This is a genomic window from Belliella aquatica, from assembly GCF_014637795.1.
Lineage (GTDB): Bacteria > Bacteroidota > Bacteroidia > Cytophagales > Cyclobacteriaceae > Belliella > Belliella aquatica.
The window spans coordinates 230,686-288,356 of the sequence record NZ_BMFD01000005.1 but is presented as its reverse complement, the minus strand read 5'-3'; the positions used below and the strand labels follow the sequence as shown (position 1 = coordinate 288,356).

The window sequence follows — 57,671 nt, the reverse complement described above, 5'->3', positions numbered from 1 at the left end:
TCAAATCTAATACTCCATCAAAGTTTGCCTTAAGATTAGGATCATTTACTTCTAGTTTTCCACTAAATAGATCCTTTCCATAAGTTGCATTGCTTAGAATGTTCACATAATCGTAATTGTAAATCCCAAGTTTTTTGATGTTGGCATCGACTTGTAAAAGTGCAGTTTCTAGCGTAAGTCCTGTTCCTTTAATTTGTCCAGTTAGGCTTACTTTTTGGAAATTTTCTTTATCCTCGAGGAGAATTCCCAAATCTAGATTTCTAAGCTCGACCCTTCCATTGTAGGTGGGTTTATTATTTACAAATTGATAGTTCAGACGTCCAATCATTTGTCCAATTCCTGTTCGGAAATTGCCATTTGCCCTAAAATTTCTTAGATATCCTGAAAAATCTGTATCAAAACGGATATCCCTGAATTTGTTCACTTCAACTCTAGCTTCTTCACTAATGTAAGGAGACAGATCCTCACTATTCAGGATAGAATTAAGAAGTGACATTTCAAAAAAGGTATTGTTGACATCGGGTAGACCTTGGATATTAAACTTTCCAAATAGCGCACTGCGTTGACCAAATCTGATCAATAATTGCTCTGAGGCAAGATCATTTACTTTTCCTTTAATATCTCCACTCAGGGTGATTCTATCCTCAAAATTGGGTATTTGATCTGAAAAATATTTCAAATCTTTGATATCTAAAGTGGACTCATTTAGACTAGCTTCAATTTGAACTTCTTCATTAAAATTGGAAAGTGCTCTGACAGATTCATAGCTGAATTTGAGATAATCTTTGATTTCTGTTTGATTGGATCTCAAAAACAAATCATCAAACTCCATATAAGTAGGAGTGTAAGTGAAGTCAGTCTTCAGCTGCTGGATTACGATGCCTGAGTTGATCTCTATGCCTTTTAGATAATTGGTTTTGAACCCAATCGTGCCCTGAGTGGTGTAAAATTCATCAGCATCAGCGAGCAAGTCTCTAAATTTCAATTTATTGTAATCGAATCCTTCTGTAACTGGAGTAGCTGCATAATTGAGGATATCCAAAGAAGTTTCTTCAAGGAAAATATTTCCAATGCTAAATTTGAATTGTTTATTTGGTGATTTGGCTTTTGGGATTAGCCCATTTATTTCATTGAAAAAGGTGGTGATATTAAGATTTCCGCCATTTTCGTGTCCAATGATTCTGATATTTCCATTGATCATTTTGATTTGATCAAGACTTGGATTCTCCCCATCCAATAACCCCTTCACAGAGAAATCAATATATACTTCTTCAAGATTGATCATTAAGCTGTCTTGTTGATCATAAATCAAGACGTCTTTGAGGCTGACAGCATCCCACCAGCGTATTTGCACTTTATCGATAGATGTGCTAAAGCCTGTTTTTTCGGAAATATATTCCGTAAGATATCCAGTTACTTTTGTCTGTATAAAAGGGATTTGTAATGCAAGCACAAAAAGTACAAGTCCCAAAATTAGGAAAAGTACTATCCTGAAGAGCAGTTTAAAGGCTTTCAGTATTTTTTCCGTAACTTTCGACTTCTTTTCCAAAGGGGGTTGTACAATGAATGTAAATATTCTGGCCATCGAATCATCTTGTGATGAAACATCGGCTTCTATTATATCTAATGGCAAAATACTTAATAATATTGTCGCCACGCAATCGGTTCACGAAAAATATGGTGGAGTAGTTCCTGAATTAGCTTCTAGGGCACATCAACAACATTTGATTCCTGTCGTCCACGAAGCTATAGAATCTTCGGGAATTGCCAAAAATGAACTTTCAGCTATTGCATTTACCAAAGGCCCCGGCTTGATGGGTTCCTTGATGGTGGGTGTTTCTTTTGCCAAATCTTTTGCTTTTGCTCTTGGAATTCCATTAATAGATATCAACCACATGGAAGCCCATATTTTAGCTCATTTTATCGATGAACCTAAGCCACAATTTCCATTTATTTGTTTGACTGTAAGTGGTGGACATACCCAATTGGTTTTGGTGAAAGATTACCTAGAAATGGAAGTGGTTGGAGAGACAATGGATGATGCTGTTGGTGAGGCTTTTGATAAGACTGCCAAATTGCTTGGCTTGCCTTATCCTGGAGGACCATTGATTGACAAATACGCCAAAGAAGGAAATCCAAAGGCATTTCAATTTCCAATTTCCGATATGCCTGGTTTGACATTTTCTTTTAGTGGAATCAAGACAGCAGTATTATATTTTCTGAGAGATAATTTAAAAGAAAATTCCCAATTTGTGGAACAAAATTTGGCCGATATTTGTGCTTCGGTACAATATACGTTGATCAAAACTTTGATGCAGAAGCTGAAGAAAGCGGCTAAGCAATACAAAATCAAAGATATTGCAATTGCTGGGGGGGTATCTGCAAACTCTGGTCTAAGAAATGAGTTGGAATTAATGTCCAAAGAGCTAGGTTGGAATGTATTTATCCCAAAATTTGAATACTGCACAGATAATGCAGCAATGATTGCCATGGCAGCTCACTTCAAATATCAGAGGAGTCAATTTTGCGATTTGGATGTCAGTCCTGAAGCAAGGTTGAAAATATGATCCAAGCATTTTGATCTAGGAACTAAGAAATATTGCAAAGAACTTAATTAGAGAAAAATACGCGCTAAAATGAACAAAAAGCTAAAGTTTGATAAAATCATCAATATAAAAAATAAAAAGGCTAGTCATGAATTTGAGTTTATTGAGAAATTCGTGGCTGGCTTAGTTTTGCGTGGCACAGAAATCAAATCCATACGAGAAGGTAAGGTTTCTTTAACGGAGGCCTATTGTTTTTTCAGAAGTGGTGAGCTTTTCATCAAGCAAATGCACATTGCGCCATATGTGATGGCGGCAAGTTATAATCATGATGCGGTGAGAGAGCGCAAACTTTTGCTCAGCAAAAAAGAACTTGATAAATTAGAAACTAAATTTGCCGAGAAGGGGCTTTCCATCATTCCTGTTCGTATATTTATCAATGACAAGGGATTAGCTAAAATGGAGATCGCTTTAGGAAGGGGCAAAAAACTGCATGACAAGCGACAAGATATCAAAGAAAAAGACCTTAAAAAAGAATTAAGTAGGCTAACCTATTAAACATTTCAATTCATCAACGTGTTTTTCAGGTTAGTTTTAAGAGTTGATGAAATATGGAAAAACGTGTTTTGGTATTGAATTTAGATCATTCGCCTGTGGCTGTGGTTACGGTACAAAAGGCAATGGTTCTAACTTTTTTGGAAAAAGTAAGCTGTTTAAGTTTTTATGAATCCTACACCATCCGGACAGTCAGCAGGACTTTTCAATACCCCGCTGTGATTCGACTCAATGAATATAAAAACATTCCCTTTAGAGGTGTTTTATTAAATAGAAACAACCTATTTAAGCGCGATGGGGGAGAATGTCAATATTGTGGATCTAGAAAAAATCTAACCATCGACCACGTCATTCCAAGATCAAAAGGGGGAAAGACCAATTGGACGAATCTAATCACTGCATGTCATCGCTGCAATGTTGTCAAGGGAGATAAATCTCCTGAGCAAAGTGGGATGATTTTGAGGAGTAAACCCTTCAAACCAAGCTTATCATTTTTTTTAGCAGAATACGCCGAAAGACATGCTGAAGAGTGGTTGCCTTTTCTAGGAGTTAAGACAGTTTAGTGCGAGATTTTGGAATGGTTCTTGACAATTAATTCCAAAAATCAACCATATTTTGATCAAAAAATCAATCATTCTTCATTTGAGCTCTAAAGTAGTATTGGGGTTCGTTCTGACGATTTTTCTAGTCTTCTCAGTCAGTATTGTTACTTATATCAGCATCAAAAATCTATTAGAAACAGTTGAAAATCTTTCTGAACCTAACGAAAAATTAAGACAACTCAATGGTCTGATGGCGGATGTGTATCTTTTGGATATGTCCAAAGCGAATAGAACATCAGACAAAGATTCGATTTTAAATGAGACTTATGAGCGCATCGGGAATAGATTAAATTGGTTAAATGAAGTTGCTGATAGTGAAGCTGAGATTGAAAGTTTTCAGAAAATAGGGTTGAATGTGCAAGAATTGATGATTTCATATGCTGGCCTAGAAGAAGTAAGGTATAGACTTACAAATAGGAATTTCAGTCAAGACGCATTAAAGAGCATTGAAATCAAACTACAAAGACAGGAAGAGTTGTCCAAAATGGATTTTTTTGATAATTTGAAACCTAGAGATTTATATGGAAATCTCGATAGCCTTAAGCAGGTTAGATTAGAAAAAGCACAACAAGAAGAAGAGAAAAATTACTCACTGTTTTTTGAAGAAATAGAAGAATTAAACCAATCGAAAGCAATTAGTATACTTCCCAAAAAGAAATCTGATTCGGTATTGATCGGCCTAAAAGGAGTGGTTACAGAGCTTTTCAAAGATGAGCGTCAACTTAGGGAAAATTTCGTCAATCTCGAAGCAAGTTTGCAAGCTAAAAATACCGAGGTTTTCTCAGAGATTCAGAGTTTGATAAGTAATATTCAACTAAGTTTATTAATCGATTCAAAGTCTCAAAATGAATCTGCTTACAAATTAACTTATACGGTATCTTTTATTCTTGGAGGGTTAGTTTTCTTAGGGGTGATTGGTTCTCTTGGATTCATTTATAGTATTCTAAAAGAGGTCAAGAAAGCAAGTGTTTATAATGCTAAGCTCAGAGAAGCAAAGAATTATTCTGAATATCTAGCTAAAGCAAAACAGGATTTTTTGGCAAATATGAGTCATGAAATAAGAAATCCCTTGCATGCCATTCAAGGATTCCAAAGGCAGCTTGAAAAATCTAATCTAGATCCAAATCAGGATGAATCAGTTAAAATGATAGGTTTTGCATCCAAAACACTGATGGGAGTTGTGAATGATATTTTAGATTTTTCAAAATTAGAGGCTGGTAAAATTGAATTAGAAAATAAGCCCTTTGATGCTTTCAACTTATTTTTATCGATCAAGAAGTTTTTCAGTTCCAAGGGAGAAGAAAAGAATTTAGACTTTGTTTGGAACATAGATTTACCAAAAGATAAATGGTTGATTGGTGATGAATTGAGGATCAATCAAATCCTCAATAATATTCTTTCCAACGCGATCAAATTCACTAATGAAGGAAAGATTTTGGTGGCACTGAGTTTGGAAAATGAAAGTCTTGAAATTGTGGTAGAAGATACGGGGATTGGGATGGAAGAAGCTCAATTATCCAATGTTTACAATGAATTTAATCAGGCAGATTCTTCAATAACACGCAGATTTGGAGGTACAGGACTTGGACTTTCTATTGTTAAAAAACTAGTAGATCTTCAGTCAGGTCAGATCTCAATCGAGAGTAAATTCAGAAAAGGGACAAGAATTAAGATTAATATACCTGTAGGTATTGCAGATACGGATGAGGCGGTGAATTCTGAAGAAGTGGCTAAAACATATGGTCTTGATAATCTTAAGATATTGGTCGTAGATGACGATATAATTGGATTGAAATTGATCCGATTGATTTTGGAAAATAGAGGAGCAAAGGTTTTGACTTATTGCGGAGGAGTCGATTTTAGAGATCAATATAGTGGTGAAAAGTTCGATTTGGCTTTTATCGATATCCAAATGCCTGAAGTAAGTGGAGTTCAAGTATTGGATTTACTTAATGACAAATTCAAAATCACGGATTCAAAAATACTTGCAATGACAGCGAATGTTTTTGCTGTTGATCAAGGAAAATTGATTAATGCTGGTTTTGAAGGAATTTTACTCAAGCCTTTTGATGAAAATGAAATTATCAATTTGGTTGGAGAAGCACTGCAACTCAAAAAGAGTTTACTAGAAAAACAAGTTGAAGTTTTTAAATTTAATGCTCCAGAATCAATTGATTTAAGCGATTTGAAGAGGTTTTGTATGGGGGATGTTGATTTGCTTCAAGAGGTGCTTGCGGACTATTTAGAGCATACCGAAAGCGATATTGAAAAGCTGAAACATGCCTGTAATAACCTTGATTATTTGCAAATCAGAGAAATCACGCATCAGCTTTCTAGTAGACTTGGTCAAATCAAATCATCGACGGCTCTATTAGCAAATGATATCGAAATAGCCATCAAGAACGAAGATTTGGATGATATAATCAATCAGGTGAAATTATTGACACCTCGTATCGAAGGAGTGCTCAGATTACTTTCGAATCAGTTAGAGTTGAAGAATTAACTTATTCAATACCAAATCTATTCATTTTATTATAGAGCGTTTTTCTGTCAATTCCCAATTGTTTTGCAGCTTTGGTTTTGTTGTATTTAACCTCTTTAAGCGTTTTTTCTATCAGCTCTTTTTCTTGAGATGCCAGATTATTGGTCGTGATATCCGCATCTTGTACGAGCTCGTTTTTCAGCAAAAAGTTTTTCAATTGATCAGGGATCATTTCAATTTCAATTGTGTCTGATTTTGAAAGGAGTACAGCTCGCCGAACAATATTTTTTAATTCGCGAAGGTTTCCCGGCCAATGGTATTCCTTAAACAACGCAATGACAGTAGGGGAGAAGCCTTTTATGCTTTTATTGAGCTTTTGATTACTTTCTATTAAAAATTGATTACAAAACGACTCCAAATCCTCCTTTCTGTCTCTTAAAGGCATTGCAGTAAGGGAGAATTCATTCAAACGATGATACAAATCCTCTCTGAAAGCACCTTCTTGCGATTGGCCTATGAGATTTTCATTTGTTGCTGCGATGATTCTTACATCAATATTTATTTCTTTAGAACCACCGATTTTTCTGATTTTTCTTTCTTCAATCGCTCGCAATAATTTGATTTGGATTTCATAGTCCAAATTCCCGATTTCATCTAAAAAAATTGTACCCCCACTTGCAGCTTCAAAGTGGCCGATTTTATTTTCTAATGCGCCAGTAAAAGCACCTTTTACATGACCAAAAAGTTCACTTCCTGCCAGTTCTTTTGAGAGTGCGCCACAATCCACTGCGATAAAAGGAGCTTCTCTGCGAGCTGATTTTTTATGTATTCTTTTTGAAATATATTCTTTTCCGGTTCCTGTTTCACCAAGGACGATAATGCTCAATTCTGTCGGAGCTACTAGATCGATATGTTCTTCGAGTTTCTTTGCGTCGCTACTTTCGCCTATGATATAATCCTCATTTTTTTGAGGGGCAATCTTTGGATTTTTTTGCGACTTTTGATCTATTTTAATTGCTTCCTTTACAGTCAGCAAAAGTTCATCTGGGTTGATGGGTTTGGTAATGTATTCAAAAGCCCCCATTTTCATGGCTTTGACAGCAATCCGGATGTCAGAATAATTCGTGATTAGTATAACTTCTACGTCGGGATAATTATCTTTAACTTTTTTAAGAACCTGCAGTCCAGTACCATCAGGGAGCCTAAAGTCCGTAACTACCAATTTGATTTGGTGATTCTTTAAGGTGTAATCAATGTCTGAAAGCTTGGTGCAAGAGGTGACTTTAAAGTTGTTTTTTTCAAGAAAACTTTGAATTATCCTTGAATAGGTCACGTCATCTTCTACTAATAAGATATGTTCCATTTAAAAATCTTGAATGAACTTTCAATCTAACGAAAAATAAGGTATTGGAATGATTCCAATACCTTAAAACTTTATTAAATTATGGTTGGTAATGATTAATGGTTGGTTGTTTCTTTAATTTCTTTACCGTCCGCACCATATTTTTTAACAAGTTCTTCGCCAGCCTTATCAAATTTTATTTTGAAATAAGTTTTACCTTCTTCATTTGTGCTTTTCCAAGCTTCTGAGATCATAAGACTTGCTGTTTCTGAATCTAGAGCAATTGTTTCCTTTACTAATTCAGGAAGATTCTCTGGATCGATTTTGACTTTTTCCTGTTCTTGAACTGTGACTTCGATAGCCCTAGTTTCAGTCGCAGTGGGACTTGAAAATACAGGAACAGATGTCATTCCTAAAAATAGGAGGGCGGGGATGATGATTTTCGTTTTCATAATTTTTGGTTTAGTGATAATTCTATTTTGTTAAAATGATTAAGAATTATAAAACTGTCGTTCAAGTCTTAATGGATTATGGCTCTCTCCAGAAAATTCAGATTTATCAATTTCCTTTTTTTGATAGATCTTGGAAACTGCATTAACCAAAAACATTATGATGGTTAAAAGAACAGATTTAATTTTTTTCTTTTTCATATATAGAATGCAGTGAAAGAAGGGTGCCATTCTGAAAAAGATATCATTCAACCCCAAAATCCAGCAAAAAATCATTCGTATGTGGAGACATGTCCCATCTTGTGACAGAAATTTCCCCAAGTTGTGGAATTAAATTCATTTAGATTTAGGTTAAATAGCCCACTTTTATTTCATAAGAATTTAAACAAAAATATAGGTTACAAATCCTAAGATAATTTACTTCTTGATTCTTCTAAAAAAGAGCTAACTTTGTTAACTCAAATATAACTTTCGCCCAACCCAATGAGTGATCAGATCAAACACGAATGTGGGATAGCCATGATAAGGCTCCGAAAACCCCTCCAATATTACATTGACAAATATGGATCACCCGCTTATGTGACCAATCGACTTTACATATTGATGCAAAAGCAAATCAATAGAGGTCAAGATGGTGCAGGTGTGGCCAATATCAAAATCAATACTAGTCCAGGCACCCGATATATCAGTAGATATCGATCGATAGAACCCCAAGCTGTCAATTATATTTTTGATAAAATTCAAAAAAAATATAAAAAAGCTAGAAAACTTGGTGGTGAGAGCGCCTTGTTTGATGCGGAATGGTTAAAAGAAAATATTGCTTTTACCGGTGAAGTATGGCTTGGCCACTTGAGATACGGAACTCATGGGGAAAACAGCATAGAAACATGTCATCCATTCTTGAAACAGAATAATTGGAGAAGTAGAAATCTCGTGATGGCGGGAAATTTCAACATGACTAATGTAGAAGAGCTTTTTAGCAGGCTGGTAGAATTAGGTCAGCACCCAAAAGAAAAAACAGACACGGTCACTGTTATGGAGAAGATCGGACACTTTTTAGATGAAGAAAACCAGAGAATCTTCGATAAATATAAAAATGAATATTCTAACGAGCAGATTACCGCCGTCATAGAAGATGAATTAGATGTTGCTAGGATTTTAAGAAGATCTTGTAGAGATTTTGACGGCGGTTATGCGATGGCTGGATTGATAGGAAATGGTTCTAGCTTCGTTGTAAGAGATCCATCAGGTATTCGACCAGCTTATTATTATGCAGATGATGAGTTTGTCGTAGTAGCATCTGAGAAGCCAGCAATCAAATCAGCTTTTGATATCGATTATAAGGAAATCAAAGAGATTCAACCGGGTTGTGCTCTGATAATCAATAAAGATGGAAGCTATGGCGAGCAAGAGATCATGCCAGCTAGAGAGAAGAAATCTTGTTCATTTGAAAGAATTTATTTCTCTCGAGGAACTGATCCAGGAATTTACAGAGAAAGAAAACTACTTGGGAAAGCCTTAATTCCTCAGATCCTTCAAGCGATAGATTTTGATTTGAAGAATACGGTATTCTCCTACATCCCAAATACAGCAGAAACCGCCTTTTTGGGAATGATTGAAGGCTTGGAAGACTATTTAAGTGCTAAGCGAAAGGAAGTACTCCTTGATGGGAAGCCACATTTGGAGGATTTGGAAGAACTTCTTCATTTTAGGCCTAGAGTTGAAAAGCTGGTCAGTAAGGATGTGAAGCTAAGGACTTTTATAACCAATGACTCAGACAGAGACGCTATGGTAGCCAATGTCTATGATACCACTTATGAAGTTGTAAGATCTGGTGTAGATACTTTGGTTGTGATTGATGATAGTATTGTGAGAGGAACTACACTTGAAAAAAGTATTTTAACTACTCTTGACAAGCTTAATCCAAAAAGAATTGTCATCGTGTCATCTGCGCCACAAATTAGATTTCCAGATTGCTATGGTATAGACATGTCTAAAATGAAAGACTTTATTGCTTTCAGAGCGACAATGGAATTGCTAAAAGAAAGAGGAATGTCAGATCTCGTTGATGATATTTATGAGAAGGCAAAATCAGGTGATGTAATGGACGTGAATTATGCAAAAGAACTTTATGAGCCTTTTGCAGATCAAGAAATATCAGATAAAGTAGCCCAAATCATCACCTCTGACAATATCAAAGCTGATGTCAAAGTCATTTATCAAACTGTAGAAAACCTACATAAAGCCTGTCCTGAGCATTTGGGAGATTGGTATTTTACTGGTGACTTTCCTACCCCAGGAGGAATGCGCGTAGTGAATCGAGCATTTGTAAATTATATGGAAGGTAAGACGGTAAGAGCTTATTGATGATTCTTATCGAAGTAGATTATTTATGATCTAAAGCAATAATTTTAAAAACTAAAAGGCTTCCTTCTTTCTTAAGATAGGAAGCCTTTTTAAATAAAAATAAATATGATGAATGTAGATGTAGCTTTATTAAAGCAAATCTGTGAAATAGCTGGAGCGCCCGGTTTTGAAAAAAGAGTAAGGGATTTAATTGTTGAAATCATAACTCCGCTTTCTGACGAGGTGAATTTGGATAATATGGGTAATGTCATTGCGATCAAAAAGTCTAAGAAAAATCCAGATGCAAAGAAAGTCATGGTGGCAGCCCATATGGATGAAATTGGGTTCATTGTGACACATATTGATGAAAATGGATTTGTTAGATTTCATACATTAGGTGGATTTGATCCCAAAACGCTTACAGCTCAAAGGGTCATTGTTCATGGTAAGAAAGATCTAGTAGGAGTGATGGGTTCCAAGCCTATTCATGTCATGTCTCCTGAGGAAAAAACAAAACTTCCTAAGACAACAGACTTCTTTATTGATTTGGGAATGAATAAGGAGGAAGTGGAGAAATATATCACCATCGGTGACCCAATTACCAGAGATCGTGAACTGATCGAATTGGGTGATTGTGTCAACTGTAAGTCAATCGATAATCGAGTGGCGGTTTATATTTTGATTGAAACATTGCGAACGATCAAAGATCCAGCGTATGACCTCCATGCTGTATTTACAGTTCAAGAGGAAGTAGGAATTCGTGGAGCAAATGTAGCCGCGCATGGAATCAACCCTGACTTTGGAATCGCTCTCGATACGACGATTGCCTTTGATGTACCAGGAGCTCAGCCGCACGAGAAGGTGACAGAGTTAGGAAAAGGGACTGCGATCAAAATTATGGATGCCATGACAATTTGTGATTATCGAATGGTAGATTTTATGAAAAAAACTGCTGATCAACATCAAATCAAATGGCAACCGGAAATCCTTACCGCTGGCGGAACAGATACCGCAGGAGTTCAAAGGATGGGAAAACAAGGAGCAATCGCAGGAGCAATCTCAATTCCTACAAGACACCTTCACCAAGTCATCGAGATGGCACACAAGCAGGATATTGCCAACAGTATTTTACTTCTCAATGCTTGTCTAGAAAATCTGGATCAATACGATTGGAAGCATTAAAAAAAAGCGGAGAAATTTTTCTCCGCTTTTTTTATTTAATCTAGTTGTTTGGCATTGTTCGCGTAAGCCATCCACTTCTGCTAGCAGTCGCGATCGCATAAGGAGGAATCCAGAACAATGAAAAAGTATAGAAAATCGCATAACTGTAAGCCCATACCGCATCATGCTTGTCTCTTTTGAGCAAATAGAATAACGCTGGAAGGGAAGAGAAGACAAATAACCCTATGAAAATTGAGCTCAATACAAGAAATGGCTGAATTATTAAGAGTGTGATTAAGAGAGCCAAGGCTGGGTATGCTAGAAGAACTTTTAACCATTGATTGAATAAAAGAAGTCTTGTTCCATACTTGTTTCCTTCACGGAAATCACTGAAAGCAAATTTCGTGAGCATGATGTTTTCTCTCACATTGCTTCTTTCCCATCTGGTAAACATCTTTCTAAGGTTATTATATTTTTCAGGGATATTCGTGTAAACTTCAGCATTCTTTTGGAATACTACTTCATAGCCTTGTTTAAGGATCATGTTTGTCATTGCCCGATCTTCGCCAATATCTGTTTTCTTGCCCATAAACTCTTGGTTGACCCAATCATTTAGACAATTCATTACGGCTGTTTTTCTGTAAGCAGCCAAAGCTCCAGGGGTACATAAAACTGATCCCAGAACGCTTTGAGCAGATCTGATAAATTCAAAGCTGAAGGCAAAACTCACATTCAACATTTTTGGAATCAATCCTGATTCTTTGTTGAGCACCATCACATTACCTGCAACTGCCCCGCAAGACTCATTGATCACAAATGGACTTACTAAATTTCGGAGCGTATTTTTTTTAACCAAAGAATCGCTATCCACAGTGACAAACACTTCTCCCGTACCTTCCAAAAAAGCTCTATGTAAAGCTGCTCTTTTACCCATATTTTTAGGTTGCTGGCATATTGTAATTCTATTGCCCAGTTCTCCTTTAGCCTTTTGCATCCATTTCCAAGTATCATCTTTGCTCCCGTCATCGATGGTGATGATCTGCAGCTTATAGATTGGGTAAAGACTATCTGTAAGACTTTTAAGTGTTTTGTACACCATTTCCCCTTCATTATAAGCAGGAACGATTACAGTACAAAATGGAAGATCCTCATCAGAAACAGATTCTATAGGCTTATATTTTTTATGAAGATAGAACAACCAACTTAAAAATATCAATTTGATCCCAAGTAGAGATATGGATATAATGAATGTCCAATACCCCCATCCGGTTTCTAATCTTGCGATATGAAGCTGATCAAAATAGGCCTCAAAGTAAAATAATGAAATGATCGCCAAAATAATGGAAGAAAATGTGAGCGTTAAAATCAATCGTTCAAAATTGTTAAATCTGTTTGTCTGAATCTTTGATTGAATTCTTTCTTTATTGGTAAGAATTTTTGAAGGATTCAAAGATGAACGATTCTTGGCTGGGTTAATCGAGCTTTTATATGTTTTCAACATCTAATTTAAAATTGGTTCATATGACACTTCTTCGGCAACAGTAATGCCCGTTTGTTCGGAGGTCAATTAGGGCTATCCCAGAAAGTTGAAGAACACTAAAATTTGGGTTAAATGAGGCTTTTTAGCCAAAAATTGATCTTTTTTAAGATTTTGAAATGGTATTGAAAAAGTATTTTAAAAATTCAAGGTGTGTAAATATTCCACAAATTGAGTAGTGTTGGGATTTGATTTTTGATATAAAAAAAGCATCACGAAAAAGACTTTCCGTGATGCTAAATTTGATTTTATAATAATTTATTAGAATGCTCCTTTGAAGCTTTCCATTTTCTGATCAACTTGAGTGTCTACCATAAAAGAGACAGAATAATTCTCCCAAGTTAAAGTCACCTTCGCAACTTTGTTATTTTCAGCAGAAATCGTGTAAATCAATCTTTCTTGTGGGCTAGCCAATTTGGTTGTTGTTCCTTTGAAAGCTACAAGGTCATCTTTAGCGACCGCTTCTTCATCAATTTTACCATCTTTCATGTAAGCAAAAACTGAATTTCCTTTACTATTGAAATGTACCGTCCAATCACCTGATTCAGAAGGTGTCATGTAAATTGCATATTTACCAGGGCGAAGGTTCTTACCTCCTACATTGACAGCGGTGCTGAATTCTATCATGGTTGTTGCGTTTGCACCAGCTCTCCATGTAGTGCCGAATTTTTCAATTTCTCCAAAAATTTTTCTTCCTTTCACAGCAGGAGAGGAGTAGTCAATGCTGATCTTAGTAAAACCGACATTTTGAGAAACGAAGGCTGCTGGGCTAGGTGCTGGAGCTTGCATTTGTGCGAAAGCTTCACTTCCAGCTACCAAAATTAGCAAGGCTAAAGAGGCGATTAATAATCCGATTTTTTTCATAAATATTTAATTGATTTGTTTGGTTTAGATAAATCGAATATACAACTCTGAATTCGATTTCTTGTTCGCAAATCATCAAATTTCATCCAGAAAAGGGAATAATTGAACAATATTTGCTGCTATTACTTTTATAAGTAAACTAAAAATAAAATTTTATGAGCTATACAGTTAAAATCACTGACATACTTTCTTTGACACATGATGTTAAAATGTTGAAAACAGAAAAGCCTAAGGGATATGATTTTACTCCAGGTCAGGCTACAGAAGTAGCCGTTAACAAAGAAGGTTGGAAGGATGAAAAGAGACCCTTTACTTTTACGTCATTACCAGAAGACGACTATCTTGAATTCGTGATCAAATCATACAGAGACCACAATGGAGTCACAAAGCAAATCGAAGATTTGGTGGAAGGAGACGAATTGATTGTCGATGATGCTTGGGGTGCTATTCAGTACAATGGAAAGGGTGTATTTATCGCAGGTGGAGCGGGTGTAACGCCTTTTATCAGTATTTTTAGATCATTGAAGGCTACTGGGAATATTGAGGGAAATAAACTAATCTTTGCTAATAAAACTGGTAAGGATGTTATTATGGAATCTTACTTTGAAGAGCTACTTGGAGAGGATTTTATTTCTATCCTAGATCAGGAAAAAGTAGAAGGTCATGCAAGCGGAAGAGTAAATATGGAGTTCATAAAAGAAAAGTTAAATGATTTTTCACAAGAGTTTTACGTTTGTGGACCTCAGCCTATGGTGGAAGGTGTAAGTGAAATTCTTAAGCAATTAGGAGCCAACCCTGATGGAATCACATTTGAGAAGTAATTCTTCAAATGTATAATTCAAAAAGGCCAATTCATTGTTTGATCAAATGAATTGGCCTTTTTTCTTCAAAAGGGATTAATTGTTATATTTTATCTGCTTTCAGACTATTGGCCACTTAAAATACTCTATTTAAACTGATGTGGACCGTTAGGAGTCGACACCTGGATGTCACTGAGGATAATCATAGTACTTTTTAAAAATTATATCTAGCACTAAATAATGCGATTCTTGTCTCTCTTTTTGAGTAAAAGGACTGCGAAAATGTGTTTGTCAGACTGTTCCCCGCAAACCTTCTTGTATCAAAAATATCTCTGATACTCAAAGCAATGCTTCCTTTATTGTCGAAGAAGCTTTTTTGGATGTTAGCATCTATAAAATATTGGGATAGGTCTCTGCCCTGAGCTTCGATTTCAGGAGAGTCATAATTGAATACCAACTGAAGCGTGAAATCCAATGGAAGCTTAAAGTCAGAATTCAATTTGGTATTCCAAGCAAAGCCACTATTGACGAATTCTTCACCTACATTAGATCCATCTACGCTGATATTGAAACCTGTTAAACTTCCGCTGACATTCCACCATGGAGTGATGTCCCACAATCCAATTAATTCCACGCCATAAGATTCACCTGTATTGAGGTTTTCAGGCTGAGAATATGAAATTCCATCTTCAATTATTGTTATAAAATCCAATAACCCATTTACTTGTCTGTAGAAAAAATTGGTCGTTAAACTCGCTTTTTTCAACTCCATAATATGACCTAATTCCAAAGAGTGGATCATTTCAGGTTGTAAGAATGGATTTCCCCTTCTGACATTCAAGGAATCAGTGATATCTGGGAATGGATTCAATCTCCAAGCTGTTGGTCGATCTATTCTTCTGCTGTAGGTGAATTTTATTTGTTGTGCAGTGGAAAATTTGTAGAGAGACTGAACGCTAGGAAACAAATTAAAATATTCTTGTTTGTTTCTCTCTTCAGTATTATACAAATAAGTGTCTACAGTAGTGTATTCCCCTCTCAAACCAGCGGTGATATCTATTTTATTGCTTGCCCTACTCCAGACGAAATATCCTGCATGAATTCTATCTTTATAATCAAACCTATTGCTAATTGCAGGATCATTTACAAAATCTTGAGTACCCTCGTTGAATCTTGAATAGTCATAATCATTGTCGAAATTTCTGAGATTTGACTTTGCCCCAATCTCAATTTTCATTTGATTAGGTAGAGGATGGATGTAGTCAGTTTGAAAAACAGTATTATATCTTTTTTCATCAGTAAAAGCTCTTTCTTGACCATTTAGATTTTCTGGGTTTGGCGTCGAAGCATTTCTGAAAATCTCGATGTTTTGAGTTTTAAATTGATTGGTATAAGAATTACTAACAATGAATTTAAATGAACGCTCTTTGTCATCGAATGATCTTTCATAGATGAAAGAGTTTTCAAGTCCATCATCAGTTTCAGTTTCATTATTTCTTCTTACATATTCCAATAGGAGATCATCAGATTCCAAAGCTGATAGCCTTGAATATAAAGTGTTGATTTGTTGATCAAGGCTAGTACTGAATACACCTTCATAACTGATGGTGTTTTTACCGAAATAATAGTCAGCACCATAATTAAAAGTGTGACCTAAATTTTCACTTCTATTTCCAGTTTCTTGATTGAGTTTTTCTCCGTCACCGAATATCTCTCTTTCTATTCTGCGATCACCAACATCTCGCCATCTTCTCAAATTGTAGCCAGCATATACGTTATATTTGACGGTTCTGTGATTAAATCTCGCACCTGTATTCATCCTTCCTCTTGTCCCGTAGGTCAATTCAACTCCACCGTTGGTGCCTAAATCATCGCCTTTTTTCAAAATAATATCAATGATTCCTCCTTCTGCCTCGGCATCATATCGAGCATTTGGATTATTGATGATTCTTATTTGTTCGATAGCACTGGCGGGGATTTGATCCAAATTTTGCGTTAAAGAGGAGTTTCTACCATTTATCAAAACATTGGTCCCAGTACTTCCCCTCAAGGAAATCCCTCCATCATCACCAACCCTAACAGAAGGGGTATTCCTCAATATATCTAGCAGCGTCCCTCCAATATTAGATAGATTCGCACTTGGATTGATTGTGATGCCTTCCACATTTGTGCGCATCAAAATCTTACTAGACTCTACGACTATTTCGTCCAGATTTTCTCCCTCGTTAAAGATTTCAATATTTTGAAGGTTTAGATTTCTATCGACTTTTATGTTTTCTATCTCCTGTCTTTCATAACCAATCAAATACAATCTCAGGTTATATGTTGCGGGAGGAAGTTTGATGTTGAATATGCCATCAATATTAGTATCTGAATATGCCTCTGGACTATCTTTACCAGGTAGAAAGAATGCTACTTGAACAAATGGGACAGTTTCTGCACTTTCAGAATCAATAACTTTACCAGTTACATTGAATTGATTTGCAGTATTCTGTGAGTATACACTTTGATTTTCCCCTAGAGATGTTAAGAGGAAAATTACCAAAAAGTTTATTTTAAAAATTTTCATTTGTAGTACTAAGATAGGTTTGCGTGCAATACATTTAAGTTACCTATACAAGCGAAAACTACATGGATTGGTTTTACTTCAAGGCAATAAATTGATGAATGGTAGATTAAGCGTGTATTTATTCTTGGGAAAACTCCAAAATATCTCCTGGCTGACAATCCAGCGTTTTGCATATCGCTTCTAATGTGCTGAAGCGGATGGCTTTTGCTTTTCCTGTTTTTAAAATGGAGAGATTCGAAAGTGTGATGTCTACTTTTTCAGACAATTCGTTGAGAGACATTTTTCTTTTTGCCATCATGACATCTAGATTTACAATTATTGGCATAATTTAGATGGTTAGCTCGTTTTCAGATTGGATTTCTACGCCTCTTTTGAATACTTGGGCTATTGCATAGACGATTGCTCCCATAAAAATATATTCTAAAGAACTTCCTAAAAATCCACCCACAGGAATGGATTGCTCAAATCTTTTTCCGACCCACTCAATGTAGCTGCTAGCAATAATTATGGATATGCCTGTTTGAATAGCTACAGCTCCAATTTTAGAAATCAATTTTGTAATTTCATTACTAAACGGATGAACCAAATTGATTTTTAGGAATACTTTTATCATCAAATAAAAGATATAAGCTTTCAAAACTGAAACAAGTATTAGGAGTGATAAAGTAGCTACATAATACCAAAAATGATTGTCCTGTAGCGTGTTTAAATTTAAACCTTCATACAGATTTTGAGAGACTACAGGTTTGAAAAGACTGTAGGTGAACGTAAACATTAAAACTCCTGCTTTAATGCAAAGTCCTATAAAGATGATCCAAATCACTACTGTGATGAACATTAATTTAGGTTGTATTTTCCAATTCATGATTGAGTTGTTTGATTTATTATTCAAACATCGATAAAAATTTATTGAAAAACAATAAAAATGTATTTATTATCAATTATTTTTGTTTTTATAAATACCTGAAAACTTGCTACTAAGCGAGTAGGTTAAAATACCTACTAGTAGGTATTTTTTGAATGATTTTAATTATTTATATTTAATCTTCTGATTTATAGAGTCTTTAATAATTTTTAACCTAGTTTTTTTATGAAAGATATAAGAATTTGTTTGAATCCAGTTTGCGATCGTTTAGTATTAGGCAGATCCGACAAAAAATATTGTTGTGATGGCTGCAGAAGCGCACATTATAATGATACAAAGCAAGAAAAGAAATCAGACCCATTAAAAAGGATTCTTAAATTTCAAGAAAATAATCGTGATATTTTGAGAGAAATTTTTGAGAAAAATGAAGGTAAGGCAATAGTTTCAAAAAGCTACCTGATTGGTCTAGGTTTTAATTTTATGTATCACACACATTTTATGCTTACTTATAAAAGAAAATTCCTTCAATGTTCTTTTGATTATGCAATAAGAGTGATAGATGATTATTTGGTTGAAGTTTGTAGAAGCATAGATGATGGTCCTAATTCTAAACTTAATTAATGGATTTGATTCATTCAAGAACTATAAATAAGTAAAGCAATTCTTGACTAGATGTTCTAAAAAAAAAACAAACCCCGAAGCTGAAAGGCTTCGGGGTTTGTTGCTTTATAAAATACTATTTCAGCCTAATTTTGCCAACGCTTCTTCTAATGCTTTGATTTTAGACTCTGCATCGGCTTGCTTCTTTCTCTCATTTTCGATTACTGCTGCTGGTGCACCAGCCACAAAGCGTTCGTTACTTAGTTTTTTCACTACAGAATTTAAAAACCCTTTGGTATATGCCAAATCCTTGGAGATATTTTCTCTCTCTTCCTCCAGATTGACTTGTCCTTCCATTGGGATGAAGCATTCGTCAGCTTTGACCACAAAGCTTACTGAATTGTCAATAGAATCACCAAATGTCACCTCGTCAAGATTCGCTAATTTTTTCAAAACAGCATCAAATCTATTGTAAAGATCTTCTTGTTTGGTTTTGATCGTCAACGAGAATGCTTCTTTTGGCGAAATCCCTTTGGAAGCACGAATATTCCTTATCTGAGACACAACTTCAAATACTTGCGCTGCTTCTTTTATAATTTGCTTATCAAATGATTTTGCTTTAGGCCATGCAGATACTATTAATACTTCTGATGTGTCCCTTTCTTTGATTTGATGCCATAGTTCTTCGGTCAAGAAAGGCATAAATGGATGCAAGATCCTAAGAATATCTTCAAAGAATTCGATGGTCTTCGTTTGCGTTGCTGGATCAATCGGAGCTTGATAGGCGGGTTTGATCATTTCTAGATACCAAGAACAGAAATCATCCCATACCAACTTGTATGTGGCCATCAAGGCGTCTGATATTCTGAATTTTTCAAAGTGATCCTCGATTTCTGTCAAAGCTTCATTGAATCTATTCTCGAACCAAGTGATCGCTGCTTGATTGCTTTCACCTGAAAGACTCGAATCAATTTCCCAACCGCTCACCAATCTGTAAGCATTCCAAATTTTGTTGGAGAAGTTACGACCTTGCTCAACCAATTTTTCATCAAAAGGAAGGTCGTTTCCAGCAGGGGAGGAGAAGAGCATTCCGGTACGTACACCATCTGCGCCAAATTGTTTGATTAGCTCCAAAGGATCCGGTGAATTGCCCAAAGATTTGGACATTTTTCTACCTTGTTTGTCCCTTACAATCCCTGTCAAGTATACATTTTTGAAAGGTTTTTCTCCTGTATATTCGTATCCCGCAATGATCATTCTTGCAACCCAGAAAAACAAAATCTCCGGAGCTGTCACCAAATCATTGGTTGGGTAATAGTACTTCAAGTCTTCATTTTTCTCTCCTGTTCTGAATACTTCAGAATCAAAAACAGAAATAGGCCATAGCCATGAAGAGAACCAGGTGTCAAGCACATCTTCGTCTTGAGTCAGGTCATTCAGCGAATATGCTGTCCCAAATTTGTCATTTGCAATCTGAACAGCCTCTTCTTTCGTTTTAGCTACTACAAATTCACCATTTGGAAGGTAATAGGCTGGGATTTGATGTCCCCACCAAAGTTGACGGGAAATGCACCAGTCTCTTACATTTTCCATCCAAGAGCGATACATGTTCTTGAATTTTGGTGGATGAAGTTGGATTACATCTTCCATCACTGAACTCAATGCCGGTTTGGTGATGTCCTCCATTTTCAAAAACCACTGCAATGAAAGCTTTGGTTCAACAACAGCATCTGTTCTTTCAGAGTGGCCTACATTGGATTTATACTCTTCGATCTTGTCCAACTGACCTATTTCATCCAGCATTTTTCCGATTCTCTTTCTTGCAATAAATCGATCTTCTCCGACAAGAATCTGAGCTTTTTCATTGAGCGTACCGTTATCACTCAAAATGTCGATTACCTCAAGCTTGTGTTTGATGCCCAATTCATAATCATTGATATCATGGGCAGGAGTCACTTTCAAACAGCCTGTGCCAAATTCCATATCTACATAGTCATCCTCAATAATAGGGATAGCTCTATTGATCAAAGGAATAATTGCTTTTTTACCTTTCAGGTGTGTGAATCTCGGATCATTTGGATTGATACAGATTGCCACATCAGCCATGATCGTCTCTGGACGAGTTGTGGCAATGGTCAAAAAATCTTCGTTTCCTTCTATTCTATATTTGATATAATAAAGCTTAGACTGTATTTCTTTCATGATCACTTCATCATCCGACAAGGCTGTTTTTCCCTGTGGATCCCAATTGACCATTCGGATTCCTCTATATACCTTCCCTTTGTTGTAAAGGTCTATGAAAACAGAGATCACAGCTTCACTCAAGTCAGCATCCATGGTGAACTTTGTTCTGTCCCAGTCGCAAGATGCTCCTAATTTCTTGAGTTGCTCTAGGATAATTCCACCATATTTCTCTTTCCATTCATAGGCATATTTCAGGAATTCTTCTCGAGAAAGAGATTTTTTATCGATTCCTCTTTCTTTAAGCATTGCAACTACTTTCGCTTCTGTTGCAATGGAAGCATGGTCTGTTCCCGGAACCCAGCAAGCGTTTTTGCCTTCCATTCTAGCTTTGCGGATCAATACATCCTGAATGGTGTTGTTGAGCATGTGTCCCATGTGCAAGACTCCAGTGACATTCGGTGGAGGAATGACGATGGTGTAGGGTTCTTTTGTGTGATCTACTTTGGAGGAGAAAAATTTATTTTCCATCCAGTAGGCATACCACTTTGATTCTGCTGCTTCAGGATTGTATTTTGTAGCTAATGACATAGGAATTGAGCGCTTATTTAAAACTTCAAGGCGCAAAAATACAAGAAATTCTCTAGTCTCCCGTTCATTCCCAGATTTTCCTCAAGGTAAACTCTATGCATCGAGCAGCAAGTTTGGCTGTACAGAGATCCTGATCATAGCTTGGATTGAGTTCCACTACATCCATACTGATCAATTTCCGGCTTTTTGCCATGTATTCGATGACTTTGAATGCAAAATCTGGCGTAAAGCCCATGGGTGAGGCAGCGCTCACCCCAGGTGCATAAGCTGAGGAAAATCCATCCATATCTATAGTCAGGTAGATTTTATTCACTTTATCGGTGAAGGCATTAAGCATGTCTTGTACCTTCTCCCAATTATAGATTGTGCAAGCTTCATTTTCTAACCACCATGTCCCAGTTTTCTTTGCAGTTTCAAACAAAGAAGCTGGATTAGCCGCCTTTTGAATTCCCAAACAACAATATTGTAATGAGACATTTCTTTCTTTTGCGTAGTTGATTAGCTCAAGGAATGGAGAGCCAGAGTGTTCGAGTCCATTGACTTTTTCTCTTAAATCAAAATGAGCATCTAGGTTTAAGATGCCTACTGATTCGCTCTTATCCGCTGCCAAGTCAATAATGGCTGATCCGTGAGGAAGTGCTAAATCATGACCACCACCGAGAACTACAGGGAAATGTTTGGTTTGTAGGAGTTTGGAGATAACCTCCTTTGTTTGATTCTGAACACTTTCTAATTCGGAATTGTCAAGCCAAATAGTTCCAAAATCAAGGATGTCTATTGATTCTGGTAAATGATAGGCCATAGATCCCATGACACTCTTGATGCTATCGGGGCCTATTTGTGCGCCAACTCTTCCTAGATTTCTGCGAACACCTTCATCGACGGCGTATCCAAGTAGCGCAATATTCTTATTTTTTGTATTAGAAATATCGTCAAGACTTTCTATACATCGAACTTTTTGATACCAGTACTGTATATCGTCTGCTGTTCTACCTTTCCAAAAATACTGTGGTGTAAGTTTGCGGTTTGTCATGTGGCTCGGGTTTTTACTAATGTACTAATTTGAATTATCGATTTCAAAAAATATTTATCTAGAAATTATATCGTAAGCGATATAATTAAAATAGAATTCCTATATTTATATCGCTTACGATATAAATAAATAATTATGGAGAATAAATTTCATGAATTTACAGCTGAGGATATCAAAGGGCAAATGGTGGATATGTCTCAGTTTAAAGGAAAAACTGTGCTAGTGGTGAATACTGCAAGTAAATGTGGTTTGACCCCACAATTTGAAGGTTTGGAAAAGCTAAATCAGAAGTATAGTAAAAAGGGATTAGTTGTGTTAGGATTTCCTTGCAGTCAATTTGCAAATCAGGAATTAAGCTCGGAAGATCAGATATCAGAATTTTGTGAAATCAATTATGGGGTCACTTTCCCAATGTTTTCTAAGGTAGATGTCAATGGAGATCAAGCGCATCCTATTTTCAAGTTCCTGAAGAGCAGATTGAAAGGGGGGATTTTAGGCTCTAAGGTAAAGTGGAATTTCACTAAATTCTTGATTGATGCAGATGGAAAACCTATCAAGAGATTTTCTCCATTCACAAAACCCGAGTCATTGGAAAAAGATATTATCAAGTTATTAAACATCGGTAAATAATGGAGCAATTAAAATTAGAAAATCAAATCTGTTTTCCATTTTATGCCATTTCCAGACTGATTACAAGGGCCTATCAGCCGCATTTAGAATCTTTGGGCATCACTTACCCCCAGTTTTTGGTGTTACTAGTTTTATGGGAGAAAGATGGACAGACAGTCAATCAGATAGCAGATAAATTGATTTTAAATACCAATACGATTACACCTCTTTTAAAAAGAATGGAGCAATTGGAGTTGGTATCAAGGGAAAAATCAAAAGAAGATGAAAGAAAGGTTATGGTAAACCTCACTCGTAAAGGTCAAAAAATGCAAGTGGAAGCGGCTTGTATTCCTGATGAATTACTTACCAAATTGGCAGGAAAAGATATCCAAAGAGAAGATTTAAGTGAGATGAAAAATCAACTCAATCATTGGATTGCTTTGATAAAATAGGTTCGGGTCAAATTGCGAATTTCTCCAGTCGAGGATTCATTATCCTAAACCATAAAGGAGGTACCAAAGCCATGAGCATACTGGCAGGATAACCTGTCGGGAGCTGTGGGCTGTCATCCATATGGCGAAGAATTTGATATTTTCTTGAGGCTAGAAAATGATGGTCAGAGTGCCTAGTCAATTCAAAAAGAACAATTCGGCCCATTTCATGATCTGAATTCCAAGAATGTCTTGGCATGACCCTTTCGTATCGACCACTTTCCAACATTTTTCTACGGAGTCCATAATGCTCGATATAATTGATAGTTTCTAGAAGCAAAAAGCCAACGACTCCAATTCCTAAAGCATACGGCAAAATTCCAATTCCAAAATACCAACAAACCCCTATTAAGTACGTGAGTTGGTAGACTGAAAACCTGATCATTTCATTATTCCATGAAAGATTTTTTAGCCCTTTTTTCTCTAATCTTTCAGATTCGAGTTTCCAAGCATTCAGGTATTGACCAATGACGGATCTGAAATAAAATTGATAGATAGATTCATTTTTTCTAGCTGTAGCAGGATCATGATCTGTGGAAACGTGGCGGTGATGCCCACGATTGTGTTCAATGAAGAAATGCTGATAAAAAACCGGTAGTAATCCTGCTTTGGCAAGAAATTGCTCCCATTTATTGCTTCTGTGTCCTAGTTCATGGGCTACATTGATACCCAAAGCTCCTAGGACAACACCAATGCTAAATGTCAAGCCGACAGTTTCATTTATGGAAAGTGAAGTATTGGTAATGGTTTGAAAATAGATGAAAACCAATACAAAACAGATGGGCGCACAGATATAAAGCAAAAGGTCAAAGAATCTATTTGACAAACGCTTTTTTTTTTCGGTGTCAGAGTAGTTTTCTGCTGAAGCGGGGTAAAGTGCGTCCAAAACAGGGAAAATGCCAAAGGCTAAAATTACGGTAGACCATGACCACCAACCTTGCCATTGCAATGCGAAATAGGCAGATAGCGGAATAGAGTAAGCAAGTAGATATTTGAGATCTTTCATCGGGGTCAAGCTAATTTTATTAAAATTTCCACAATAAAATCACTATAAGCAAGTATTAAAACCCTTTTTTGTTAGTTTCGATTTCAATTGATAATTCATGAAGATTGTTTGGAAGATTTTAATCATATTATTGGGTGTACCGCTTTTATTTATTGAGCCGAAATTTGCGTTAATTTATGTGATACTGTGCAATGTTGTATTTCTGATCGTTGACAAAAGGAGTAAAAAAAGTAATAGGTAAAATGAGGCATGCATATATTGCTAGGCTAATGATCTTTTATTTGGCACGGGAAATTTAAAAGTTCAATAAATCTTCATCTACCTTCTCTGGTATAGTGACTTTCAAACCAGGTGTTCTTTCCATTTCTCTTTTTATGGCAAATATAGCTTCGTCATTTCTAGCCCAAGCTCTTCTTGAAATCCCATTGTTCACGTCGTAAAAAAGCATAGACTGGAGCTTTCTTTCTGCTTCAACAGTACCGTCTAAGAGCATACCGAAGCCCCCATTGATTACTTCTCCCCAGCCTACGCCGCCACCATTATGGATGGAGACCCAAGTTGCTCCCCGGAAACTATCTCCAATCACATTGTGGATAGCCATATCAGCAGTAAACTTGCTGCCATCATAGATATTACTGGTTTCACGGAAAGGGGAGTCAGTACCACTGACATCATGGTGATCTCTGCCAAGCACGATTGGGGTTGATATTTCGCCGGCCTCTATTGCTTTATTGAAAGCTTGAGCGATCTTGATCCGACCTTCTGCATCAGCATACAGAATTCTCGCCTGAGAACCTACCACCAATTTGTTTTTACCCGCTTCTTCAATCCATTTGATATTATCCTGCATTTGTTGCTGGATTTCGGTGGGAGAGGAGGACATGATTTCTCTGAGTACCTTTGCTGCTATTTTATCAGTTTTTTCCAGATCTTCTGACTTTCCAGAAGTACAAACCCATCTAAAAGGACCAAAACCATAATCAAAACACATCGGCCCCAAAATATCCTGCACATAGGAGGGATACCTAAAATCAATTCCATTTTCCGACATCACCTCAGCCCCAGCCCGGGAAGCTTCCAACAAGAAGGCGTTTCCATAATCGAAAAAGTAAGTTCCTTTTGCTACATGCTTGTTGATCGCAGCAGCCTGTCTGCGCAGGGATTCCTGAACTTTGGTTTTGAATTGCTCTGGATCATTAGCTATCATTTCATTGGCTTCTACGAAACTTAGACCAGCAGGATAGTACCCACCAGCCCAAGGATTGTGCAGGGAAGTTTGATCTGAACCCAGTTCTACTTTGATATTTTCCTCGTCAAATTTCTCCCATACATCCACTATGTTGCCCAGATAGGCGATGGATGTGATCTCTTGCTTTTCTTGGGCTTTTCTTACCCTTTCACAGAGCTTATCCAAATCTTCAATCAATTCATCCACCCAACCTTGTTCATGTCTTTTGTAGGCAGCCTTTGGGTTGACTTCAGCACAGACAGTGATACAACCCGCAATATTTCCAGCTTTAGGTTGCGCGCCTGACATTCCTCCCAAACCAGCGGTAAGGAATACCTTTCCATTTGGATTGACAGCAGAACCTAGTTTTTTTCTAAAAGCATTCATCACCGTGATGGTGGTACCATGGACGATTCCTTGAGGGCCGATGTACATGTAAGATCCTGCGGTCATTTGTCCATATTGGGTTACTCCCAGTGCATTGTACTTTTCCCAATCATCAGGTTTGGAATAATTTGGGATCATCATCCCATTGGTAACCACTACTCGTGGAGCTTCCTTGGAAGAAGGAAAAAGTCCCATAGGATGACCGGAGTACATGTGCAGGGTTTGTTCTTCAGTCATTTCAGCCAAATACTTCATGGTGAGTAAATACTGCGCCCAATTTTGGAAAACAGCCCCATTTCCTCCATAAGTGGTCAATTCCTGAGGATGCTGTGCAACTGCTGGATCTAGGTTGTTTTGGATCATTAGCATGATGGCCGCAGCTTGTTGGGATTGAGCTGGATATTCCGAAATAGGTCTGGCATATATCTCATAATCTGGTATAAAACGATACATGTAAATCCTCCCGTAAGCCTGTAATTCTTCAAAAAATTCATTTGCCAATTCCTTATGCCAAGCGTTAGGGAAATACCGAAGCGCATTCCTCACTGCAAGTTTTTTTTCTTCAATACTTAAGATGTCCTTGCGCTTGGGAGCATGAGAAAAATTAGGATCAGGCTTCTTTTTGGAAGGAAGGGTAGTGGGGATGCCTTGAATTATAGATTCTTGGAAGGTCATGATATTTATATTTGGAATTTATTGGGTTTTAAAAGGTTTTAGATACCTGGGAATGAAATTTTGTAGAAATAAAATATTGAATACAGTAGAAGTATTGTTGAATGAAATAAGGTCGGAATCCACTTTGACAAGGGGAGCAAGTTTTGCTTCGTGAAATATTGTGGGGAATAAATTAACTAGAAATCAAAAGAGGGTTCTTTAGTTTAAAAGACTCCTGATATTTCATTTAAGTGAGGAATTTGTTGTTTTTGTTATAAAACTTCTGAAATTTAATTTTTCCAATTTCCCATGACTTGATCCACTTGTTTCAAAAGAACTGGAAGATGTTGATTAACTACAGACCATATCATCTCATCAGAAATTCCGTCATAAGCATGAATTATTATGTTTCTTAGCCCTATGATTGATCTCGATTCAGGCAGAGTTTCCAGAAATGTATTGTCTCTTTTTACAATTCTATTGACAGCTTCTCCAATTATTTCCAAATTTCTCTCTATTGCTTTTTTTAGAATTATATTTTGGCTGTAGTCTATTACAGACTCAATTTTATATTGATCGATAAAAGTCTGAATTTCAGTTCCGGCTAATTGAATGTCAAATAACCATTTTGCAATTCTATCATCCATACAAGAGTTCTTTTGATCTTTCTATGGATTGAATAAGGATGGGGTTTTTTAGCGTTTGCTTTTCGATAAGGTCCACTTCCCTTCCTGTAATTTTCTCTAAAGAAATTTTGAATTCCAAGTAATTCAGAAAATAGTCGTGGAGATCGATATTTTTGAATTTAACCAAAAAATCAAAATCAGATTTTTCTGTTATTTTCCCGACTGCGGCAGAACCAAACACATACAATTCTTCTACTTTATGTTTTTCACAAAGATTGCGAATTGCTAATTCTGGGAGGTTTGCTGTTTTCATAAGCTTAATTTAGGGTTTTATTTCCAATCAATTTCAACTTTATATCTACTTTATTTCAATCAAACTTTAACTCCATTTTTAATAATTATTGTTGGTTTCAATCTTCCTTGCTGATAATTAATCTCTTGATAATCGTCCGTAGGAAAAAGGATAATATCTGCAAGCTTCCCGAATTCAAGCGTTCCTCGGTTTTTTATCCCTAAAGCTGCAGCAGCTCTATAAGTTATTCCTGCCAATACTTCTGCATTGCTTAGTTTTTCGAAAGTACCCAAAACAGAGGCTTGCATCAGTAAATCTCCCATCGGGGCAGATCCTGGATTCCAATCTGAGGCGATGGCCAAAGATCCACCACCATCTAGTAGTTTTCTGGCTGGAGTAAATGACACTCCCAAACCGATGGACGCACCCGGTAACGCTACAGCAATGGAGTTTGATTCACACAGAAATTGTATTTCTTTCTCTGAACTTGCCTCCAAATGATCAGCTGAAATGGCACCAAAGTCAACAGCTATTTTAGACCCTCCAGGACGGAACTGATCAGCATGAACTGTGATGTCAAAACCCATTTCTTTGGCTTTTTGAAAATAGGATTGGATATCATCGGAAGTGAATGCTGTTTCCTCTATAAATGCATCGATCCGATTGGATAATCCTTCTGTTTTGAGGATTGGAAAAACCTCGTCAGCAATGGTCTTCAAGTAATCTTTATTTGTACCTTGAAAATCCTTGGGGGGGATATGGGCGGCAAGGCAGGTTGGAATCAAATCAGCTAATGTATTTTCATTTGCGAGTTTGATCGCTCTAAGCATTTTGATTTCCTCTTCGACGGATAAGCCATAGCCACTTTTAACTTCTATGGTGGTGATGCCATCTTTGAGGTGCCTATTGGCTCTTTGCACAGTCAGCTGAGCTAGTTTTTCAAGGCTAGCTTTCCGCGTTTGGGTGACGGTATCCCAAATCCCTCCTCCCGATTTAGCAATTTCTAAGTAGGATTTCCCAGCATTGCGCATGGCATAATCTTGTGCACGACTACCTCCAAAACAAATATGTGTATGGCAATCAACTAATCCAGGCAGTGCAACAAAATCCCCTTTCAAGGATATCATCTCTGCTCCGATAGATTGAGCTTCAGGATAAAGATCCCAATAGGGGCCTATTTCATAGATTTCTTCATCCTTTATCAAAATGCCTGCTTCTTGGATAACTTGCAGCTGTTCATCTTTCAATGCGCCTTTGAGTGGGAGGTTGGCCATGGTGACGGCTTGGCGAATTGGGCCGATGAATGTGTATTTTATGGTTGGCATGTTTTTCTTTTTTTATTGATACAAAGGCGGGAAGACACAAAGATTTTTAGAGTTGAAATAAAGGTATAGTGGTATTTAAAATTTTCCCTTGTGTCTTGGCGTCTTAGTGGCCTTCTTCAAACTTAATATCTATCAAACTCCGCTGACCAAGAAGTCTCTAAAGCTAATCCTTCTTTCTCAGCAACTTCTTTAGCTAAGGTAAGCAATTCTCCACTTTGGATCATCTGAATAGCAGTCTCCATATCTTCATACATAATCTGATCTTCGGAAACATGTTTTATTTTGGTGCGCACATGTTCGTAAAGGGCGGTCATGATTTTTCCTGACTTCAAAGGAGCATGGAAATCTACAGCTTGGGCTGCACAGAAGAGTTCGACTCCGAGAATCTTTTCCACATTTTCGATCACTTGCAATGCTTTTCTTGCCCCAATAGACCCCATACTTACATGGTCTTCCTGACCAAGTGAGGTAGGAATGCTATCAGCTGAGGAAGGAAAACAAAGTCCCTTGTTTTCACTTGCCAAAGCCGCAGTAGTGTATTGAGGGATCATGAATCCAGAATTCAAACCAGTTTCTTTCAACAGGAGTTTAGGTACTCCAGGAGTATCTCCTTCTAATGAAAGGTAGATTCTTCTGTCAGATATATTTCCAATCTCCGATGCAGCCAAGCAAGCATAATCCAAAGGCATGGCAATAGGTTGACCGTGAAAATTCCCTCCGCTGATGGTGTGATTTTCGTCGAAAACTACGGGGTTGTCAGTGACGGAATTGATTTCTATTTCTAAGATTTGTTTGAGGTGTAGCCAGGCATTTCTAGAAGCACCGTGCACTTGTGGCATACAGCGAAGTGAATACGGATCTTGAACCCTCGCGCATGCTGCATGGGAATGTACGATTTCCGAATCATGCAGCAGGTTGAGGATGGTCTGGGCTACATGTTGGTTTCCAGCATAGGGACGGAGTTCGTGGAGTTCGGAGGAAAATGGCTTGATTGAACCGAGAAGTCCCTCCAACATCATCGCTCCGGTAATGTCCGCATGGGCGAGGATATTATAGAATCTTTCTAGGACTTTTACCCCAAAAGCAGCCATGAACTGAGTTCCATTAATGAGTGCCAAACCTTCTTTTGGTCCTAAAGGAATTGAGGCAAGCTGATGAAGCTGAAATAGCTTTTCTGTAGGAATGACCTCGCCTTTGTAATGGACTTTTCCTAGGCCGATTAAGGGTAAAAATAAATGCGAAAGAGGTGCTAAATCTCCTGATGCACCCACGGAGCCCTGTTTTGGGACTACAGGAATGGCATTATTTTCCACATGCCAGATCATTCTGTCTAGCGTAGCTTCCTGTATACCTGAATATCCTTTAGCTAGAGCATGAATCTTTAGGATCATCATCACTTTTGAAATATCGATAGGAATGGGTTCCCCCACTCCAACAGCATGGCTCTTCAGAATGTTTTCTTGGAGTTTACGTGTCTGATCTGGAGAGATCATCGTCGTACAAAGCGGGCCGAATCCTGTATTGATCCCATAGACAGGTTTTCCATTTGCAACAATTTTTTCTACAGCTGAAGCACTAGCTCGAACTTTTTCTCTAGTCTCCTCTGTGAGGACTCCTTGGATTTCATCTTTAGCTATACTTAGCGCTATGGAAGTAGTGAGATGTTGTTGGCCGTATTGGAAGGTAGTTTTCATATTTTTTTTGCCACTAAGGCACTAATGCGCAAAGTTTTTTTAGATACTATGACGCTAAATTTTTTGATTAGAAAGGATCAAAGGGCCAAAGGAGAAAGTTTTGGAGATTTTAGATCAATTTCTATTTGGACTTACTTTTTGTCATAGTGGTATTTGAATTCAAAAATACTTCATCTTTTTGATGATTATAAATACTAATTTTGCTATATATTGATAACTATAGGTTATTAAAAATTAAACGTTTAAATTCATAGGTTAACTTGAGTCTGTTGGGTGAGGCTTGTATATTGTTTCTTTTGAATAGAAACAGAAATATATATACTATGGAATTTGACGGTCTTAGTATTGAGGAAGAGAGAATTGGAAAAGTGATTGTTAATGCATCTTTTTTAATTCATAAAGCCATTGGGCCAGGATTACTTGAAAAAATCTATGAAGTTTGTTTGGCACACGAGATAAGAAAAGCTGGTTTAAAAGTGAAAAGGCAAGTAACTATTCCGATAGAGTATGATGGGATTCAATTTGATGAAGGTTTGAGATTAGATTTATTGGTGGAAGATAAAGTCATCATTGAGATCAAATCAGTAGAACAAGTTAATCCTGTTTGGACAGCTCAAATCATCAGCCATTTGAAACTGACTAATTTGAATTTAGGTTTCCTTATCAACTTTAATGTTCCTTTGATAAAGAATGGCATTAAAAGATTCCGTAATTAAAAAGGTAGGAAAAAAAGATTGCAACGATGTCACAAAGAGAGTATCGAAATAAAAGAAATTTCTGAGATTATGGTTTCAGGTCAATATTGCTACCTTTTAATTTGCTAATTATGGAATAAAATAAATGTGTCCCCGCCCCAAATAAACCGTAAATAATCCTTAGCGTCTTCGTGCCTTGGTGGCAATAAAACCTTTGAGCCTTGAATATAGAACTCCGACACCTCGAATATTTCCGTGCCGTAGCCGAAGAACTGAACTTTGGCAGGGCAGCGGAACGCTTATTTATCTCCCAACCAGGACTCAGCCGTCAGATTATGCAGATGGAGGAAATATTGGCGGTGCAGCTTTTTGAAAGAACTAAGAGAAGAGTAGAATTAACAGCTGCAGGACATTACCTCAAATCTGAAGTAGATTACATTTTCAACCACCTCGAACTCACCAAAACCCAACTCAAGGAGATTGCAATTGGAAATATTGGTGAACTTAGAATAGGGTTTCTTGGATCTGCTGCCCATACTATCCTTCCTGAACTCCTAGTAAAAATCTCCCAGCACTTCCCAGGTATCCAAACCACTATGGAGGAACTCAGCAATACTTTACAAATTGAGATGCTCGAAAAGGATAAATTGGATTTGGGTTTTGTGAGGCTAGCACGGGTTCCTGAGGTACTACAGATGAAAATGGTGCAACAGGATACTTTTTCATTGGTTCTGCCTTTGAATCATCATTTATCTGAAGATAGTTTTAAAAATGTTGCGCAATTGAAGGAAGAAAACTTTATCCTCTTTTCTCATGACTATTCTTCTATCTACTATGATAAGATTATGTCAATTTGTGAGGACCAAAACTTTTCTCCTAGAATTACCCATAAGTCTGTCCATGCTTTGACTATTTTCAAACTGGTGGAAGCAGGTCTAGGGGTAGCTATCATACCAACTTCCCTGCAACAGGGATATGACCTCAAGGTGAAATTTATAGAATTGAATAGGATCAAGCAAAAAACAGAGCTGTATGCAGTTTGGAAAAAGGGGAATAGGAATCCAGCTTTAGAGAAGGTTTTGGGGTTGTTGAAATGATTTAGAATTGAATGAATTAATCTGCAAATAAACTCAAACTTTGGACTTTGGATAAAAAGTTGAGAAAAGTATCAGGTTATGATTTGCTTTTTTAACAATCAAAACACCAATTCTTTCACACAATTTGTTATTAACTGTTTAGGCTTTTATTATTTAAGCACAATTTTAAAAGAAGCGGAGGATATCCTCGATAAAAACCAGGTGCTAAACAATTGAATTTTTGAAATTAAATCATTAGGTTTGAATTCATTTCAATAACAGTTTTCATGAAACAGACTTATATTTTCTTTTTTTGCATTACCCTACTATTATGCTACTCTTGTGATTCGAGCTCTAGAAAAGCAACAAAAGAATTTCAAATGACATCAAAAGGCAAAGTAAGTCTTTTGATTGATGAAACTACTCCTGATTTTAGTATGGGTCTACAATATGTGGAGGCAGAAAAGGAAATAGTATTCAATATTAATTGGGCTGCAAATTCACTTCAAATGTATGATTTAGAAGATGGGAAATTGATCAATTCTATTCCTTTTGAAAAAGAAGGTGATCAAGGTGTTGGTGAGTTGATGGCATTTCATGTACATGCTTTAGATAGTATTTTTCTTTTTCCTTTCCGAGGATCCTATTTTAGCTTAACAGACACTTCTGGAAATGTCAAGGATAAATTCAGGTATGATGCTCCAGAAAATCATACTGCTGCATTCGTTCATAACATCAGTTTTATCACTCCTCCATTTATCAGAGGAAATGAAGTGATTTTCAAAACTCAACCTACCATCGTTTCCAATTACTTTGAAATGACTGATGATATGCTTGCCGGATCAAGTTTAGGATTTAGGCTTAATCTAGAAACCATGCAAACAGATTTGTTGCCCCATTATTACCCTAAGGGATATTTGGAAGCTGGATTCAAAAGGTTTGAGAGCAGTGGAGCGCAAAGCGAAGACAAACTTGTCTATTCCTTCTTCGGAGATCATCATTTGTACTGGTCAGAAAGTTTCGATGCGCCTTTACAAGTTGTTGAAGGAAAAAGTAAATATTTAAGTGAAAAATTACCTTTGTTACCGATAGATAGAACACCTATTCAGTCTCAGAAATATAGTTTTGCCTCTTCTCGTTATGACAATTTGCTTTATGATCCTTACAGAGAGGTTTTTTATCGCTTTGCTTATCCAGATTTGGACGTGGAGACGGAAGATGAAGTGAGAGCTTTGAGGAATAATCCTAGGCAATTTGTAGTTATGGTTTTCGATAAGAATTTAGAGCTTTTAGGTGAAAATATTTTTGGAGGAAGTAAGTATTTGCCTTTGAATTCATTTGTTGGGAAAAGTGGATTATACATTTCATTAAATAATCCTGATAATCCAGAGAATGAAGAAGATAGAATGGCTTTTGAATTATTTAGTTTTTGAATATTTTGCTTCTGTGTTTTATTGAGGATAATAGTTCTTGGGTGACAATTACATGATTTCAGGATTTTTCATGTAATTTAAGCTTTTACTTTAACCTACGACCCTAATGAATACCAGAATTAGCACATTGCTTTTGTTTATTTCTATCACGTTTTTTCAAGCCTGTTCTCAAAAAGAGACGGTGGTTGAAGAAAACAGAGAGTTTGATGAACAATTTAGACCTCAATATCATTTTTCACCTCCGGCCAATTGGATGAATGATCCAAATGGAATGGTTTATTTTGATGGAGAATACCATCTTTTTTATCAATATTATCCAGATGGAAATGTATGGGGACCTATGCATTGGGGTCATGCAATATCTACTGATTTGATTCATTGGGAACATCTTCCAATAGCAATCTATCCTGACGAATTGGGCTGGATTTTCTCGGGTTCTGCAGTTGTAGATTGGGAAAATACTAGCGGTTTGGGAACAGGAAATCAGCCTCCGATGATTGCAATTTATACCTATCATTTAGATTCAGGAGAAAAGGCAGGAAGAGATGACTATCAGACCCAAGGTATTGCGTACAGTAATGATAAAGGACGAACATGGACGAAATATGAAAACAATCCTGTATTGGCCAATCCAGGAATCAAAGACTTCAGAGATCCTAAAGTAACATGGCACGAGGAAAGTGAATCTTGGATTATGTCTTTGGCCGTCAAAGATAAAATCAGCTTTTATACTTCATCAAACCTTTTGGAATGGACGTATCAAAGTGATTTCAATCCAGAATGGGCGGCTTATGGCGGAGTCTGGGAATGCCCTGACTTATTTCCTTTGACGACAGAGACTGGAGAAGAGAAATGGATTTTATTAGTTAGTATAAATCCTGGCGGTCCTAATGGAGGCTCTGCGACGCAATATTTTGTGGGCGATTTTGATGGAAAAGTCTTTACAACAGAAACCACTGAGGTCAAATGGCTTGACTACGGTGCAGATAATTACGCCGGAGTGACTTGGTCTGATGTGCCAAAAGAAGATGGTCGCCGCTTATTTCTCGGTTGGATGAGCAATTGGCTCTATGCAAATGAAGTCCCAACAGAAGTATGGAGGTCAGCGATGACAGTTCCTAGAAGCTTGGAGCTAATGAAGAATGGAGACGATTATTCTATTGCATCAAGGCCAGTTGAAGAATTGGAAAAGCTTAGAGAAAGCACAAAGGAGCAGGAAGGGGATTTGATCAGTCTTACTTCTGATGTGTTGGAAATTGAGATGAAGTCACTAGGAGGTGATTTTAAAATGACTTTTAGCAACGATCAGGGAGATAAACTAGTCATTGACAAAACGGATGATCTAGTACTTTTTGACAGAAGTCAAGCAGGATTGAAAGATTTTTCTGATGTATTTGCAGCAGTTCATAATGTTCCTCTGAAAGGAGTTGAAGTAAAGGATATCCGAATATTCCTTGATCGATCATCTATTGAGATATTCTTCAATGATGGAAAATCTGTCATCACAGAACTGATCTTTCCAACTTCAGCTTACACAGAGTTGAGTCTTCAGGGAATGGATTCTAAAGTCGAAATTCATCTATTAAAATCGATCTGGGGAAATTAACAAAACCATTCCCAAATAATCCATTAACTAATTAACCCAATAACTCTATCAACTATTCCCCAAAATATGCAAAGCAAAAATTATGTTTTATTCCTTTCCATCACAGCTGCTTTAGGTGGTTTTCTGTTTGGATTTGATACCGCGGTGATTTCAGGAGCGGAAAGAGATATTCAAAGCCTTTGGGACTTGTCAGATTTGAAACATGGAATGGCGGTTGCGATTGCATTGTATGGGACTGTGATAGGTGCATTATTTGGTGGGATTCCTGCTGATAAGTTTGGACGAAAAACCTCCTTACTTTGGATTGGTTTGTTTTATTTGGTTTCTGCACTCGGATCAGCATTGGCTCCAGATGTCAATACATTTATGTTTTTCAGGTTTTTGGGAGGTTTAGGTGTTGGTGCTTCTTCCGTGGTTGCACCCATGTATATTTCTGAAATTGCCCCAGCCGCTCGTCGAGGACAGTTAGTCGCATTATATCAATTCAACATTGTTTTTGGGATATTGATGGCCTACTTCTCAAACTACCTCATCGGTACAGCCAATCTCAATGAAGCATGGAGATGGATGATGGGAGTGGAGGCAATTCCAGCTTTGATTTATTCGATTTTGATCATCAAAGTACCCAAAAGCCCAAGGTGGCTTATTGCCAATAAGAAGGATTTTGAAGGAGCAAGGGTAATCTTGACCAAAACAGATCCTGAAGGCGTAGATGAAGCGATAGCTCTAGCTATTGAAGAAAGCAAAGAAATCAGAGGCAAGGCAACTGTCAGTATGCTTTTCAATTCAAAATTTAGAAAAATAAGTTTTATGGCGATTTTGATGGCGGTGTTTAATCAGCTGTCAGGAATCAATGCCATCATCTATTTTGCTCCGAGAATTTTCGAATCAGCGGGAATAGCCACTGAAGATGCTTTGATTTCAACGATAGGAATAGGTGCGATCAACTTAGTAGCAACGATGCTTGGGCTATACTTGATAGACAAACTCGGAAGGAAGATGTTGATGTATATCGGTTCGGTGGGTTATATTATCTCACTTTCACTGATGGCCTATAGTTATTTTGGAGGAGTGATCGAAAGTAGTCTTTTACCATACTTTGTGTTTGGTTTTATAGCTGCACATGCGATCGGTCAAGGGTCTGTGATTTGGGTATTTATATCTGAGATTTTCCCCAATGAACTCCGAGCCTATGGCCAATCCATGGGCTCATTTACACATTGGATTTTGGCAGCGGTAATTGCTAATGTTTTTCCTTTAATCGCCAATCGCTATGGTGCGGGAAATATCTTTGCATTTTTTGCAGTAATGATGGTACTGCAATTAATTTGGGTAGCGGTAAAAATGCCTGAGACCAAAGGCCGTTCCTTAGAAGAAATTCAAAAAGATTTACAAAAAAGTCATGACTAAGAAAATTATTTGTTTTGGAGAGATGCTTTGGGATGTGTTTCCTGACGGGGAAGTTGCAGGCGGAGCACCAATGAATGTTGCCCTTAATCTTAAGCAATTGGGGATGGATGTAGAGATGATTTCGCGTTTGGGAAAAGATGAACATGGCCACAAACTCAAAGAATTTGTCAAAGAATATGGCTTACCGCTTACCCAAATTCAGGAGGATGAAGTATATCTAACGGGAAAAGTCATTGTCAACAATGCAGATAAAGAAAATATCAAATATGAAATCATTGAGCCTGCTGCTTGGGATTTTATCACTTTGACTGAAGAGAATCTAGGAGTGGTTCAAGAAGCCAAAGCATTGATTTTTGGAAGCTTGGGAGTGAGAAACGACCAATCATGGAAAACACTCTATCATTTGGTTCACCAACCCCTCTTAACTGTCTTCGATATCAATTTGCGTGCGCCATTTATAGATTTTTATAAGATCGATAGTTTGCTAGGTTATACAGACATCCTCAAAATTAATGAAGATGAATTGGAGATTTTAGCTGATTTCTTTGAATTGAAGCGTGGAGGAGATCTTGCAGAGAAACTTTGTAGATATCTCGAAGAAGAATACCCGATTGAGACCATTTGTATCACTTTGGGGAGTCAGGGCGCCATGATGTATCAAAATGGACAATTCACTAGACATCAAGGTTATAAAGTGGAAGTTCAAGACACAGTAGGAGCAGGAGATGCTTTCTTAAGTGGATTTGTGAAAATGTATCTCGAGGGAAAGAAACCTCAAGAAATCCTTGATTTTGCTTGCAAGCTTGGTGCTTATGTAGCCAGTCAAAAAGGAGGAACTCCGAAGTATAGTTTGGAGGATTTGGAGAAAATGAGGTAGGGGGGGTAAATCTAGAATTTAATCTTCATTTGACGGATTATAAAAGAGTTATAGTTTTAATAGGCCTTGATAAATAATCAAAAAGAAATTCAGTGATTTGTCAAAATCATTGAATTTCTTTTATCCTAAAACTTTAGAATGATCCATCAATCATTCCCAACAAAATTTGCCCGTCCAAAAAATCGTTGATTCACGAAGTTATTGAGATTGGAACCAAACCTGTAATTAAACCCAAATCTTGTATCAATGGTATATGCTGAGGGTAGGGTGACTCTCCCGCTCAAGATATCCTGTTCGGAGAAATCTCCTGATGCCAGGTAAATCTGGTCCTTGACGTAGTTACCTTCTGCTCTTACATAAAAAGAAAAATTCCCAGTTACACGGACTTCTGCACTGACACTCATACCTGTGGTCCAAAAGCTAAAATCATCTAAATAATTTCTCAGACGATATCCAACTTGCAGGTTACCCCATCGTTGATTTAGTCCCAGACTGGCTCTTAGACTTTGGAGAGCCCGGGTTTCTTGAACTGCCCCGTAGATCGTTTCCTCCACATAGCTATTGTTTCTTACTTCAATCCCATAATTCACTCTCAGAAACCTGGAATTCTGCTCTGATTCAGGAAAAAAATTGAACTCTAAAGCTGGTCTGATGCTGACCTGAAACTTGTAATTAAAGCGAGTATTCTGACGTCCTTCAACATCATATCCATAAGACCAGCGGGGTGAAATGGACTTCACCAGCTGGTGACCAAATCCAAATTCTGAAACATCAAAATTGTTCTCAATTTCATCGATGATTTGGTTGCCGTTGTTATCAAGAACAGGAGCGCCATTCTGATCAACTCTTGGTTCCTTTTGAATCGTGGTTCTCAGTCTTTCACTTACTCTCCCAGATATGGAAATTTTCCACTCGTTCGTGATGCGATTTATATTGAAGTCTCCACCAAAATTGATTTGCCTGCTCAATTCCTCTATTTCAAAGTTCGCATCACTGCCAACATTGAAAACCCAGTAATTCCAGGAATCAACACTTTCCTGTCTAGTATCTTCCAGGTCGCTCTGGTCGGTCTTCATATTGATATCAACGCCCTCTCCTGCTTTGGTCTTCGCAACAAACGGAGCTAAACCTAATTTGATAAACCGAGTAAGCTTTTCACGCACTTCAAAGTCAGTATCCGTTTGTTTGTTATTTACATAAAGAGTGTCTCTTCTTCCCGCATAAATGTTTTGTTGACCTATAAAAATCAGTTGGTATTGGCGACCTCCGCCACCAGACCTGTTATTGTTAATGAGCAAAAAGACATCAGCCATTTCATTATCCCTGTAGAAATCAACTGCCGTAATTTCCGTTCTGATATAATCCATATCACAGCCTCCATCTCTCCGTTCACAGCCATCGATAAACACTCTGAGTTTATTGGGAGGATTGTAATTGTCAATTAATGTTTGACTAATAGCAGAAGAATTTAAGGCAAAGTAAGTCAGAATATATAAAAGTGATATTTTTTTCATTTTTTGGGAGGTGATTCGCATTTATCGTTTCATTTCAATCAAAGCTGTGTACTCGTTATCAACTTTGAAATTGTAATTTCAATACAATTTTTGAATATGATAAAACATTTTACACGAAGGTGCTAAGAAAATAATAAAGGAACCCTTTTTATTTATTTATATGAATCTAGGAAAAGTATAAAGATTCAGATTTACACAAAACTCCAAGCCACAATTCTGCTAATTTTATTTCCTTGACCCATTTCTATGGTTTTGATGATTTTCGGTTGGACGGCATCTAGCGTTTTGTAGACAAAGGGAAGATTAGCCTCTTTTGAAACCAAGCTAGTAAACCAGCGACATTGTTTGCCAAATCTCCTGCTTTCATAAATCATGTCATTGAGAAATTTCAACTCGCCTCCTTCATACCACAATTCATTACTCTGTCCGCCAAAGTTGAGTGTTGCTTTTGTTACTTTTTGGCCTTTGAGATTGCTGAGTTTTCGCAAGCTGCTTGCTTGTGCTTCTTTGGCAGAAGCGTGAAAAGGTGGGTTGCAGATACTGACATCGTAAAATTCACCTTCATGAATGATGTCAGTAAAAAAGTTTCTTTTTTTCGTCTGTAGTCTGAGAAAGACATTAGACTTTAGATTCGGGTTGTTATTGATCGTCTTTTGAGCAGCATCTATAGCTTCTGGATCAATATCAGAGCCCACGAATGTCCAATCATATTCCATGACACCAATGATAGGGTAGATACAATTGGCACCTACTCCAATATCCAGACATTTAGTCTGCTTTTGTGATTTACCATTTTTGTCAGTAAGTAAATCTGCGATATAATGAATATAATCAGCTCTTCCAGGGATAGGAGGGCAGAGGTAGTTTTCAGGAATATCCCAATTGTCAATTTTATAAAAATGCTTCAATAATGCTTTGTTAAGCATTAAAACAGCCTTAGGATCAAAAAAATCTATAGATTCATCTCCGTACTTGTTGATTAAAACAAAATTTTGAAGTGCAGGTAATGATTCTGATAGAGACTTGAAATCATATCTTTCCCTGTGTTTATTACGTGGATGAAGGATTGATTTGACCTTAGCGTGTACTTTTTTATCTTTTGGCATCATTAGTGAGCGTTATGATGTACAAAAGTATTCAAAATTTACCCTTCATCAATTATTTCTTACTTATTAAAACTTATTGGTGGAAATGATGTTTGGTCTCTATTGAATCATAAACAACAAAAAAAGAAACAAAATGAAAATCTTTAAAATTTTATCTCTTGCAGTTGCGTGTAGCGCGGCAGTATTCGCAGTTAGTTGTGACAACAAATCAACTGAAACTGAAGAAACAACAGAAGTTGTAGAAGAAGTAGTAGTAGTAGAAGAGGCTCCAAACACAGTAGTTGACATTGCTGTAGGTTCTCCTGACCACACAACTCTAGTAGCAGCAGTTTCTGCAGCTGGCTTGGTTGAAACTTTAAGTGGTGATGGTCCATTCACAGTTTTTGCTCCTACTAACGCAGCTTTTGCAGCTTTACCAGAAGGTACTGTTGATAATCTGTTGAAGCCAGAAATGAAAGATCAATTGACAGGAGTTTTAACTTACCACGTAGTAGCTGGTAATGTGATGTCAAGTGATTTATCAGATGGACAAGTTGTAACAACATTAAACGGTCAGGAATTAACTGTATCTATCAAAGACGGAAAAGTAATGATCAATGGTGCTACTGTTGTAGCGGCTGATCTTGCTGGAAGCAATGGTGTAGTACACGTAATTGATTCGGTATTATTACCAAAATAAGTTGTCAAAACTTAAAATTTTAAAAGCCTGCTGAAAAGCAGGTTTTTTTTTGCCCATTTTTAAAAGAAAATTACAGAATAAAACTTATTAATAGGTTATAATGTAATTACATTGTGCATACATTCAATCACAAATATAGAAACGGCAATAATTAAAATTGGAAATTCTAAAGGGCTGCGTTTAAGTAAAACTATTTTAGATAAATATAATATTATTGATAAGGTAGAGATCATTTTGGAAGAAGATCAGATTATCATAAAGGCTATATTTAAACCTGGATATATATAATGAATTGATAATCAAATTTTTGTGGTCTAAATAGCCGATTTTCCTACTAGTTTATTTGAGCTTATATACATTATTTTCATCAATTTTCTTGCATTCTAAAATTTCCTGAATTTACTTTGTGTTGTCCTTTCACTTTTTCCAGTGTTAGGATTTATAAAGAAGAGGCAAGAGACAGGCTCTATGACCCTCTGGCAACCTGGAAAATCCAAGGTGCCAATTCCTGCCGATAGAGAATATCCTCTTTCGGAAATATAAATTCTTAACAAGATGATTTATATTCAAACTTCAGGGCAATCCCAAAAATCAGAATTAGCAAAAGATAGACAGAATCTCCTGGATTCAGCGTTTATGTTTTGTCCTATGTGTAGGTAATTTTTTACCCCTACTCAAATCTCTGTATTCCTTCAGATCATACTTAAAAAGGAAATTCAAGTTAAAATTTTAAAATCTATTAAACCTATCAATTATGTCTAGTAATCATCGATTCGAAACATTACAACTACATGCAGGGCAAAATCCAGATTCTGCTACTAATTCAAGAGCGGTACCCATATACCAAACCACTTCTTATGTTTTCAATTCTGCTGAGCATGGAGCGAATCTTTTTGCCTTAAAAGAATTTGGTAATATCTATACAAGGATAATGAATCCTACTACGGATGTTTTTGAGCAAAGAGTCGCAGCTTTAGAAGGTGGTGTTGCGGCAGTAGCAACAGGCTCAGGACAAGCTGCTCAGTTTTTGGCTTTAAACAATATTTTGCAGACAGGAGAGAATTTCGTTTCTACTTCCTTTTTATATGGAGGATCATACAACCAATTCAAGGTTGCTTTCAAAAGAATCGGCATTGAAGCGAGATTTGCAAAAGGAAATAATCCTGAGGATTTTGAAAAATTAATTGACGATAAAACTAAAGCGCTTTATTTAGAAACTATCGGAAACCCAGAATTCAATATTCCCGACTTTGAAGCGATTGCTGCGGTGGCAAAAAAGCACAATATTCCTTTGGTTGTCGATAATACTTTTGGAGCAGGTGGATTTCTTTTTGCACCGATCAAGCACGGAGCAAATGTGGTAACAGCCTCTGCTACCAAGTGGATCGGTGGACATGGAACATCGGTTGGAGGAATTATTATAGATGGAGGAAACTTCAATTGGGGTAATGGAAAATTTCCTCAGTTTACTGAACCTTCCGAAGGATATCATGGATTGAAATTTTGGGAGGTTTTTGGAGAAAATAATCCACTAGGATTACCAAATATAGCTTTTGCAATTAGAGCGAGGGTAGAAGGTTTGAGAGATTTTGGTCCTGCACTTAGTCCTTTTAATTCTTTCTTATTGCTACAGGGACTGGAAACACTATCACTTCGGGTGCAGCGTACAGTTGATAATGCCTTGGCCATCGCTGAGTGGCTTGAATCACATCCTCAAGTTCAGAAAGTAAACTATCCAGGCTTAAAATCTTCCCCATATCATGAATTGGCAAAGAAATATCTAAGAAATGGGTTTGGTGGTGTTTTGAGTTTTGAGATTAAAGGAGATAAAGAAAGTACTTCTGATTTCATTAATAAACTTGAACTGATATCTCACCTTGCCAATGTTGGGGATGCCAAAACTTTGATCATACAACCCTCAGCGACTACGCATCAGCAACTATCTGATGAAGAACAAAAGGCTGCAGGTGTCACACCAACTCTATTGAGATTGTCTTTAGGTATCGAACATATCGAAGATATCAAAGCTGACTTGCAGCAGGCTTTTGATGATGTCAAATAAAGGTAACTATTGAATCAAAATCAAAATAAAAGTGGGTTTATTCCCTCTCAGAAATCAAAAATGAATCTAGAAAGTCCCTACCTGATTATCGATATGGTGCAAGAAACCTTTACCAACGAAGGCGAATTCCAACTGGAATCTGGAGATGTTCTCAGGAATTTTCAGTTGGCCTATTCTACACAAGGTCAATTGAATGCAAATTCTGACAATGTGGTCTGGGTTATTCATGCCTTGACTGGAGATACGCAAGTCCAAGTTTGGTGGTCAGGACTTGTGGGAGAAGATAAGTTTTATGATCCAAGTAAATACTTTATCGTATGCGCCAATCTTTTGGGTTCTTGTTACGGTTCTACGCAACCGCTTTCCCAAAACCCAACAACAGGGGAATCTTATTATTATGATTTTCCAAATCTTACCACAAGAGACATGGCCAATACCTTGGAATTACTTAGAATCGAACTGGGAATTCATCAAATCAATACCTTGATCGGTGGATCTTTGGGAGGTCAAGTGGGAATAGAGTGGGCGTATTTACTTCAAAACAAAGTAAAAAATACAATCATTCTTGCTTCAAATGCTAAAACAGCTCCTTGGACGATAGGCTTTAATGAAACCCAAAGAATGGCAATCTCTGCTGATCAAACTTGGGGAGAAAAATTTCCTGAAGCGGGAAAGAAAGGTTTGGAAGCTGCAAGGGCAATAGCAATGTTGACTTATCGTCACCCAGAAAATCTCTCCGAAAAGCAAGTCGATGAACCGAATAAATTGGATGGATTCAAAGCAAGTTCTTATCTGCGATACCAAGGTCAAAAACTCGCAAATAGATTTAATGCACTTTCTTATTGGACGCTCACTAAGACGATGGATAGCCATGATGTGGGTAGAAATAGAGGCGGAGCAGCATTAGCACTATCCCAAATACCTTCTCGCGTCTTGGCAATTGGCGTAGATAAAGACTTGCTTTTCCTCAAAGAGGAATCTCAATTTATTGCCAATCATGTCCAAAAAGGAACTTATAGAGAAATAAAATCTCCTTATGGTCATGACGCATTCCTAATAGAATACGAACAGTTAAATTATATTCTCAGCTCTTTTTACCTAGAAAACAATGACTAAGCGAATAGGACTCTTTGGTTTTGGAGTGGTCGGTCAAGGCTACTTTCAGATTGCTAAAAAACAAAAAGAAAAGTGGATCCCTGACACGATAGTGGTCAAGGATCAAAAGAAAAGAAGGCCTTCTGATATCAAGTTTTCATATCATGCTCAGGATGTGTTTGACAAAAATCCAGACTATATCCTTGAATTGATTTCTAATACAGAGGAAGCTTATGAATATGTTACTGAAGCCTTGAAAAGAGGAATAACTGTTATTTCCGCAAATAAAAAACTACTTTCTGCCCATCTTCCTGAATTGATCAGTTTGCAGAAAGTTTTTGGTGGAAAATTGCTCTATGAAGCCGCTGTGGCTGCTGGGATTCCAGTTATTACTACTTTGGAGACACATTTTGAAGAGGATACCATAGTAAGTATTGAAGGAATTCTTAACGGATCATCAAATTATATCCTGTCAAGGATTTTCAATAATGGATTGAGCTTTGACGAGGCGTTGAGAATGGCGCAACAAAAAGGTTTTGCAGAGTCAGACCCTAGCTTTGATATCAGTGGCAGTGATGTAGCAAGCAAGCTTAATATTTTGATTTTGCATGCATTTGGGAAATTTGTGGGAGAAGAGCAAATTGCCACTTTTGGAATTCAAAATTTGGGAGAGGATGAAATTGCTCTAGCAAAATCACTTGGACTCAAAATCAAACTTATTGCAAAAGCTGAAAAAGACTATCGAGGCATTTCGGCTTATATTATTCCAACGCTTGTGGAGGAATCCAATCTTTTCTATGGCGTAGAAAACGAATATAATGCCGTAAAAATCAATTCAGAGCATTTGCAAGATCAATTTTATCAAGGTAAAGGAGCTGGAAGTTTACCAACGGGCGCAGCTGTGTATGGAGATTTGGTCAAAGCTAGAAATGGCTTTTCGTACAATTATTCCAAAGTGAATTTTGACAAGCCTTTAGATGAGAAATTGCTGAATCTTGGGATAAAGGTCCTGGTAAAATGTCGCTCGGAGGAAATCATTGAAAATAATATCTTCTCCACAGAATTTATCGAACGTGTTGATGGATTTTATTTTGCAGTTGGAAAAGTCAAACCGAAAAGCTTAAACAAGCTTAATGAATTGAAAGAAGTTTCCTTGATTGCTTTGCCAGATTATCTATCTGCCGAAGATATTTTACACGAATTGAAGGAGATTCAAAAATCAGGAGAGTTGATATAGTATTACGCTTTAAACCTATTATTCTTCTAAACCCTAGAGTCGTGAATGCGACTTTAGGGTTTTTTGCTTTTTAAAATACAAGAAATTAAGTTAGGAATCGTTTTGTATCACTTAATTTGTTTTTTACCTTGAAATATGAACTATACTCAAATCAAAGAAATTTGTCTTTACATTTCAGATATTGATCAAGCTGAGAGATTTTGCCATAATTTGCTTGAGATGCCGGTCATTTCTAAAGTAGAAGGAAGGCATATTTTTTTTAGATGTGGGAGTTCGGTTTTGCTATGTTTTATACCCGAAGTGACTAAGAATGAAATAAACCTACCACCACATTTCGCATCAGGGAAGCAACACATAGCTTTTGAAGTTTCGGCAGATGATTATTCAGAATCCAAACAAAAAATAATTAGAAATGGGATTGAAATCACCCACGAACAAGAATGGTCTGACGGACAGAGAAGTATTTATTTTGAAGACCCCTTCGGAAATGTTCTTGAACTTGTTCCAAAGGGGATTTGGGAAGGGTAGTTATTGAACTTTTGTCCATTCTACAGTCCTTCCAACGAAAGAAATCCCGATATAACCTCTTACTTCTAGAGTTTTATCATTTTTCTTTTTGATGATACATGAATATGTTTTTCCGTTTTTAGGATCGTAAATCGTCCCATCTTCCCATACTCCATCGCTGTATTCAAAGTCATTGAGAAGCTTCATTCCCATGATTGGTCTTGTTCTTTTTGACTTGTCACTGTTGTTTTTATCTAATTTTGGTTTGCCATTTTCGGTCGGTTCGGCAAGCCAAACGATCTTACCTGAATATTTTCCGCCTTCTTTTGTGATTTCTACCTGAGCGTCTTTTTCAGTATTGTACCATTTCCCGAGGATAGCATCAGCATTCTGTGCAAAAGCTGTCGATGTACCAAAGATCAATAATACGGCAATACCTAATTGAATGAATTTGCTTGTCATGTTATTTTGAGTTAAGGGTATATAAACTTGAGGAATATTAATACTTTTATAATACGAAAACAAATGTCTTTGTTCCTCTCCTTACGGAAGAATATTAATTAGTACTGATCTAAATCAGAAATTTTAGTTTAAGAATGCAAGAGAATTCAGTTGGTTTTGAGTTGATATTAAAGGAGTTAAGTTGTAGTTTTTGGTTATTGCCTCAGAAAGCTATTTATATAAAAAAACACCAAGCTTTATTGATTGCAGATCCACATTTTGGGAAAGCAGGTCATTTTAGAAAGGCAGGAATCCCCATTTCTGAACATCTTCATGATGATGATTTACAGAAGATTTCGCAGTTAATCCAGCAGTTTGAGTCAAATGACATTTATTTTTTGGGTGATTTATTTCACTCAGACCTAAATGAATCTTGGTGGGTTTTAGAAACGTTTATAGATTCATTTCCAAAAGTTAATTTTCATTTGGTAAAAGGAAATCATGATATACTTCCTCAAGCTTGCTACACTTCCGGAAAATGGATCATTCACGAAGAACCTTTGGAGATTGAAAACTTTTTGCTTTCGCATGAACCACTTCCTGAAGTGCCTGAAGGTAAAATCAACTTCTGTGGTCATATTCACCCTGGCATAGCTCTTCGAGGAAAAGGGAGGCAGAAAATTACACTTCCCTGTTTTTTTTATAGTCAACGTAGGATCATTCTTCCCGCTTTTGGAAGATTTACAGGCTTAGATGTACTTGCTTGTACCAAATTAGATCAAGCGTTCGTTATTGCTGATGAAGTGGTGATTCAAATCAATTAAATCGAATAAGATTGGTTATATACCATAAGCTGATTAATTTTGACCAAATTTGAATATTCGATGTAATATTATCCATCGATAAAAAATCCAAATACTCAACGCAGGGCGCAAACCCATTTTCGATATATATGAAAGGCAATTCAAGGAAGAAGACAAAAGTTGGTAAATTCAAGTTTATCTCAGTACTTTTTAGTACAACGCTTTCACTTTTCATCGTCGGTCTTTTTGGAGTGATTTTTATACAAGCGAAAACACTCACCAAAATTATTCGTGAAAATATAGAAATTCAAGTTTTTCTAAATAAAAATATTACTGAAGAGAGAAAAGCAGAAATAGCCAAAACACTCTCTCAAAAACCGTTTTTACTTCAAAAAGAGGATGGGAATGGATTAGTTTTTATTTCTCAAGAAGAAGCAGCTGCAAGTTTTCTAGAAGATACTGGAGAGGATTTTACGGCTTTTCTAGATGATAACCCATTGAGAGATAGTTATACTTTAGCACTTTCTGAAGAGTTTCAAACTGCTGATCAAATCAAAGAAATCGTTACAGAGCTCCAAGATATGGATGGTGTCTTCGAAGTAACTTATATGTCCGATTTGGTAGAATCGATCAACGAAAATCTATTGAAAGTGAGTTTGGTGATGGGAGGATTTATTGTCATCTTGATCATCACCGTAATTATGCTGATCAACAATACGATTAGATTAGCTTTATTTTCGCAACGCTTTCTTATCAGAAGTATGCAATTGGTTGGTGCGACGAGAGGATTTATCAGAAAGCCTTTCTTGAGTAGGGCATTTTTCTTTGGGGCATTGTCAGGATTATTAGCATCAGGAATTCTCTATGCAATTATTGAATATACCAAGGCCAACATTGATGGCTTCGCTTTGCTTCAAAATTATGAATTGTTATACCTTCTTTTTGGAGGATTAGTTATTGTCGGAGCGATGCTGTCATTCTTCAGCACCCTCAAAGCTGTAAATAAATACTTAAACATGTCTTTGGACGAACTTTATTAAATATGAGCAATCAATCTTTTCCCTTTACCAAGAAAAATTATCAGCTGATGCTTATCGGCATCGCAATTATCGTAATTGGTTTTACCATTATTGGTTTGGATCCTGAAACACACGGATTTGGTTTCATGGGTTTGACTTTAGGTCCGATCGTTACTTTGGCGGGATTTATTTTTGAATTTTACGCAATCTTCCATAAGTCGGAATCAAAGTAAATTATGGACATTATTGATGCAATCATCCTCGGAATCGTTCAAGGATTGACGGAGTTTTTGCCTGTTTCCTCAAGTGGTCACTTGGAATTGGGTGCTGCAATTTTGGGAGATTCAAAACTTCCTGAAGAAAGTATGATGTTCACAGTAGTTCTTCATTTTGCCACTGCGTTATCTACTATTTTGGTTTTTAGAAAAGACCTCGCAGAGATTTTCAAAGGACTTTTTCAATTCAAATGGAATGAAGAAACCAAGTTTTCTCTCAAAATCATCATTTCTATGATACCTGCGGCGATCATTGGAGTTTTCTTTAATGAACAACTCGAGCAGTTCTTTGGTGGGAAAATCGTCTTTGTGGGATGTATGCTTCTGTTAACAGCTATTTTGCTGTATTTGGCCGATAAAGCCAAAAATACAGACAAACCAGTAGGTTTTTGGAATGCATTTTTGGTAGGGATTTCTCAAGCAATTGCAATTCTTCCAGGAATATCTAGATCAGGAGCTACGATTTCTACCTCAGTTTTATTGGGAATAGACAAATCAAAAGCTGCAAGATTCTCTTTTTTGATGGTTGTACCATTGATTTTAGGGAAAATAGCAAAAGATATACTAGATGGAGCTTTGACATACAACACAGAGAGCTTTGGCTACCTTTCAGCTGGATTTATTGCAGCATTTATTGCAGGTTATTTTGCCTGCACATGGATGATTGCTTTGGTGAGAAAAAGTAAATTAACTTATTTCTCTATTTATTGTGCCATCGTCGGATTGATTGCAATAGGCGCTGGATTATATATGTAATATGCAAGAACAGGAACCTTACGGAGAAGTTTTTTTAATTGATAAGCCTTTAGAATGGACATCGTTTGATGTGGTCAAAAAGGTAAGAAATGCCCTCAAAATCAAGAAAGTTGGTCATGCTGGTACTTTAGACCCATTGGCTACTGGCCTGTTGATTGTCTGCGCTGGGAAGAAAACCAAAAGTATAGACACCTACATGGGGCAGGAAAAGGAGTATACAGGGACGTTTGTACTTGGAAAAACTACAGAGAGTTTTGATAGAGAAAAAGAAATCATTGAAGTAGCTGATCCCTCACACCTTACTCTTAAAGATTTGAAAAGCGCAGTTGCTGAATTGACAGGTGACATCCTTCAAATTCCACCCATGCACTCTGCTATTAAGGTAGATGGAAAGAGGGTCTACGAGTCCGCTCGAAAGGGAATCGAAGTCAAAATGGAACCACGTCCCGTTACAGTGTCTGAGTTTGAAATCACAAGATTTGAACTCCCAGAAATTGATTTTAGAATCGTTTGTTCCAAAGGGACTTACATCAGGAGTTTGGCGAGAGATTTAGGAGAAAAGCTAGAAGTAGGGGCTTATATGTCTGCTTTGACCCGAACAAGAATCGGAGAATTTAGGTTAGAAGATGCAGAAGATTTGACCACTTTAGTAGATAAGATAAAAGCAAGAGTGCATGAGGATATATGAAGGCATCGATGAATTTGGACCAGTCAATAATCCCGTGGTCACCAGCGGAACTTTTGACGGTGTCCATCTTGGTCATCAAAAAATTCTCAAAAGGATAAGTAATATCGCGGATGAACTAAAAGGGGAGACTGTTTTGATTACTTTTTGGCCACACCCTAGACTGGTCTTATATCCCAAAGAGCACAATTTGATGTTGCTCTCTACTTTTGAAGAAAAAGCTAAACTCCTGAGAGAAGCTGGAATAGATCATTTGATCTCCATTCCATTTACAAAAGAATTTTCAGAATTGAGTTCGGAGGAATTTATTCAAAAAATCCTGATTGATAAAATCCAAACCCGTAAATTGGTCATAGGATATGATCATCGATTTGGGAAAAATCGAGAAGGTGGTTTTGAGTATCTTAAAGAGCATATTGACCAATATCCTTTTGAACTTGAAGAAATATCTAGAGAAGATGTTGATGATGTTGGCGTATCTAGTACAAAAATACGTCATGCCCTTCAAGGTGGTAAAGTAGCTATTGCCAATGGCTATTTGGGAAGATCCTACGAGCTCAATGGAATCATCATTAAGGGACAGCAACTTGGAAGATCTATTGGTTTTCCCACAGCAAATATTCACATTCCCAATGATTATAAACTGATTCCATGCGACGGAGCTTACGCTGTTGTAGTCAATGTCGAAGGGGATCAATACAATGGCATGCTCAATATCGGAAATAGACCAACTGTTGATGGAAATAGCCGTAGTATAGAAGTGAATCTTTTTGATTTTGAAGGAGACCTTTATGATAAAAGGGTATGTGTTCAGATCAAAGAATACCTCAGGCCAGAGACGAAATTTGAAGGTTTGGAGCAGTTGAAACAGCAGTTGAAAGCAGATCGAGAAAAAGCAATAAGCATATTAACCCAAAAATAATTTAAAGATATGATCAACAAAACAATAGCAAATGCAGCAGAAGCTGTAGAAGATGTTTTTTCAAATGCAGTATTGATGTTTGGCGGATTTGGTCTTTCAGGAATCCCCGAAAACAGTATCCAAGCTTTATTGGATAAAGACATCAATGGTTTGACCTGTATTTCTAACAATGCTGGTGTTGATGATTTTGGAATAGGTTTGATGCTTCAAAAGCGGATGGTGAAAAAGATGATTTCAAGCTATGTGGGTGAGAATGCAGAGTTTGAAAGACAACTTCTGAGTGGAGAGTTGGAAGTGGAATTGATTCCACAAGGAACATTAGCAGAAAGAGTCAGAGCAGGAGGAGCTGGGATTCCAGCATTTTTTACACCAGCAGGAGTCGGAACTGAAGTAGCCAATGGAAAAGAGTTACGAGAATTTGATGGGAAACTATATCTCTTGGAAAGATGGTTGAAGGCTGACTTTGCTTTTGTCAAAGCTTGGAAAGGAGACACCGCGGGAAATTTGATTTTCAAAGGAACGGCTAGAAATTTCAATCCAATGATGGCTGCAGCAGGCAAAATCACAATTGCAGAAGTAGAAGAATTGGTGCCAGCAGGGGAATTGAACCCAAATGAAATCCATACCCCTGGAATCTATGTTCAAAGGATTTTTCAAGGGAAAGATTACGAAAAAAGAATTGAACAGAGAACGGTAGCTAAAGGATAGGGTTTATTGAAATCCGCCACGGCGGACAAGTTATGCCTTCGGCGAAATATTACCATATTATTTCCACCTTATTTCTACAATATCTCCACCTTATTTCAATTATATTTCAAATGTATTTCCTCCCTTCGATCAATCATAAATCTTAATTCTAAGATCATAAATCTAAAATTAACCTGAAGAAACCCAATAAATAAATAGATATGCTCAACAAAGATCAAATAGCACAGAGAATAGCTCGGGAGGTTCAGAACGGACAATATATCAATTTGGGAATTGGAATACCGACATTGGTAGCAAACTATATTCCTGATGATTTGGAAGTTGTCTTGCAGTCCGAAAATGGACTTTTGGGGATTGGACCATTTCCTACAGAAGATAAAGTTGATCCAGACTTGATCAATGCTGGCAAACAGACCATTACCATGACCAAAGGTTCAGCACTTTTTAACTCAGCAGAATCTTTTGCGATGATCAGGGGAGGACATGTGCAGCTTACGATTCTTGGTGCCATGGAAGTGTCTGAAAATGGAGATATCGCCAATTGGAAGATTCCAGGAAAAATGGTAAAAGGAATGGGAGGAGCAATGGATTTGGTAGCTTCTGCCGAAAATATCATTGTAGCGATGCAGCATTGCAGTAAAAGTGGAGAGTCGAAATTACTCAAAGAATGTAGCCTACCGATCACAGGAATTAGATGCGTCAAAAAAATAGTCACTGATTTAGCAGTTTTGGATGTACTTCCAGAAGGTGGATTCAAATTATTGGAGCGTGCTCCAGGTGTAAGTGTTGAGGAAATTCAAGAAAAAACAGAAGGCAAACTCGTAGTAGAGGGCGAGATTCCTGAGATGAGATTTGAATAGGTAAATAAAACATTGTGTATATCCGCTTTCTTAACAGTAGCCATTTATAATATTGTATGAAGTTCATTTCAATCAGCTGTGGGCAGTTGACTATGGTCTGTTGGCGATTATTCGTATAATTCTAAGTGAAATATTCACATACTGGTGTTATTGAGGATAATCATAGAAAACATTTTGGATAGAGATCGGAACTCAGATTTCCCTTTTGTAGTTTTGAGGCATTAATCATCATACTAAATAATGAAAAGTTCAGAGATAAAATTTAAAATCAACCTTGACGATAAAAATCTCCCAAAATCTATACAATGGGATGCTTCTGATAAAGAAGGTGAGGGTGAAGAAGCTACCAAAAGTATCAGCTTGAATGTTTGGGATAATTTAAATCACAGTACTTTAAGAATCGATCTTTGGACAGATGATATGTCTGTGGTGGAGATGAAGAGATTTTATATTGATATTTTGGGAGGAATGGCTCAAACGATCTTAAATGCTACAGGTGATGAATACATATCTGAAGAAATGAAAGAACTCTGTGACAGACTTGTGAAACACGTCAATGAAGAGAATAAAAATTCAACCAAGTAAATTAAAGCCCTGATGAGAATCAGGGTTTTTTTATTTATACTTTTAAAGATCAAACTAATAACTTCAAATTATTTTTTATTGGGTTTTTGTTGATAATCAAAGGGTTTATTTTGTAAATGATATGTTCTTAAATTTTTATTCGCAATTAATTGGATAATAAATGCAGGATTATTGGGAATTTCTTCTAATTTTCACATTAATTACAGATTCAAATAATTGGATTGAAATTATTAACAATTAACCCAAGATTAAACATATGCTAAACTTTACTAGAAGAACTTGGCAAATAGTATTTTCACTATTTGTCATTGTTTCCTTAAGCACATCTTCGGTTTTTGCTCAGACGACGAATATTTCGGGCACAGTGACTGAGGAAGGATCGAAAGAAACACTCGTAGGGGTGAATATTGTGGTGAAAGGAAAAGTAATCGGAACAGTTACCGACTTACAAGGTAACTTTAATTTACGCGTCAATCAGGCACCGCCATTGACTTTGATATTTTCGATGGTTGGCTTTTCAAGCAAGGAAATAGAAATCACCCAAGAAAATGTTTCTAATCTTCAGGTCACCCTTGCAGAACAATCAATCCTTGGACAAGAGGTAGTTGTATCCGCATCTCGAATTGAAGAAAGTGTTTTGAAATCACCTGTAACTGTAGAAAGAATGGATATTATTTCTATTAGGGAAGCTCCTCAAGCGAGTTTTTATGATGGATTAAATAATATGAAGGGAGTGGAAATGAGTACACAATCAATGACTTTCAAGTCTTTCAACACCAGAGGTTTTAATGCAAATGGAAACGTAAGAACAGTGCAACTAATTGATGGAATGGATAACCAAGCTCCTGGCTTGAATTTCTCAGTTGGAAATATTGCTGGTATCTCCGAATTAGATTTAGAAAGTGTTGAGTTGCTTCCGGGTGCTTCTTCTGCTCTATATGGTCCAAACGCCATTAATGGTATACTACTAATGAACAGCAAAAACCCTTTTCAATATCAAGGATTGTCAGTTCAAATGAAAGGTGGTATAATGAGCGAATCAACTAGGTCAAACCCAAGTACTGGATTTACGGATTTTGCCGCAAGATATGCAACAGCTTTTAATGATAAATTAGCATTCAAGGTGAACGTATCATACTTGAAAGCAGATGACTGGCAAGCAAATGACTTTAGAGATCAATCTTTATCCAACGGGTTTGGAATTGAAAATGGAACTCGGGAAAATAATCCAGGGTACAACGGTGTCAATATTTATGGTGATGAAACAGGCCAAAGTATGAGAGGAGTTGCTCAAAGTCTGATTGCCAATAATCTTTTACCTGCAGGTGCTTTAGGCTTAATTCCGGATCAAACCATAACAAGGACAGGATATAACGAAAGAGACTTAGCAGATTATGGTACAGAATCTTTGAAATTGAATGCAGCACTTCATTGGAGATTAAATGATAATGTAGAGGCAATTTTACAAGGTAATTATGGTACAGGTACAACCGTCTATACAGGTGCAGATAGGTATTCTATAACCGGATTCAGTATTGGACAATATAAGCTTGAGTTAAAGGGGACAAATTGGTTTGTGAGAGGTTATACTACTCAAGAAAGATCAGGAGATTCTTATGCGATAGGTATTGCAGGTCAAGGAATAAATGAAGCTTGGAAAAATAGTCCTCAATGGTTTGGGGAATATGTAGGTGCTTTTGTAGGTGCTAGAGGGCAAGGTTTAGATGAAGCTAGTGCACATAATGCTGCTAGAAATTTTGCTGATATAGGAAGGTATGAACCTGGGTCATCTCAATTCAATGCAGCTTTAGCAGATGTAAGGTCAAGGCCAATACCTGGAACTGCCGCAGCTGTTGGGGCTAGATTTGTAGATAAGACAAACTTATATCACCTTGAAGGTTCTTACAGCTTTAAAGATATTACCTGGGCTGATTTTGTTGTTGGAGCAAATTACCGTGTTTATGATTTAAATTCAGATAGAACATTATTTGCAACTGATGAAAATGATGAAGAGTTTTCTATAACCGAATTTGGCGGCTATGCACAAGGAAGTAAAAGTTTGTTTGATGATAAATTAAAGTTGACAGCTTCTGTTAGATATGATAAGAATGAGAACTTTCAAGGTCAATGGTCTCCTAGAGTTTCAGCAGTCTATACTGCGGGAAAACATAATTTTAGAGCATCTTATCAAACAGGATTTAGGATTCCTACTACTCAAGAGCAGTATATAGATTTGAGAACTCCTCAAGCAAGACTCATTGGTGGATTGCCGCTACTAAGAGATAGATATAATTTCAATTCAAATCCAGTCTATTCTTTACAAACAGTAACTCAATTTGGAGGTGCTGTACAAGCATCTGCTGCAACCCCTCAGATTCAACAAGCTGCTCAAGCTCAAGCTACACAAATTGTAATGGCACAGGTAAATGCAGGTCAAATCCCAGCGGATCAAGCACCTGCGGCAATAGCTGCATTAACAATGCAATTAGTGCCTGTCGTTGCTGCTGGAGCAAATATAAATCAATTACAGGCTTATGAATTAAAAGAGTTTCAACCAGAAAGAGTAAAATCTTTTGAAATTGGTTATAAATCTTTGTTAGCGAACAACAAACTGTTAATTGATGGTTATTATTACTTTAATAGGTTTGAGAATTTTATTGGAAGCCAAGTTTTAGTACAAGATGCAAACTACCAACCAGGAACTCTTCAGACTGATTTAGGTTTAAATTTGTTACAAGCAAGTACTCGAAATGTTTACTCAATGCCAATAAATAGGTCAGAAATTATAAATTCTTTCGGTTGGGCTTTGGGTCTTGATTATAAATTACCTAAAGGATATACTATTGGTGGAAATGTCTCGTATAACAAATTGTCAAATATTGAAGATTTAGGTGATTTTCAGCCAGCATTTAATACTCCTGAATATCGAACAAATATAACTTTTGCTAATCGTGAGGTATTTAAAAATTTTGGTTTTGCTTTAGCTTACAGATGGCAGGATGAATTTGCATGGCAGTCTACTTTTGTTGCTCCAGAAGTTTCTTCCAGACAATTGTCTGTTGTGCCTGCTTACGGCACAATGGATGTTCAAATGAGTTATAAAATTAAATCTATTAAATCTATCGTTAAAATGGGTGCTACAAACCTATTTGGGGATGGGTATACTCAGGCATGGGGGAATCCTACTGTAGGTACAATGTATTTTGTTTCTTTAACGTTTGATGAGTTCTTGAATTAATTATACACTTTCCATAACAAAACAAAAAGCCACCCAATCGGGTGGTTTTTTTATATCTGAAAATCTCAACGAGAATTATCGTGTAGCATATACATAGCTGCCAAATCGATCAATTATCGCTCGTTCTAAATCTTCTCGGTGATCTGGATGAGAGATTTTCATCAGTTCATAAGCACGTTGTCTGAGGTTTTTTCCATAGAGATAAGCTACGCCAAACTCTGTAACCACATAGTGCATATGAGCTCTTGTCGTTACTACTCCAGCTCCTTGTTTGAGGAACGGAACAATCTTACTGGCACCTCTTCTTGTAGCTGCGGAAAGTGCCATGATCGGTTTCCCACCTTCTGAAAGCGCGGCTCCTCGCATAAAGTCCATCTGACCACCAACACCAGAATAATGGTAACTTCCTATAGAATCTGCACAAACTTGACCAGTTAAATCTAACTCAAGACAGCTGTTGATTGAAACTACTTTTGGGTTTTTTCTGATCACCGCGGTATCATTGACATAGGCTGCTTCGTGAAAAGAGAAAATTGGGTTGTCATGGATCTTTTGATACATCTCTTTATTGCCTATGGCAAATGAAGTCACGATTTTCCCAGGATGCTTTTTCTTATAAGAATTGGTGATGGCTCCTGATTCTAAAAGTTCGATTACACCATTGGAGAACATTTCTGTATGGATACCAAGATCTTTGTGACCTGTCAATTTTCTCAGAACAGCATCTGGAATGGCACCAATTCCCATTTGAAGTGTTGCTCTGTCTTCTATGAGTTCAGCGATATAGGAACCTATTTTTAATTCGTTCTCACCGATTTTATCACCATAATTTACCTCTGGAAGATTTTCATCTACTTCCACTGCAGCAGCAAATCTGCTAAAGTGAATGTGTCCATCACCGTGGGTTCTTGGCATCTGCTTATTCACTTGCGCAATAATCAGTTTGGCAGTTTCAATAGCTGGTTTTGCAATATCTACCGACACTCCGAGCGAACAATATCCATGATCGTCTGGCTCTGAGACATTGAGGATTGCTACATCGATTGGAAGGATATTGTTTCGGAAAAGTCTCCCTATTTCACTTAAGAAAATCGGTACATAACCGCCTTGTTCGCTGTTGACGGCTTGCCTTACATTTTCAGACACAAAAAGAGAATTCATAAAAAAACTTCCTAAACAATCAGGAGTTGCCAAAGGCATATCTCCTAAGGTTGAAATGGAAACGACTTCCACATCTCTCAGTTCTTCTT

51 protein-coding genes and 1 riboswitch (2 of these 52 only partly in view) are annotated in these 57,671 nt (G+C 37.0%); of the genes, 31 read left to right on the top strand and 20 right to left on the bottom strand.

What is annotated here, in order from left to right; translation table 11 throughout:
* Positions 1 to 1,585, bottom strand: partial view of a translocation/assembly module TamB domain-containing protein gene (locus tag IEV57_RS09615; RefSeq protein ID WP_229744309.1) — the 5' end (the start) only. 3,035 nt of this gene lie to the left of the window's left edge; the window shows 1,585 of its 4,620 coding nt (coding positions 1-1,585); the start codon lies at positions 1,583 to 1,585; its stop codon lies beyond the left edge, outside the window.
* On the opposite strand from IEV57_RS09615, the gene tsaD reads away from it, so the two are divergent.
* From tsaD to IEV57_RS09595, 4 genes are all read left to right on the top strand, one after another.
* Positions 1,563 to 2,567 (top strand): tRNA (adenosine(37)-N6)-threonylcarbamoyltransferase complex transferase subunit TsaD, encoded by a 1,005-nt coding sequence (gene tsaD, locus IEV57_RS09610; protein WP_188442116.1) that lies wholly within the window; start codon positions 1,563 to 1,565, stop codon positions 2,565 to 2,567. The genes IEV57_RS09615 and tsaD overlap by 23 nt on opposite strands.
* Positions 2,568 to 2,636: 69 nt before the next feature.
* Positions 2,637 to 3,101, top strand: a complete 465-nt coding sequence (gene smpB / locus IEV57_RS09605) for an SsrA-binding protein (RefSeq protein ID WP_188442114.1) — start codon at positions 2,637 to 2,639, stop codon at positions 3,099 to 3,101.
* Between the two features lie 53 nt (positions 3,102 to 3,154).
* Positions 3,155 to 3,661 carry an HNH endonuclease gene (locus tag IEV57_RS09600; protein WP_188442111.1) on the top strand — a complete coding sequence of 169 codons (507 nt, stop codon included), beginning with the start codon at positions 3,155 to 3,157 and terminating at the stop codon, positions 3,659 to 3,661.
* A 52-nt stretch (positions 3,662 to 3,713) separates the two neighbouring features.
* The gene (locus IEV57_RS09595; RefSeq protein WP_188442109.1) at positions 3,714 to 6,203 is read left to right on the top strand and encodes a hybrid sensor histidine kinase/response regulator; all 2,490 of its coding nucleotides are present in this window, start codon (positions 3,714 to 3,716) and stop codon (positions 6,201 to 6,203) included.
* A 1-nt stretch (position 6,204) separates the two neighbouring features.
* Here the strand turns inward: IEV57_RS09595 and IEV57_RS09590 are convergent, their stop codons facing one another.
* Together IEV57_RS09590 and IEV57_RS09585 are read right to left on the bottom strand one after the other, a co-directional pair.
* Complete coding sequence (locus IEV57_RS09590) at positions 6,205 to 7,545, bottom strand: sigma-54-dependent transcriptional regulator (protein ID WP_188442107.1); 1,341 nt, start codon at positions 7,543 to 7,545, stop codon at positions 6,205 to 6,207.
* Between the two features lie 95 nt (positions 7,546 to 7,640).
* Complete coding sequence (locus IEV57_RS09585) at positions 7,641 to 7,976, bottom strand: hypothetical protein (protein WP_188442105.1); 336 nt, start codon at positions 7,974 to 7,976, stop codon at positions 7,641 to 7,643.
* A 480-nt stretch (positions 7,977 to 8,456) separates the two neighbouring features.
* Between IEV57_RS09585 and IEV57_RS09580 the strand changes: the two genes are divergently transcribed.
* Positions 8,457 to 10,340 carry an amidophosphoribosyltransferase gene (locus tag IEV57_RS09580; protein WP_188442103.1) on the top strand — a complete coding sequence of 628 codons (1,884 nt, stop codon included), beginning with the start codon at positions 8,457 to 8,459 and terminating at the stop codon, positions 10,338 to 10,340.
* A 108-nt stretch (positions 10,341 to 10,448) separates the two neighbouring features.
* On the top strand, positions 10,449 to 11,501 hold the full coding sequence (locus IEV57_RS09575) for a M42 family metallopeptidase (RefSeq protein WP_188442279.1): 1,053 nt from the start codon (positions 10,449 to 10,451) through the stop codon (positions 11,499 to 11,501).
* A gap of 40 nt (positions 11,502 to 11,541) precedes the next feature.
* On the opposite strand, the gene IEV57_RS09570 is transcribed toward IEV57_RS09575, so the two are convergent.
* Both IEV57_RS09570 and IEV57_RS09565 read right to left on the bottom strand, forming a co-directional pair.
* Complete coding sequence (locus tag IEV57_RS09570) at positions 11,542 to 12,981, bottom strand: glycosyltransferase family 2 protein (protein ID WP_188442101.1); 1,440 nt, start codon at positions 12,979 to 12,981, stop codon at positions 11,542 to 11,544.
* 297 nt (positions 12,982 to 13,278) lie between these two features.
* On the bottom strand, positions 13,279 to 13,881 hold the full coding sequence (locus IEV57_RS09565; protein ID WP_188442099.1) for a DUF2911 domain-containing protein: 603 nt from the start codon (positions 13,879 to 13,881) through the stop codon (positions 13,279 to 13,281).
* 155 nt (positions 13,882 to 14,036) lie between these two features.
* Here IEV57_RS09565 and IEV57_RS09560 point away from each other — a divergent pair, with 155 nt between their 5' ends.
* A complete protein-coding gene (locus IEV57_RS09560) occupies positions 14,037 to 14,702 on the top strand; it encodes a ferredoxin reductase domain-containing protein (protein ID WP_188442097.1) in 666 nt (221 codons plus the stop codon).
* Between the two features lie 193 nt (positions 14,703 to 14,895).
* Here the strand turns inward: IEV57_RS09560 and IEV57_RS09555 are convergent, their stop codons facing one another.
* The 3 genes from IEV57_RS09555 to IEV57_RS09545 all read right to left on the bottom strand — a co-directional run bounded on the left by IEV57_RS09555 (position 14,896) and on the right by IEV57_RS09545 (position 18,115).
* Positions 14,896 to 17,226 carry a TonB-dependent receptor gene (locus tag IEV57_RS09555; protein ID WP_229744304.1) on the bottom strand — a complete coding sequence of 777 codons (2,331 nt, stop codon included), beginning with the start codon at positions 17,224 to 17,226 and terminating at the stop codon, positions 14,896 to 14,898.
* 142 nt (positions 17,227 to 17,368) lie between these two features.
* Positions 17,369 to 17,575: a helix-turn-helix domain-containing protein gene (locus IEV57_RS09550; protein WP_188442093.1), complete on the bottom strand. Its 207-nt coding sequence runs from the start codon at positions 17,573 to 17,575 to the stop codon at positions 17,369 to 17,371.
* A gap of 3 nt (positions 17,576 to 17,578) precedes the next feature.
* Positions 17,579 to 18,115, bottom strand: coding sequence for a DUF2975 domain-containing protein (locus tag IEV57_RS09545; RefSeq protein WP_188442091.1), 537 nt, complete (start codon positions 18,113 to 18,115; stop codon positions 17,579 to 17,581).
* 225 nt (positions 18,116 to 18,340) lie between these two features.
* Between IEV57_RS09545 and IEV57_RS09540 the strand changes: the two genes are divergently transcribed.
* On the top strand, positions 18,341 to 18,736 hold the full coding sequence (locus IEV57_RS09540; RefSeq protein WP_188442089.1) for a hypothetical protein: 396 nt from the start codon (positions 18,341 to 18,343) through the stop codon (positions 18,734 to 18,736).
* Between the two features lie 120 nt (positions 18,737 to 18,856).
* Here the strand turns inward: IEV57_RS09540 and IEV57_RS09535 are convergent, their stop codons facing one another.
* Together IEV57_RS09535 and hutG are read right to left on the bottom strand one after the other, a co-directional pair.
* Positions 18,857 to 21,487, bottom strand: a complete 2,631-nt coding sequence (locus tag IEV57_RS09535) for a valine--tRNA ligase (RefSeq protein ID WP_188442086.1) — start codon at positions 21,485 to 21,487, stop codon at positions 18,857 to 18,859.
* A 64-nt stretch (positions 21,488 to 21,551) separates the two neighbouring features.
* Entirely contained in the window at positions 21,552 to 22,520 is a 969-nt protein-coding gene (hutG, locus tag IEV57_RS09530) for a formimidoylglutamase (RefSeq protein WP_188442080.1), read from the bottom strand.
* Positions 22,521 to 22,655: 135 nt separating this feature from the next.
* Here hutG and IEV57_RS09525 point away from each other — a divergent pair, with 135 nt between their 5' ends.
* Both IEV57_RS09525 and IEV57_RS09520 read left to right on the top strand, forming a co-directional pair.
* Entirely contained in the window at positions 22,656 to 23,150 is a 495-nt protein-coding gene (locus IEV57_RS09525; RefSeq protein ID WP_188442078.1) for a glutathione peroxidase, read from the top strand.
* Positions 23,150 to 23,581 carry a MarR family winged helix-turn-helix transcriptional regulator gene (locus tag IEV57_RS09520; RefSeq protein ID WP_188442076.1) on the top strand — a complete coding sequence of 144 codons (432 nt, stop codon included), beginning with the start codon at positions 23,150 to 23,152 and terminating at the stop codon, positions 23,579 to 23,581. The genes IEV57_RS09525 and IEV57_RS09520 overlap by 1 nt, the downstream gene beginning before the upstream one ends.
* A 7-nt stretch (positions 23,582 to 23,588) precedes the next feature.
* On the opposite strand, the gene IEV57_RS09515 is transcribed toward IEV57_RS09520, so the two are convergent.
* The 6 genes from IEV57_RS09515 to hutH form a co-directional block, all read right to left on the bottom strand.
* Positions 23,589 to 24,626, bottom strand: coding sequence for an alkane 1-monooxygenase (locus IEV57_RS09515; protein WP_188442074.1), 1,038 nt, complete (start codon positions 24,624 to 24,626; stop codon positions 23,589 to 23,591).
* A gap of 295 nt (positions 24,627 to 24,921) precedes the next feature.
* Positions 24,922 to 26,916: a urocanate hydratase gene (gene hutU, locus IEV57_RS09510; protein WP_188442072.1), complete on the bottom strand. Its 1,995-nt coding sequence runs from the start codon at positions 26,914 to 26,916 to the stop codon at positions 24,922 to 24,924.
* Between the two features lie 269 nt (positions 26,917 to 27,185).
* A complete protein-coding gene (locus IEV57_RS09505; RefSeq protein ID WP_188442070.1) occupies positions 27,186 to 27,542 on the bottom strand; it encodes a HepT-like ribonuclease domain-containing protein in 357 nt (118 codons plus the stop codon).
* Positions 27,535 to 27,834: a nucleotidyltransferase family protein gene (locus IEV57_RS09500; protein WP_188442068.1), complete on the bottom strand. Its 300-nt coding sequence runs from the start codon at positions 27,832 to 27,834 to the stop codon at positions 27,535 to 27,537. The genes IEV57_RS09505 and IEV57_RS09500 overlap by 8 nt, the downstream gene beginning before the upstream one ends.
* A gap of 59 nt (positions 27,835 to 27,893) precedes the next feature.
* A complete protein-coding gene (gene hutI, locus IEV57_RS09495) occupies positions 27,894 to 29,138 on the bottom strand; it encodes an imidazolonepropionase (RefSeq protein ID WP_188442066.1) in 1,245 nt (414 codons plus the stop codon).
* Between the two features lie 122 nt (positions 29,139 to 29,260).
* Positions 29,261 to 30,832 (bottom strand): histidine ammonia-lyase, encoded by a 1,572-nt coding sequence (hutH, locus tag IEV57_RS09490; protein ID WP_188442065.1) that lies wholly within the window; start codon positions 30,830 to 30,832, stop codon positions 29,261 to 29,263.
* Between the two features lie 323 nt (positions 30,833 to 31,155).
* Here hutH and IEV57_RS09485 point away from each other — a divergent pair, with 323 nt between their 5' ends.
* The 6 genes from IEV57_RS09485 (at position 31,156) to IEV57_RS09460 (ending at position 37,929) form a co-directional block, all read left to right on the top strand.
* A complete protein-coding gene (locus tag IEV57_RS09485; protein ID WP_188442063.1) occupies positions 31,156 to 31,548 on the top strand; it encodes a GxxExxY protein in 393 nt (130 codons plus the stop codon).
* Between the two features lie 200 nt (positions 31,549 to 31,748).
* Positions 31,749 to 32,624 carry a LysR family transcriptional regulator gene (locus IEV57_RS09480; protein ID WP_188442060.1) on the top strand — a complete coding sequence of 292 codons (876 nt, stop codon included), beginning with the start codon at positions 31,749 to 31,751 and terminating at the stop codon, positions 32,622 to 32,624.
* Positions 32,625 to 32,983: 359 nt separating this feature from the next.
* Positions 32,984 to 34,036, top strand: coding sequence for a DUF4221 family protein (locus IEV57_RS09475; RefSeq protein ID WP_229744303.1), 1,053 nt, complete (start codon positions 32,984 to 32,986; stop codon positions 34,034 to 34,036).
* Between the two features lie 106 nt (positions 34,037 to 34,142).
* Entirely contained in the window at positions 34,143 to 35,642 is a 1,500-nt protein-coding gene (locus IEV57_RS09470) for a glycoside hydrolase family 32 protein (RefSeq protein ID WP_188442056.1), read from the top strand.
* A gap of 66 nt (positions 35,643 to 35,708) precedes the next feature.
* The gene (locus tag IEV57_RS09465; RefSeq protein ID WP_188442054.1) at positions 35,709 to 37,052 is read left to right on the top strand and encodes a sugar porter family MFS transporter; all 1,344 of its coding nucleotides are present in this window, start codon (positions 35,709 to 35,711) and stop codon (positions 37,050 to 37,052) included.
* Positions 37,045 to 37,929: a carbohydrate kinase family protein gene (locus tag IEV57_RS09460; protein ID WP_188442052.1), complete on the top strand. Its 885-nt coding sequence runs from the start codon at positions 37,045 to 37,047 to the stop codon at positions 37,927 to 37,929. The genes IEV57_RS09465 and IEV57_RS09460 overlap by 8 nt, the downstream gene beginning before the upstream one ends.
* A 146-nt stretch (positions 37,930 to 38,075) precedes the next feature.
* On the opposite strand, the gene IEV57_RS09455 is transcribed toward IEV57_RS09460, so the two are convergent.
* Positions 38,076 to 39,443 (bottom strand): hypothetical protein, encoded by a 1,368-nt coding sequence (locus IEV57_RS09455; RefSeq protein WP_229744302.1) that lies wholly within the window; start codon positions 39,441 to 39,443, stop codon positions 38,076 to 38,078.
* A gap of 191 nt (positions 39,444 to 39,634) precedes the next feature.
* Positions 39,635 to 40,549: a 23S rRNA (adenine(1618)-N(6))-methyltransferase RlmF gene (rlmF, locus tag IEV57_RS09450; protein WP_188442275.1), complete on the bottom strand. Its 915-nt coding sequence runs from the start codon at positions 40,547 to 40,549 to the stop codon at positions 39,635 to 39,637.
* A 133-nt stretch (positions 40,550 to 40,682) separates the two neighbouring features.
* Here rlmF and IEV57_RS09445 point away from each other — a divergent pair, with 133 nt between their 5' ends.
* The 5 genes from IEV57_RS09445 (at position 40,683) to IEV57_RS09425 (ending at position 46,150) form a co-directional block, all read left to right on the top strand.
* A complete protein-coding gene (locus tag IEV57_RS09445; RefSeq protein ID WP_188442051.1) occupies positions 40,683 to 41,228 on the top strand; it encodes a fasciclin domain-containing protein in 546 nt (181 codons plus the stop codon).
* 436 nt (positions 41,229 to 41,664) lie between these two features.
* Positions 41,665 to 41,774, top strand: a riboswitch (SAM riboswitch).
* A gap of 208 nt (positions 41,775 to 41,982) precedes the next feature.
* Entirely contained in the window at positions 41,983 to 43,290 is a 1,308-nt protein-coding gene (locus IEV57_RS09440; RefSeq protein ID WP_188442050.1) for an O-acetylhomoserine aminocarboxypropyltransferase/cysteine synthase family protein, read from the top strand.
* A gap of 60 nt (positions 43,291 to 43,350) precedes the next feature.
* Positions 43,351 to 44,406, top strand: a complete 1,056-nt coding sequence (locus IEV57_RS09435; protein WP_188442046.1) for a homoserine O-acetyltransferase family protein — start codon at positions 43,351 to 43,353, stop codon at positions 44,404 to 44,406.
* Positions 44,399 to 45,622, top strand: coding sequence for a homoserine dehydrogenase (locus tag IEV57_RS09430; RefSeq protein ID WP_188442044.1), 1,224 nt, complete (start codon positions 44,399 to 44,401; stop codon positions 45,620 to 45,622). Before IEV57_RS09435 ends, IEV57_RS09430 begins: the two co-directional genes overlap by 8 nt.
* Before the next feature lie 135 nt (positions 45,623 to 45,757).
* The gene (locus tag IEV57_RS09425) at positions 45,758 to 46,150 is read left to right on the top strand and encodes a VOC family protein (RefSeq protein WP_188442042.1); all 393 of its coding nucleotides are present in this window, start codon (positions 45,758 to 45,760) and stop codon (positions 46,148 to 46,150) included.
* On the opposite strand, the gene IEV57_RS09420 is transcribed toward IEV57_RS09425, so the two are convergent.
* Positions 46,151 to 46,591, bottom strand: coding sequence for a DUF2147 domain-containing protein (locus IEV57_RS09420; RefSeq protein ID WP_188442040.1), 441 nt, complete (start codon positions 46,589 to 46,591; stop codon positions 46,151 to 46,153). It lies immediately after the preceding gene.
* Positions 46,592 to 46,725: 134 nt separating this feature from the next.
* Here IEV57_RS09420 and pdeM point away from each other — a divergent pair, with 134 nt between their 5' ends.
* The 10 genes from pdeM (at position 46,726) to IEV57_RS09370 (ending at position 56,421) form a co-directional block, all read left to right on the top strand.
* On the top strand, positions 46,726 to 47,394 hold the full coding sequence (gene pdeM / locus IEV57_RS09415) for a ligase-associated DNA damage response endonuclease PdeM (protein ID WP_188442038.1): 669 nt from the start codon (positions 46,726 to 46,728) through the stop codon (positions 47,392 to 47,394).
* 128 nt (positions 47,395 to 47,522) lie between these two features.
* Complete coding sequence (locus IEV57_RS09410; protein WP_188442036.1) at positions 47,523 to 48,413, top strand: cell division protein FtsX; 891 nt, start codon at positions 47,523 to 47,525, stop codon at positions 48,411 to 48,413.
* Positions 48,414 to 48,415: 2 nt separating this feature from the next.
* Entirely contained in the window at positions 48,416 to 48,625 is a 210-nt protein-coding gene (locus tag IEV57_RS09405) for a DUF3098 domain-containing protein (RefSeq protein WP_188442034.1), read from the top strand.
* Positions 48,626 to 48,628: 3 nt separating this feature from the next.
* A complete protein-coding gene (locus tag IEV57_RS09400) occupies positions 48,629 to 49,423 on the top strand; it encodes an undecaprenyl-diphosphate phosphatase (protein ID WP_188442032.1) in 795 nt (264 codons plus the stop codon).
* A 1-nt stretch (position 49,424) separates the two neighbouring features.
* The gene (truB, locus tag IEV57_RS09395) at positions 49,425 to 50,111 is read left to right on the top strand and encodes a tRNA pseudouridine(55) synthase TruB (RefSeq protein ID WP_188442030.1); all 687 of its coding nucleotides are present in this window, start codon (positions 49,425 to 49,427) and stop codon (positions 50,109 to 50,111) included.
* Complete coding sequence (locus IEV57_RS09390) at positions 50,098 to 51,030, top strand: bifunctional riboflavin kinase/FAD synthetase (RefSeq protein ID WP_188442028.1); 933 nt, start codon at positions 50,098 to 50,100, stop codon at positions 51,028 to 51,030. The genes truB and IEV57_RS09390 overlap by 14 nt, the downstream gene beginning before the upstream one ends.
* A 9-nt stretch (positions 51,031 to 51,039) precedes the next feature.
* Positions 51,040 to 51,738 (top strand): CoA transferase subunit A, encoded by a 699-nt coding sequence (locus IEV57_RS09385; RefSeq protein WP_188442026.1) that lies wholly within the window; start codon positions 51,040 to 51,042, stop codon positions 51,736 to 51,738.
* 200 nt (positions 51,739 to 51,938) lie between these two features.
* Positions 51,939 to 52,598: a CoA transferase subunit B gene (locus IEV57_RS09380; RefSeq protein WP_188442024.1), complete on the top strand. Its 660-nt coding sequence runs from the start codon at positions 51,939 to 51,941 to the stop codon at positions 52,596 to 52,598.
* A gap of 240 nt (positions 52,599 to 52,838) precedes the next feature.
* Positions 52,839 to 53,183 carry a gliding motility protein GldC gene (gldC, locus tag IEV57_RS09375; RefSeq protein WP_188442022.1) on the top strand — a complete coding sequence of 115 codons (345 nt, stop codon included), beginning with the start codon at positions 52,839 to 52,841 and terminating at the stop codon, positions 53,181 to 53,183.
* A 256-nt stretch (positions 53,184 to 53,439) separates the two neighbouring features.
* Positions 53,440 to 56,421, top strand: a complete 2,982-nt coding sequence (locus tag IEV57_RS09370) for a TonB-dependent receptor (RefSeq protein WP_188442020.1) — start codon at positions 53,440 to 53,442, stop codon at positions 56,419 to 56,421.
* A gap of 75 nt (positions 56,422 to 56,496) precedes the next feature.
* On the opposite strand, the gene IEV57_RS09365 is transcribed toward IEV57_RS09370, so the two are convergent.
* A protein-coding gene (locus IEV57_RS09365) for an acetyl-CoA hydrolase/transferase family protein (RefSeq protein WP_188442019.1) crosses the window boundary here: on the bottom strand, positions 56,497 to 57,671 show its 3' portion. Its footprint extends 118 nt past the window's final position; 1,175 of the gene's 1,293 nt are visible here — the last part of the coding sequence; its start codon lies off the right edge, out of view — the gene reads right to left on this strand; it ends in the stop codon at positions 56,497 to 56,499.

Bases quoted from the DNA above. Each gene is read 5' to 3' on its own strand.
- tsaD (WP_188442116.1), top strand. From the start codon at position 1,563: ATGAATGTAAATATTCTGGCCATCGAATCATCTTGTGATGAAACATCG.
- smpB (WP_188442114.1), top strand. From the start codon at position 2,637: ATGAACAAAAAGCTAAAGTTTGATAAAATCATCAATATAAAAAATAAA.
- IEV57_RS09600 (WP_188442111.1), top strand. From the start codon at position 3,155: ATGGAAAAACGTGTTTTGGTATTGAATTTAGATCATTCGCCTGTGGCT.
- IEV57_RS09590 (WP_188442107.1), bottom strand. From the start codon at position 7,545: ATGGAACATATCTTATTAGTAGAAGATGACGTGACCTATTCAAGGATA.
- IEV57_RS09585 (WP_188442105.1), bottom strand. From the start codon at position 7,976: ATGAAAACGAAAATCATCATCCCCGCCCTCCTATTTTTAGGAATGACA.
- IEV57_RS09580 (WP_188442103.1), top strand. From the start codon at position 8,457: ATGAGTGATCAGATCAAACACGAATGTGGGATAGCCATGATAAGGCTC.
- IEV57_RS09575 (WP_188442279.1), top strand. From the start codon at position 10,449: ATGAATGTAGATGTAGCTTTATTAAAGCAAATCTGTGAAATAGCTGGA.
- IEV57_RS09570 (WP_188442101.1), bottom strand. From the start codon at position 12,981: ATGTTGAAAACATATAAAAGCTCGATTAACCCAGCCAAGAATCGTTCA.
- IEV57_RS09565 (WP_188442099.1), bottom strand. From the start codon at position 13,881: ATGAAAAAAATCGGATTATTAATCGCCTCTTTAGCCTTGCTAATTTTG.
- IEV57_RS09560 (WP_188442097.1), top strand. From the start codon at position 14,037: ATGAGCTATACAGTTAAAATCACTGACATACTTTCTTTGACACATGAT.
- IEV57_RS09550 (WP_188442093.1), bottom strand. From the start codon at position 17,575: ATGCCAATAATTGTAAATCTAGATGTCATGATGGCAAAAAGAAAAATG.
- IEV57_RS09545 (WP_188442091.1), bottom strand. From the start codon at position 18,115: ATGAATTGGAAAATACAACCTAAATTAATGTTCATCACAGTAGTGATT.
- IEV57_RS09540 (WP_188442089.1), top strand. From the start codon at position 18,341: ATGAAAGATATAAGAATTTGTTTGAATCCAGTTTGCGATCGTTTAGTA.
- IEV57_RS09535 (WP_188442086.1), bottom strand. From the start codon at position 21,487: ATGTCATTAGCTACAAAATACAATCCTGAAGCAGCAGAATCAAAGTGG.
- hutG (WP_188442080.1), bottom strand. From the start codon at position 22,520: ATGACAAACCGCAAACTTACACCACAGTATTTTTGGAAAGGTAGAACA.
- IEV57_RS09525 (WP_188442078.1), top strand. From the start codon at position 22,656: ATGGAGAATAAATTTCATGAATTTACAGCTGAGGATATCAAAGGGCAA.
- IEV57_RS09520 (WP_188442076.1), top strand. From the start codon at position 23,150: ATGGAGCAATTAAAATTAGAAAATCAAATCTGTTTTCCATTTTATGCC.
- IEV57_RS09515 (WP_188442074.1), bottom strand. From the start codon at position 24,626: ATGAAAGATCTCAAATATCTACTTGCTTACTCTATTCCGCTATCTGCC.
- hutU (WP_188442072.1), bottom strand. From the start codon at position 26,916: ATGACCTTCCAAGAATCTATAATTCAAGGCATCCCCACTACCCTTCCT.
- IEV57_RS09505 (WP_188442070.1), bottom strand. From the start codon at position 27,542: ATGGATGATAGAATTGCAAAATGGTTATTTGACATTCAATTAGCCGGA.
- IEV57_RS09500 (WP_188442068.1), bottom strand. From the start codon at position 27,834: ATGAAAACAGCAAACCTCCCAGAATTAGCAATTCGCAATCTTTGTGAA.
- hutI (WP_188442066.1), bottom strand. From the start codon at position 29,138: ATGCCAACCATAAAATACACATTCATCGGCCCAATTCGCCAAGCCGTC.
- hutH (WP_188442065.1), bottom strand. From the start codon at position 30,832: ATGAAAACTACCTTCCAATACGGCCAACAACATCTCACTACTTCCATA.
- IEV57_RS09485 (WP_188442063.1), top strand. From the start codon at position 31,156: ATGGAATTTGACGGTCTTAGTATTGAGGAAGAGAGAATTGGAAAAGTG.
- IEV57_RS09475 (WP_229744303.1), top strand. From the start codon at position 32,984: ATGACATCAAAAGGCAAAGTAAGTCTTTTGATTGATGAAACTACTCCT.
- IEV57_RS09470 (WP_188442056.1), top strand. From the start codon at position 34,143: ATGAATACCAGAATTAGCACATTGCTTTTGTTTATTTCTATCACGTTT.
- IEV57_RS09465 (WP_188442054.1), top strand. From the start codon at position 35,709: ATGCAAAGCAAAAATTATGTTTTATTCCTTTCCATCACAGCTGCTTTA.
- IEV57_RS09460 (WP_188442052.1), top strand. From the start codon at position 37,045: ATGACTAAGAAAATTATTTGTTTTGGAGAGATGCTTTGGGATGTGTTT.
- IEV57_RS09455 (WP_229744302.1), bottom strand. From the start codon at position 39,443: ATGAAAAAAATATCACTTTTATATATTCTGACTTACTTTGCCTTAAAT.
- rlmF (WP_188442275.1), bottom strand. From the start codon at position 40,549: ATGCCAAAAGATAAAAAAGTACACGCTAAGGTCAAATCAATCCTTCAT.
- IEV57_RS09445 (WP_188442051.1), top strand. From the start codon at position 40,683: ATGAAAATCTTTAAAATTTTATCTCTTGCAGTTGCGTGTAGCGCGGCA.
- IEV57_RS09440 (WP_188442050.1), top strand. From the start codon at position 41,983: ATGTCTAGTAATCATCGATTCGAAACATTACAACTACATGCAGGGCAA.
- IEV57_RS09435 (WP_188442046.1), top strand. From the start codon at position 43,351: ATGAATCTAGAAAGTCCCTACCTGATTATCGATATGGTGCAAGAAACC.
- IEV57_RS09430 (WP_188442044.1), top strand. From the start codon at position 44,399: ATGACTAAGCGAATAGGACTCTTTGGTTTTGGAGTGGTCGGTCAAGGC.
- IEV57_RS09425 (WP_188442042.1), top strand. From the start codon at position 45,758: ATGAACTATACTCAAATCAAAGAAATTTGTCTTTACATTTCAGATATT.
- IEV57_RS09420 (WP_188442040.1), bottom strand. From the start codon at position 46,591: ATGACAAGCAAATTCATTCAATTAGGTATTGCCGTATTATTGATCTTT.
- pdeM (WP_188442038.1), top strand. From the start codon at position 46,726: ATGCAAGAGAATTCAGTTGGTTTTGAGTTGATATTAAAGGAGTTAAGT.
- IEV57_RS09410 (WP_188442036.1), top strand. From the start codon at position 47,523: ATGAAAGGCAATTCAAGGAAGAAGACAAAAGTTGGTAAATTCAAGTTT.
- IEV57_RS09405 (WP_188442034.1), top strand. From the start codon at position 48,416: ATGAGCAATCAATCTTTTCCCTTTACCAAGAAAAATTATCAGCTGATG.
- IEV57_RS09400 (WP_188442032.1), top strand. From the start codon at position 48,629: ATGGACATTATTGATGCAATCATCCTCGGAATCGTTCAAGGATTGACG.
- truB (WP_188442030.1), top strand. From the start codon at position 49,425: ATGCAAGAACAGGAACCTTACGGAGAAGTTTTTTTAATTGATAAGCCT.
- IEV57_RS09390 (WP_188442028.1), top strand. From the start codon at position 50,098: ATGAGGATATATGAAGGCATCGATGAATTTGGACCAGTCAATAATCCC.
- IEV57_RS09385 (WP_188442026.1), top strand. From the start codon at position 51,040: ATGATCAACAAAACAATAGCAAATGCAGCAGAAGCTGTAGAAGATGTT.
- IEV57_RS09380 (WP_188442024.1), top strand. From the start codon at position 51,939: ATGCTCAACAAAGATCAAATAGCACAGAGAATAGCTCGGGAGGTTCAG.
- gldC (WP_188442022.1), top strand. From the start codon at position 52,839: ATGAAAAGTTCAGAGATAAAATTTAAAATCAACCTTGACGATAAAAAT.
- IEV57_RS09370 (WP_188442020.1), top strand. From the start codon at position 53,440: ATGCTAAACTTTACTAGAAGAACTTGGCAAATAGTATTTTCACTATTT.